Origin of the sequence: Bradyrhizobium sp. SSBR45G (assembly GCF_030159255.1) — a bacterium.
Taxonomy (GTDB): Bacteria; Pseudomonadota; Alphaproteobacteria; order Rhizobiales; family Xanthobacteraceae; genus Bradyrhizobium.
This window is the reverse complement of sequence record NZ_BSCT01000027.1, coordinates 1-57,671: the sequence shown is the minus strand read 5'-3', so window position 1 is coordinate 57,671 and position 57,671 is coordinate 1. Positions and strand designations below refer to the sequence as shown.

Here is a 57,671-nt window from a genome sequence, read left to right as displayed (position 1 = left end):
GCGCAAGCGGCGTGGCGACGACGCGGCCGCTGGTCGAGGGGCTCGTGATCGTGCCGGTGCTGGATTCGTCGCGGACCACGAAGATCCTGGCCGCGCCGGATCTGGCGGCGCTCGGGCTTTCGCCGGAGCAGGCCGTCGCCACGGGCCTCGCCAATGTGCGCAGCCGGCTCAAGCCGATCATGACGGTCGCGAAGCCGATGCCGGCGGGACAGTTCGGCCACATCACCGGCGATTATTATGAGAGCAGCCGGCTGGCGCTGATCGACAGCTGGGCGCCTCTGGCGCAGGCGCAGGGCGGTGTGCTGATCGTGGCCGCACCGTCGCCGGATCTGGTGCTCTATAGCGGCGAGGACTCGCCGACCGCGATCGACGCGCTGCGGACGCTCGCCGCCAATCTCACGGTCCGTGCACCGAAGCCGCTCTCCAACATGCTGCTGCGCTGGACACCGAAGGGCTGGCAGCGGGTGCGGTGACGCAGGCGGCGGCATCGGCGCGCGCCGGCGAGGGTGGATCCGACGGCTGCCGCGGCCGGGCGTCGTGCCTTCACGCCGGATCCGGGCCGGCGCAGCGTTAGCTGGCGGTTAGGGCCTCGTCCCTAAGGTTTTGCCGCGGTCCTGCAGAGAAGGGCCGGCAAACTCGAGGACATCCGCGGAACAGATGAGCAATCCGGCCCTGCCCAGCCGCCTCGACCTGCTGCTGCGGTTCTCGCCCGAGGTCGAGCAGGCGTATGAGCACGATGCGCGCGCCCAGCGCATCGCCGAGCTCAGGCGTTCCATCGCGGTTGGTTTATGTCTCTTTAATGTCTACAACTTTACCGGAGTTCTGCTGCTCGACGACGTGATGTCCGCGGTCTTCGTGCTGCGCGGGCTCGCGGTGACGCCGGTCTCGATCGCGCTGATCTGGCTGATCGGGTCCGTCAATGCGCGGACGCGCGAATGGCTGATGACGATCGGCGTCCTCAATGCCTTCGTGGTGCCGATCTGGCTGTTCTACATCTCCGACAGCGCATTCTCCGCCTACACATTCGGCGAGTTTCCGCTGACCTTCGTGTTCGGCAACATGCTGCTGATGCTGCGCTTCCGCTTCGCGATCCTGTTCACGGCCGCCGCGCTCGCGCTCGCGGTCGCGGCCGCGCTGATGAAGGCCGGCCTGCATCAGGATCTCCGCACGGCCTTCGTGATCCAGATCGTGACCGGCGCGGTGCTGACGCTCTATGCCAACTGGAAGAGCGAGCTGAACCGCTGCGTGTCGTTCCTGCGCGAGTTCGACGCGCGCGAGGCGGCGCAGGCGGCGAGCGAGGCCAGCCGGCTGTTCAAGGACCTGTCGCTGACCGATCCGCTGACTGCGCTGCCGAACCGCCGCGCGCTCGACAGCACGCTGGCGGCCTGGTTCGCCGAGGATGGGACGGTGGCCGTGATGATGATCGACATCGATCACTTCAAGGCGTTCAACGATCATCTCGGCCATCCGACCGGCGATGACTGCCTGCGGCAGGTGGCGGCCGCGCTGCGCGAGGTCGCCGGCGAGGCCGGCGCCGCGGCGGCGCGGTTCGGCGGCGAGGAGTTCACCGTCCATGCCCGCGGCCTGTCGGCCGCCGCGGCGGCGCGGCTCGCCGAGCACGTCGTCGAGCGCGTGCGGGCGCTGCAGATTCCGCATCCGGCGCGGCCGGACGGGCTTGCCATCGTCACCATCAGCCTCGGTCTGGTCCATGTCGCGGACGCCGCCGCGACCAGCCCGTCGGTGGCGCTGGCGCGCGCCGACGACGCGCTCTATGCGGCCAAGCGCTTCGGCCGCAATCGCTGGGTCGATGAGGCGGATCTTCGGCCGGAGGCCATGTCGGCGTGAGCTGTCCGTCGCTGTCACTGCGTCGTTGAACGCGCCGCCGCGCATCAATCATCCCGCCAGCCGAAATGCGGACGCGTCGCCGCCCGTGTTGCTGATCATTCGCCATCACGCCGGCGGCTTGTCGCCGCATTCGGTGCGATTGCGGCAACGAGCGCCGCGGTGTGCGCGGATCGATGGCGTGACGATGTCGTGGTGGATCGGCCGCATGCGCCGCCGTGTTGCCGAGATCGGCTTGCGCTGCTGATTGGCCGGCACGTCGAAATGGGACTCCAACATGGAGCGGGCATGACAGTGTGACGCGGTGCTCGCCGCGCAATCGGCGCGTGTAGTTGTCCGCCGCGCAAGCCGCTTGGCGTACGATCGGGGCGGCGCGGGATGTGCAAAACACCCTGCAGCAGCGCTGCGCGCGCGACGCATCGTCGTCGACGGATCGTCGTCGACCGCGCACGCGATCCGCGGCACGACATCGAGCGCGCCTGCGCAGAGCGCCGTCGCGAGGCGCGGCCAGCTTCTTTTCGCCAGAATTCTGCATCTTGCGTGCAACACTCAACATCCAATTTCGATCGCGTCAGCGTCGCGATCCGCATTCCTTTCGAATGACATTTTTCAATTCAGTTCGCGACACATTCTGATCCTCCTGATGCGGGCGTCGTTTGTTGCGGCACGTGTTCAGGAGTTATGAGTTCGATGCGTCGCGTATTTGGCGTGTGTCTTTGCCTATCGACTTTCGCAGGAAGTACGACATCGGTCTGGGCGACTGATCTCGCCCTGCCCCCGCCGCTCCCGCCGCCCGACGTCTTCGCCTACAGGTGGAGTGGCTGCCACGCCGGCGCCAACGCCGGCATGGCGTGGTCGCGTCAGCAGCAGAATTGGAGCCAGGTCGCCAATGCGGCGCCCCTTCAGCCTGTCCAGCAGCCCGGCGGCAACGCCGCTAACCCGCCTCCGGCCAAACCGCCTGTGGTTGCCAATCCGCCGCCGAACCCGCCGCCGCCGAACAACCCCGGCGGGAACAATGGTGGATGGAAGCCGCCTTACAAGCCGCCCTACAAGCCACCGGTCTATGGTCACCATGGCGACAAGGGATGGTGGCAGCCCGGCAAGTATCATCACGAGGACAACTACAAAGATCACAAGTGGACGAAGTACGATCAGAAGCACGACAAGCCCGACCATGATGATGGCTATCATTGGCCGAAGTCTGGCTGGAACGGTGGCGACAACAAGCACGCGGATCATGATTGGCCGTGGCAGGCGAAGCCGTACAAGGACGACAAGTATAAAGACGACAAGCATGTCGTCTCCGGCTGGTCCGACAAGGGGCGCGACGACGACCACGACAAGTCGGGCGGCTGGTCACAGCTGCATTCCAGCGGCTATTCCGACCGTTATGCCTGGCTGCGGCACGATGAGCACGACAAGCATGATTCGGGCGGCTGGGGCGGCAAGAAGGACGACGATCACGACAAGCCGGCCTTTGGCTGGTCGAAGCAGCCGTCGAAGGGCGAGTACGAGCGCTATGCCTGGCTGAAGCCGGACAAGGACGACGGCGACAAGAACGACAAGCAGGGCGGCTATGGCTGGCAGAAGCAGCCCGCCTATGACAAGCACGACAAGGACACTTGGCAGAAGGACGCTTGGCAGAAGGACAATTGGAAGGACGGCTGGCAGAAGGACAAGGACGACTGGCAGAAGCACGACGGCAACTATCATCACGGTGACCATGCCTGGAAGCCGCCGGTGAAGCCCGGCTGGCCGCCGAAGAATCCGCCGCCGCCGAACAACCCGCCGCCGAACAATGGTGGCGGCCAGCCGAACCCGCCGCAGCAAGGCAACAATGGTGGTGCGCAGAATCCGCCTCCGGTCGCGGGCGGCGGTGCGGTGCCCGTCGCCAATGCGGCTCTGCAGCTTCCGACCGCGGTCTCCGCCAATGGCAGCGATGCGATCGGCGGCCTGCAGGTCGGCTGCGACTATCAGATCGATCGTCTCGTTCTCGGCGTCCAGGCGATGGCCGATCTTGGCGTCATCAACGGCTCCAGCGCGCTGGGGCCGCAGCTGACAATAAACTCGGCGACGCGGAACCTCTACACCGCCACGCTGCGCGCGGGCTATCTGGTGACTCCGGAGATCATGGCCTATGTGAGAGGCGGTGCGGCGTGGACGCGAACCAGCGTCGCGGTCGTCAACAACGCCACCGGTCAAACCGCCATGGCGGCGTTCAACCGCAGCGGCTGGACGGTCGGCGCCGGTGTCGAATGGATGTTCGCGCGCAACTGGTCGGCCTTCGCCGAATATGACTACGCCGATTTCGGCACCGTGACCGGCACCTTGCCGGGCGCGGCGGCGGTGACCGGCGGTCCGAACGTGGTGAGCCAGAAGACGCAGCTTCACACTGCGCTGATCGGCGTCAACTACCGCTTCGAAATGCTCTCGCGCGGCGGCCGCTGAGGCCTGCCGTCTCCTGCCAAGCAAGCGAAAGGCCGCCTGGTCATCCCAGGCGGCCTTTTGCGTCTCAGCGGCGGGCGGTTACGCCACCCGCCGCTCCGGCTTGTCCAGCGTGGCCAGGCAGGATCTGACACAGGCCCGCGCCAGCATGTCGGTCGGGTCCAGCAGTCGCGGCTTCAGCTCGCCGTCGGCCGCAGCCAGCGCGAGCGGGATCTCGGTGCAGGCCATTGCGACCTGCGAGCAGCCCTTGGTCACCAGCGTGGCCGCCTCGCGGCTCAGGATCGTGGTCGCCGCGCCGACATCTCCCGCCTTGACGAGACGGATGGCGCGCATCACCTCGGCCTGTCCTGCGGCATCGGGCATCGCGCAGGCGAAGCCGCGCTTGGCGAGGCGGCGCTGATAGATGCCGGCGCGGACGGTGCCGTCGGTGGCGAGCACGCCGATCGTGGTGCCCTTGAGGCCGCGCTCGGCCAGCGCATCGGCGAGCGCGTCGACGATGTGAAGGATGGGCACGTGGGTGCGCGCCTGCAACTCGCCGTGCCAGTGATGCGCGGTGTTGCAGGGGATGGCGATGCAGGTCGCGCCGGAGCGTTCGAGCCGCTTCAGCGCATCGAGCATCGCAGGCAGGGGATCGCGGCCCTGGTCGAGGATCGCGGCCGTGCGGTCCGGGACCGATGTCGCCGAGCACACCACCATCTCGATGTGGTCCTGGTCGCACGCGGCCGGGGTGTTGCGGATCACCTTGCCCATGAAATCCACCGTCGCCATCGGGCCCATGCCGCCGAGTACGCCAAGCATCATCGTTTCATTTCCTCCCTGACCCGCCGACCATGCGGCGGTGGCGCGGCCAAATCCAATGCCGAGGCCGACAGCGCCATTCCGATTTGACATAGTTTTAGGGCGACAGCTGCCGGGCGGCGCTCCAGACCTTCTCGACCACGGGCCGGGTGCGGCGCAGGCTGCGATAGAGCCGGATCTCGAGCGGAATCTCCGGCCCGAGCAGGACCAGCGCGCCCTCGTCGAGATCTCTTGAAATCAGGCTGCGTGGCAGCCAGGCGAGGCCATGGCCTTCCAGCGCCATGAACCGCAGCGCATCGGCCATCGCATTCTCGTTGGTGTGGGCCACCTGCACCGGCGGCGCGCCGGCCTGCTCCTGCGCAAACTGCGCCTGGGCGAAGGTGGCGAGCCGCCCCAGGAACGAGCTCGTGGCATAGCTGAGCAGGGGCAGCGGAGCCCCCTCGGTCTCGCCGCCGGCGAGCCGCGGACTGCGCGCCGCGACCAGGCTGTCGGTGCCGACCACGAGATGCGGATAGAGCTCCGGCTCCAGCGGGATCGGCACGTGGGGATGGTGGAAGGTGAGCAGGAAATCATAGCTGCCTTCGACGATGGCCTGCAGGCAGCTATGGAAATCGTCGGGCAGCAGCCGGCTGCCGACCTGGCCGACCTGCGCTTCGATGCTGCGAAACCAGCGCGGGAAGAACCGCAGCGACAGCGTATGCAGGGCGGCGACCGAGACCATCTGCGTGCTCGGCCGCATGCTGGCCTGCAGCGAGACGCGGCTGGCATGCAACATACGTACGGTCTCTTCCGCGGTCTCCAGAAACAGCCGGCCCTCGTCGGTCAGGGTCGTCGGGTAGTTCGAGCGGTCGATCAGCGACACGCCGAGCCAGAGCTCGAGCGCCTGAATGCGGCGGCTGAAGGCGGATTGCGTGACGTGCCGCTCCTCGGCTGATCGCGAGAAGCTGCGAGTGCGCGCGAGGCTGAGAAAATCCTCGAGCCATTTCAATTCCATGATCCGACCTCGCTTCCCCCCTGCGCCTCGGCTCGATCGAAAGAGGACGGGCGCATCGGCGGCAGCATGCCCGGTTGCAGTGCTTGAATTCATGCAAACTCGGAATGACGGGTGCGCACATAGCATTGGATCGTTGCCGCGTCCTGAACAAAACATCCGCCGCATCCGGCCGTGAGCTGCGACGCACCGTCGCCGCGCGGCCTCAACGACAAAGATGTGGGGGGCGCGCGTGCGCAACGAGCATGATCTGCTGGGGGACCGCGAGGTGCCTTCGGAAGCCTATTATGGCGTGCATACGCTGCGGGCGGTCGAGAATTTCCGCATCACCGGGATCGCGATATCCAGCTATCCGCAGCTGATCAACGCGCTCGCCGCGATCAAGCAGGCCGCTGCGCTCGCCAATATGGAGCTCGGCCTGCTCGATGAATCGAGGGGGCAGGCGATCGTCGCGGCCTGCAAGGAGTTGCGCGCCGGGAAGCTGCACGAACATTTCCTCGTCGATGCGATCCAGGGCGGCGCCGGCACCTCCACCAACATGAATGCCAATGAGGTGATCGCCAACCGTGCGCTGGAGCTGCTCGGCCATGCCAAGGGCGACTATGCGCGGCTGCATCCCAACGAGCACGTCAACATGAGCCAAAGTACCAACGACGTGTATCCCACGGCGTTGAAGATCGCGACCTGCCGCTCCTTGCGCGACCTAGCCGCGGCGATGGACATCCTGCGGCTGGCCTTCGCGCGCAAAGCCGACGAATTCAAGGACGTGCTCAAAATGGGCCGCACCCAGCTGCAGGATGCGGTGCCGATGACCCTGGGGCAGGAGTTTCACACCTATGCGGTGATGCTCGGCGAGGACCAGGAGCGCCTGCACGAGGCCGCGCTCCTGATCCAGGAGATCAACATGGGCGCAACTGCGATCGGCACGGGCATCGCCTCGCACCCGGCCTATGCCCGCATCGTCTGCAAGCATCTGATCGCGATCACCGGCCTGCCGCTGATGACGTCGCCGGATCTCGTCGAGGCGACGCAGGATTGCGGCGCCTTCGTCCAGGTGTCGGGCGTGCTGAAGCGCATCGCGGTCAAGATCTCCAAGATCTGCAACGATCTTCGGCTGCTGTCGAGCGGGCCACGCGCCGGCTTCAACGAGATCAATCTGCCGGCAGTGCAGGCGGGCTCCTCGATCATGCCGGGCAAGGTCAACCCGGTCATTCCGGAGGTCGTGAACCAGGTGGCGTTCGAGGTGATCGGCAACGACCTGACGGTGACGATGGCCGCCGAGGCCGGGCAGCTGCAGCTGAACGCGTTCGAGCCGATCATCGCCCACAGCCTGTTCAAGAGCATCAGCCATCTGCGGCAGGCCTGCCTGACCCTGGAGGAGCGCTGCGTCAACGGCATCACCGCCAACCGCGAGCGGCTGCTGGCCGATGTCGAGAACTCTATCGGCCTCGTCACCGCGCTCAACCCGTACATCGGCTACGCCGCTGCGACCGCCGTCGCGATCGAGGCCCATGCCACCGGCCGCGGCGTCGCCGAGCTGGTGCGCGAGCGCGGCCTGCTCTCCGAGGACAAGCTCGCCGAGATCCTCAGGCCCGAAAGCCTGACCCGGCCGCAGAGCATCATCGCGCCCGCTGGCGACGAGGCGGACGCGCTGCGGCCGTCGTTGCGGGACCGCCGCAAGGATTGCGCGGGGGATGGGCTGCGGCCGGTCTCGGCGAAGCTGAACTGAGAAAAAATCAAGGGAGATGACAACGACCATGACGAGCACCGCCGACAGTTCGACCATGCATTCCAGATGCCTGACCCATGCGCTGATCGCCAGCCTGCTGCTGGGCATCGGGACGGGCTATGTCTGCCACACAATGGCGCCGACGCCGGAGATGGCCAAGACCATCGCCGGCTACTTCTCGATCATCACCGACGTGTTCCTGCGCCTGATCAAGATGATCATCGCGCCGCTGGTGTTCGCGACCATTGTCTCGGGCATCACCAGCCTCGGCGCGGAAGGACGCGCCGTCGGCCGCATCGCCGGGCGTTCGATGGGCTGGTTCGTGTCCGCCTCCATCGTCTCGCTCGGCCTCGGCATGATCTTCGCCAATCTGTTCGCGCCGGGGCTTGGCCTGCAGCTGCCGCTGCCCCACGCCGACGCGGCGACCAATCTGCAGACCGCCGGGATCAACCTGAAGGACTTCATCACCCATGTCGTGCCGGTCAGCGCCACGCAGGCGATGGCGACCAACGAGGTGTTGCAGATCCTGGTCTTCGCGGTGTTCTTCGGTCTGGCGCTGAGCCGGCTGAGGACGGGCTATGCCCGGACGCTGGCGACCTCGATCGACGAGCTGGTCCTCGTCATGCTGCAGATCACCAGCTTCGTGATGCGGTTCGCGCCGTTCGGCGTGTTTGCTGCGATCGCCGCGGTCGTGACCACGCAGGGCCTCGGCGTGCTCGTGACCTATGGCAAGTTCATCGCCACCTTCTATCTCAGCCTTCTCGTGCTCTGGACGGTGCTGATCGTTGCTGGCCTGGTCGTGCTGGGAACGCCGGTGTTTCGCCTCATCAGGCTGCTGCGCGAGCCGATGCTGCTGGCGTTCTCCACCGCGAGCAGCGAGGCGGCCTATCCGAAGATGATCGAGCAGCTGACGAGGTTCGGCGTGAAGGAGCGCATCACGAGCTTCGTGCTGCCGCTCGGCTACTCGTTCAATCTCGACGGCTCCATGATGTACCAGGCCTTCGCAGCCTTGTTCATCGCCCAGGCCTATGGCATCGAGCTTAGCATCATGCAGCAGGCCGCGCTGCTGCTGGTGATGATGGTGACGAGCAAGGGCATTGCCGGCGTGCCGCGCGCCTCGCTGGTCGTGGTCGCCGCCACCCTGCCGCTGTTCAACCTGCCGGTCGGCGGCATCCTCCTGATCATGGGCATCGACCAGATCCTGGACATGGGCCGCACGATGACCAACGTCATCGGCAACGGCATCGCCACGGCCGCCGTCGCGACATGGGAAGGCGAGCTGAGCGGCGTCGGGAACCCGGTCCCCGAACAGGCCGTGCCCGCTGCGGCTGCCGTCGCAGGCGGCTGAGCCTGACGAACAGACCTTGCCGGCGCACGGGCCCCGCCGATCGGCGGGGCCCGATTCGTTTGTGCCTCGTCGGCCAGTCGGCCGGCTCCCAGCGTCGGCGGCGGCCATTGCGGCTCGGGCGCTGTCCGGTCCCACATCTCTTGCCCTGCCATGGACGTTCGCATCATATGGCGCCGCGCTCGGTCGCAAGCTCTTGCGACTGAGCCGAGCCGGACGAAACCGCGCGCCGACCCGCATTGAACGTTTCGATGCCGCGCGCGGACATACTGATCCGACCATCGCAGGGACCGTTCGCGGACGATCTTTCCGCGTGCAGGGAAACGGAGGACCGCATGAAGATCGTGTCGCGCGCGCTGCTGGCGGGTTGCGCCATCCTGCTGGCGATGACCGGCGCCGGCGCGCAGTCGCCGCTGGTCGACGAGGCGGCGGCGCCGTCCGAGCCCTATCAAGGTCCGTTCGCCTATGACGAGGAGGAGACAGTGGTGGCGCGATCGCCGGCGGAGGCCGTTGCGTTCGATCTGCCGGCCGGCCTGTCGTTGCGCGACTACGAGGCGTCGCCGAGGGGATCAGAGGTCGCCGTTATCGTCGAGGACGCCGCGCGCCGCCAGCAGGTGGCGTTCTGGGCGTTCGGCCGCGACGGATTTTCCCGCCGCATCGATGTGCCGCCACAAACCCGGATCGCCTCGGTCACCTGGCATCCCCGCGGCAAGGCGCTGTTCCTGCTCGCCACGGGTGACCGCGGATCGCAGATCCTCAAGCTCGACGCGACGGCCGCGAGCTTCAATGCAAAGACGGTTTACTCCAGCACGGTCGCGCTGCGGCGACTCGTCGTGGGACCGCGGCCGTTCGAGGTCAATGGCGAGACGGCGCCGGTGCTGCGCCTGTTCTTCGGCGAGAAGCTCGCCAGCGGCGCCTACGCGCTGCGCACCGTGACCGAGAACGGCAAGGCGCTGTACACGGTGGTCGGGCCGCAGCGCGATGCGGGGACCAAAGGCGACGACGAGACGCCGAACACGACCATCGCGCCGTCGGCGCTACCGCTGCAATTCCATCCGGCCGGCAATCAGCTGGTCTGGGAGGACCAGAAGAAGTGCCTGCACAAGTTGACCTACGTCGCGGACAATTGGGGCAAGAGCGAGCCGTTCGGCCGTGAGTGTGGCCATACGCTGACCTACACGCCGAACGGCATCGCCACCATCGACTGGCAGCCCAGTCAGCCTGGCATCCGCATCAAGGGCCTGGTCGACGGCTCCGACCAGCCTGCGCTCGGTGAGCACAAGCTCGACTCGGTGCCGTCGCAGATGCCGGATGGCCGCGGCGTCATCGCACTGACCGCGACCGGCGCGACCAAGAGCCTGCGCTATCTGCCGATCAGCGTGCCGCTGGCCGATGTCGCCAACGCCTGGATGTACATGGAGAGCGCCCGGGATCAGCAGGCCTTCATGCGGGATCGTGGCCTGTTCCGGCCGCTGCCGGAGCTGGACCAGCTCTTCAAGCTCTATGACACCGAGTCCTATCAATGCGGCGGACCCGACACGCGCGCGCCGACGCGGCCGTATTTCGTCACCACCGATCTGTTCTGGGAATTGTACAGCGCCGCCTTCGACGGGTTGTTCATCATCCTCGAGCGCGAGCAGGCCGCGCCCGCCTTTGCGCGCTTCGTGGCCGCCGCCGATGCCGAACTCGCGAAGCGCCACGCGGGCAGCCGCATGGCCAAGGCGTTCGCCGCCGCCCATGCCGTGCTCGATGGGCGCAGCGACTCCAACGCGGAAGCACGCCTGATCGTCGCCGCGCGCGGCGCCGAGCAATCAGTGGCGCTGCAGGAAACGCTGGACTTCGCGCAGTTCAAGCCGCGCGGCCACTACACGACCGATGCGCAGAAGCGCTATTTCGGTGCGGTCCGCTATCTCAGCGCACTGCCGCTGTCGGCGGAGGATACCGCGCTGCTGCGCGGGCTCGATGCCGCGGTCGGCCGAGCCGCCCAGGATTGGATCGCGGTGTACCGCCCGTTCATCGCCTCGTCGCGCCTCGATCTGGTCTGGGGCGGCGCGGCCTCCACCATCGCGTCGCATCCCGACACGCGCGGCACGCGGCTGTTTCCGCTGTCGTGGGGCTGGGACAACGAGGCGCTCGACAATGTCGTCGACCATGCGGAGCGGCCGGCAGCCGAGCGCATCCAGAGCCGGGATGGTGGTTCGCGTCTGTTGCCGTCGGGGCTCGATTTCGCGGCCATTGCCGGCAATCGGCTGGCGAATGAGTTGCTCAGCGGCGAGTTCGCCGCCTATCCCAATCTCGCCGGCCGGATCGCTGCCGTGCGCCAGCGCTTTCAAGCTGCCGGCGGCAAGTCGCGCAGCAGCCTCTACGACTCCTGGATTGCAGCGCTGGCGACGCAATGGGCCGACACGACGACAGCGGCGGTCGCCGGCCCGGTGTGGAACGCCAAGCGCCTGCAGACCGGGCTCGGGTCATGGGCCACGCTTCGCCACGCCACCGTGCTGGTCAACGACAAGACCGTGGCCGAATGCGGCGAAGGCGGCTTCGAGGCGATCGTGATGCAGCCGCCTCGCGGCTATGTCGAGCCTGATCCCGCGACGTTCGCGGCGATTGCCGATCTGTTCGAGGCCACCATCGCCATGGTGCGGGACAGCCGGACGATCGCTACCGATGCTGCGGCCAATACGCGTCTGCGCGACGGCGTCATCCGCCGCCTAAGCGAGTCCCGTGACAACATCCGCAAATATCAGAAGATCGCCGAGAAGGAGTTGAAGGGCGAGACGCTGAGCGCCGATGACTACAAGCTGATCCAATATGTCGGCCGCGCCGCCGAGCACAATTTCCTGATCTTCTCCAGCCTGTCGAATCCGCAATATGCGCTGTCCAATCCCGATCCGATGATGAAGGTGGTCGACGTCGCCGACGCACCGTCAGGGACGCGCGAGCTCGGTGTCGGACGTCCACTCGAATGGGACCAGATCGTTCCGCATTCCGGCCGTTCCGAGATCGTCAAGGGCGGTGTCTATTCCTACTACGAGTTTGCGTCGCCCCAGCCACTCGACGATGCGGAGTGGCGCAAGCGGGTCGACGGACAGGCGCGGCCGGATTGGGTGACGCGTCATCTGTCTGCGAACGTGCTGTCGTGTCCGGCCCGTCAGCCGTGATGCGGACCTGGTTGTCGCTGCTGCTCGTGCTGGTCAGCGTGGCAGCGGTGGATGCGGCCGAGCCGGATCCGCCACGGCTGCTCTTCACCGGCGACATCCTGCTGGCGCGGCAGGTCGCGCGCGAGATCGCCGCGCGCGGCGGGCTGTCACCATGGCATGGGATGCGCGACGTGTTCCGGCGTGCCGATGCCGTGGTCGGCAATTTCGAGGGCACGGTTGGCGCTGCCGAGGCCTGCGACGCGCCGAAGGAGCTGTGCTTCGCGGTCGACCCGCATCTGGTGCCGCTGCTCAAGGACGCCGGCTTCAGGGCGCTCGGCATCGCCAACAATCACAGCGGCGATCTCGGCGCGGTCGGGCGCAAAGCGACGCGCGAGACGCTGCAGGCCGCCGGTCTCGGAGCGATCGGATCGGCGGAGTCGCCGGCGTTCTTCAAGGTCCGCAGTCATACGCTCGCACTGATTAGTTTGAATCTCGTTCCGGGCCGTGATGGGCAGATCGATCAGTTCCCGTCATGGCAGGTCGCGCAGAAGCTGCGGCTGGCGCGGACACTGGCGGAGTGGGTCATCGTATCAGTGCATTGGGGCAAGGAGCTGGCGGACTGGGTCGTGCCCGAGCAGGAGGCCGGCGCGAGATGGCTGGTGGCGCAGGGCGCCGATCTCATCATCGGCGCGCATCCGCACGTCGTGCAGCCGCCGGCCTGCGTCGACGGCAAGCCGGTGTTCTACTCGCTCGGCAATCACGTGTTCGACCAGAAATATCCGTTGACCAAGCGCGGCCTGATCGCCGATTGCGAGATCAAGGACGATCGCCTGGTCTGTCGCGGTCTGGGCACTCGGACGCCGGACGGCTCGGCCTATCCCGCGCTGGCCACGGCGGAAGCCGGTCCTTCGCCAGATCTCGCGCAATGTTCGGTGGCGTCAGGGGCCCCGCTGCGCGCGGCCGGTCAGACCATCAGCCCCTGGATCCGTGATGGCGCGTTCACGTCCGATCGCCTCGTGCTCGAAGGCCGCGGCGAGGCGAGCCGATGGCGAACCCCGCAGCGCGCATTGTTATCAGTTGAAGCCGGACGGCTCGTCGCCGATCAGCCGCCGCTGCTGTTCACGCTCGAGCGTCATGCCTCGCCGATCGATGGCGAGGACGGGCCGCGCCCCTATGTCTACGAGGTGACGTCGCATGGCCTGGTGGCGAAATGGCGCGGCTCGGCGCTGGCTTGGCCGCTGCTGGATGCGACATTGATCGCCGATGGTGCAGGGCAGGCCCATCTCTGCGCCCTGCATCGCGGCGACTCCTTCATCATGCTGGATACGGCAGCACCTTCCTCCACGCGGACGCAGGTCTATGCCTGGAACGGCTTCGGCTTCACCGGCGTCAACGACGGCGAGCTTGGCACGCGCTGCGCGCGGCGCTTCGGCCAGGGTGGTTGAGCCAGCCGTTGCGTTCGGCTTTCACCGTGTGCGCGGCAGCTTCGCGCGTCACACCTGCTCGCTTGCCCCGGACGCCGCGGCACGCTTGATTGCGGCGATCACGCGCAGTGTATTCAACCCCTCGCGGCCGCTGACGATTGGGGCGGCCGTGCCGCGGATGACGGCGCAGAAATTGGCGATCTGCCGAGCGAGCGGGTCCTGCATCTCGTAGCTCAGCCGCTCGCGCGCGATCGGCGACCACCAGCTCGCCGCATCCGGGTGATGCCACAGGTCGAGCTGCGGGATCGCCAGCGACCCTTGTGTGCCGCCGATCTGGTAGCAGCTCTCCTGCGTCCTGCTGTAGGCCGGGTTCTCGCCGCTGGTGAACTCATAGCTCCACGGCGCCTGCACCGTATCGGAGACGCTGAAAGTGCCGAGCGCACCGGAGGCGAAGTGGAGGATGATCGCCGCCGTGTCCTCCACGGCGTACCCGCGGACACGGCTGGATTGGGCCGCCTGCACCGCGACGATGTCGCCGCAGAGAAAGCGCAGCAGGTCGATGTCATGGATGAGATTGATCAGCACGGGCCCGGCGCCGGTCTCGCGGCGCCATGCGGCGTCGAAATAGTCGTTCGGCTTGATCAGCCAGAACAGGCCGTTGATCGCGACGATGCGGCCGAGGCGACCGTTGTCGATCTCCGCCTTGGCGTGCTGGATCATCGGGTTGTGGCGGCGATGATGGCCGGTCAGCAGGGGCACGCCGGCGCGCTCGAACGCCTCGACCAGTGTCTGCGCGGCCGCGACGTCATCGGCCAGCGGCTTCTCGATCAGCGCCGGCAGGAGGGCTGAAAGACAGGCGAGGCCGTTAGCGACATGCATCTGGTTCGGCGTGGCGATGACCACGCCCTCCGGCCGGTCCTGGGCCGTCATGTCGTCGAGGGAGAGAAACCAGCGCACACCCAGCGACTGCGCGAGATCCCGCGCCGCCGGCGCGGGATCGACGATCGCCGTCAGTACCGCCTCCGGGCAAGCGACGATCTGCTCGATGTGGCGCCGTCCGATCAGGCCGGCTCCGGCGACGGCGAGCTGGACGGGACCGCTGGTCAAGCGCCGGCCTTCCCGTCGTCGAGCAGCTTGGCGACGCGCCGCAATGCGAGCTGATAACCCTGGGTGCCGAAACCGGCCATCACGCCGTCGGCGCGCTTTGAGACGAACGAGTGGTGGCGGAATTCCTCACGCTTGTGCACGTTGGAAATGTGAACCTCGATGACCGTCCCGTCGAACGCATTCAGCGCATCGAGGATCGCGACCGATGTATGGGTGAACGCCCCGGGATTGATGACGATGCCGCCGGCGGTCTCGCGCGCCTCGTGGATCCAGTCGATGAGTTCATACTCGCGGTTCGACTGATGGAAGCGAATCTCCAGGCCGAGCTCTGCCGCGAGGGCCCTGCAGTCCCGCTCCACATCGGCCATGGTCTCATGACCGTAAATGTGCGGCTGACGCTTGCCGAGCAGGTTCAAATTGGGCCCGTTCAGGACGTAGACGAGGCGGCTCATGAGAGAACTCCGGTTCGGGGAAAGCGCATCGACGAACGCCGGACTTGCCATGCACGAAGCGCTGCCGGGAGTGTTGCCACGAAGATCACGCGCTTGGCAACCATCCGAGCCCCGCTCTGCGGACGCCCCTGTGTTGGCCGCGCCGGCTTCCACGGCCGAGCCTCGCGCTGCCCGCGCGCCGGGCTCGGTCGGCTTGACGCGGATCAAGGCGGGGTGTTGTAGTCGTCTTAATATGACATCAAGACTCGCGGGGTTCGTGACAAGCCGCAGGGGCAGGGGAGAGAGCCGGAGGAGGGAGATGGGGCGTTCGCCCGAAAATTCCCATTCGGACCGTGTGCTCGACGTCGTCGCCAAGCGGGCGCCGGCGGTTTCTGCGCTGGCGGCGTCCTGGCGCCGGTCCGGCCACCTGCACGCGCTCGATCCCGCCACCCATGCGCCATCCTGCCGGCTGACGGCAGCCGAGATTGCGGCGGCGCGCGAGCGGCTGGGACGGCTGCTCGCGATCGCGCAAGTGAGCCTCGACCGGCTGTTCCTCGCCGTCGGCGGCGTCGGATGCTCGGTGCTGCTGGCTGATGCCGAGGGCACCGTCGTCGACCGCCGCGGCGCGCGGGGCGACGACTCGACGTTCGATTCCTGGGGGCTGTGGACCGGCGCTGTCTGGAGCGAGCGGCACGAGGGCACCAATGCGATCGGCACGTGCCTCGTCGAGAAGCGGCCGCTGACCATCGACCGTGATCAGCATTATCTCGCGCGCAATACCCGGCTGTTCTGCACGACGGCGCCGATCTTCGACGAGCATGGCCAGCTCAAGGCGGCGCTCGACGTCTCGTCCTGCCGCGCCGATCTCACCGAAGGGTTCGGCCGGCTGATCGCGACCACGGTGGCGGATGCCGCGCGCCTGATCGAGGCGGAAAATTTCCGCCAGGCGTTTCCGCATGCGCGCATCGTGCTGACGCCAGATGGCGAGCGCGACATCAACTCGATGCTGGCGGTCGACAGCAACGATCTCGTCGTCGGTGCCACCCGCGCGGCTCGCCGCGCCCTCGGCCTGTCCGCATCGGCGCTGACGCGCCCGGTGCCGGCCGGCGACCTGATCAGGGGCGCGCAGGCCCAGGGCGACGACATCGACGCCGCCGAGCGCGCCGTGCTGAAGCGTGCGCTCGCGCGCGCCGGCGGCAACGTCTCGAAGGCTGCCAAGGAGCTCGATGTGTCCCGTGCCACCCTGCATCGGAAGATGAAGCGGCTCGGCCTGGAGCGATGAACGCAACGCGATCGGCTCTTCGCAGCCGACCTGTCGCAGAACTGCGACACTTCCGCGAACGCGCTGCCGCCGGCCTCTGGCCTGTAACGCCGCTTTGACGGAGCCTCTCCTCAACGCCGTGTGCATCGGCGTGAATGGGAGAGACAGATGACCAAGGTTGACGTCAATGCGGCGTTCAAGCCGCCCTTCGCTGCGCGTTACGAGAACTTCATCGGCGGGACCTGGAAGGCGCCGAACGCCGGCAAGTATTTCGACAACATCTCGCCGATCACCGGCCAGCCGGTGTGCGAGATCGCGCGCTCCGATGCTTCCGACATCGAGGCTGCGCTCGACGCCGCCCATGCCGCCAAGGACGCCTGGGGCCGCACCAGCGTCACCGAGCGCGCGCTGGTCCTGAACAGGATCGCTGACCGCATGGAGGCCAATCTCGACAAGCTCGCGTTGGCCGAAACCTGGGACAATGGCAAGCCGATCCGCGAGACCACCGCGGCCGACATCCCGCTCGCCATCGACCACTTCCGCTATTTCGCCGGTGTCATTCGCGCCCAGGAAGGCTCGATCGCAGAGATCGACCATGACACCATCGCCTATCATTTCCACGAGCCGCTCGGTGTCGTTGGCCAGATCATTCCCTGGAATTTTCCGATCCTGATGGCCGCGTGGAAGCTCGCGCCCGCGCTCGCGGCCGGCAATTGTGTCGTGATGAAACCGGCCGAGCAGACGCCGGCCTCGATCATGGTGTGGATGGAGCTGATCGGCGATCTCCTGCCGGCGGGCGTGCTCAACGTCGTCAACGGCTTCGGCCTGGAGGCCGGCAAGCCGCTGGCGTCGTCACCGCGCATCGCCAAGATCGCCTTCACCGGCGAGACTTCGACGGGCCGTCTGATCATGCAATACGCCTCGCAGAACCTGATTCCCGTGACGCTCGAGCTCGGCGGCAAGTCGCCCAACATCTTCTTCAAGGATGTCTGCGCCGAGGATGACGACTTCCTCGACAAGGCAATCGAGGGCTTCGTGATGTTCGCGCTCAACCAGGGCGAGGTCTGCACCTGCCCGAGCCGCGCGCTGATCCATGAATCGATCTATGAGCGCTTCATGGAGCGCGCCTTGAAGCGCGTCGGCGCGATCGTGCAGGGCAGCCCGCTCGATCCTGCGACCATGATCGGCGCCCAGGCGTCGGCAGAGCAGATGTCCAAGATCCTGTCCTATATCGACATCGGCAGGAACGAAGGCGCGCAGGTCCTGATCGGCGGCGAGCGCAATTTGCTCGGCGGCGATCTCGCCGGCGGCTACTACGTCAAGCCGACGGTGTTCAAGGGCCACAACAAGATGCGTGTGTTCCAAGAGGAGATCTTCGGGCCCGTCGTCTCGGTCACGACCTTCAAGACCGAGGACGAGGCGCTGTCGATCGCCAACGACACGCTCTACGGCTTGGGGGCCGGCGTGTGGAGCCGCGACGCCAACACCTGCTACCGCTTCGGCCGCGCCATCCAGGCCGGCCGGGTCTGGACCAACTGCTACCACGCCTATCCCGCGCATGCGGCGTTCGGCGGCTACAAGCAGTCGGGCGTCGGCCGCGAAACGCACAAGGTGATGCTCGACCACTATCAGCAGACCAAGAACATGCTGGTCAGCTACAGCCCGAAGAAGCTCGGCTTCTTCTGACGGCTGCGGCTGTACGCCAAGCCGGCCGGCCAAGAGCGTCCCGGCCGGCTTGTGCGTCCCTGCGCTTCGACTGTATCGCCTTAGCGATTGCGCCGGGGATAGATGATCACGGAGAGATAGGTCATCGGCGCCTTGATCAGCTCCTCCGGCCCGTGGCGGGCGGCGGCGTCGAAGAACAGCGCATCGCCGGGCTCGAGCAGATAGAGCCGGTCGGCGTGGCGGTAGCGGACCTTGCCTGAGAGCATGTAGATGAACTCGACGCCGGCATGGCGGAAGTCGGTGTAGGGGACGGCGTTGCCCTTGAGCGTGATCAGATAGGGCTCGACCACGACGTCGCCGCCGAGCGAGTAGCCGAGCAGATCGTAGAGGTGCCCGGCCTTGGTGCCGCGCCGCTCGATGCGTACGCCCTGGCCGCCCTTCACGAACGAGCAGTCACGCTCCTCGCCGTTCTCGCGGAACAGCCGCGCGATCGGCACGTTCAGCGCCTTGGCGAGCGCCGACAGCGTCGCCAGCGACGGCGAGATCGAGCCGTTCTCGATCTTCGACAGCATGCCGGCCGAGATGCCGGCGGCGACGCCGAGCTCGGCGACGGTGAGATCGAGATCCTTGCGCAGCCGGCGCACCTCGGCACCGATTTCGGATTCCAGGGTCGGTGACGCCTCCCTGGGCGCCAGCGAGCCGGTGAGCAGCTCAGGCTCCGCGCGCGGCGCCTCGGCCTTGCCGTCCTTCTTGGGATGCTTCGCGGCGCCTTTCGCCACAGGAACCTCGTTGTCATTCTTGAACGGGCCGACTGATCGGCTGATGTCTGATCTCTATACGCGGCGGCTGCCATCGCGGCCAGAGCGGGGAGCGTGGCGAGCCGCCGCGCGATCACGCGGTCGAAGGGCTCTGTCTACTTTCTTAAAATGAACAAAAGTTTCTTGACGAGAATATCGCCTGCGCTATGTTTGGCGCTCCGGACGGAGCGTGCGCTGCCCGTCCGACAATGACGTGGAGCGGAGCATGTGCGGGATCGTCGGGCTGTTTCTGAAAGCGCCCCGGTTGGAGCCGGAGCTCGGCGCGCTGCTCAGCGACATGCTCGTGGTGATGAGCGATCGCGGCCCTGACAGCGCTGGCTTTGCGGTCTATGGCGACCGGACCCAGGGACGCGTCAAGCTCACCATCAGTGGCGCCGACGAGGACGTTCTGCGGCGCGCCGTCGGCGAGCTTGCCAAGGTCATCAACGAGACGCCCGGACTCACCTTGCACGACACCCACGCCGTGCTGTCGATCTCGTTCGACAAGGAGAAAGCCGCGCGCGACTTCATCGAGCACCACGATGACATCAGCTTCGTCGGCGCCGGCGCGCGGATGGAGCTCTACAAGGAGGTCGGCCGCCCCGAGCAGGTGACGCAACGCTTCGGCCTGGCGCGCATGACCGGCAGCCATGGCATCGGCCACACCCGCATGGCCACGGAATCCGCCGTCACCACGCGCGGCGCGCATCCGTTCTCGACCGGGCTCGACCAGTGCCTCGTGCACAATGGCTCGCTGTCGAACCACAATGGCGTGCGGCGCATGCTGCAGCGGGAGGGCATGCGCTTCGCGACCGAGAACGACACCGAGGTGGCAGCCGGCTATCTGAGCTGGCGGATCCGCGAGGGCGCTTCGCTGAAGGAGGCGCTGACCAACAGCCTGTCCGATCTCGACGGCTTCTACACCTTCGTGGTCGGCACCGAGACCGGCTTTGCCGTGCTGCGCGATCCGATTTCCTGCAAGCCGGCGGTCATGGCCGAGACCGACGATTACGTCGCGTTCGGCTCGGAATATCGCGCCCTCGCCGTGCTGCCGGGCGTCGACAAGGCTCACATCTTCGAGCCCGAGCCGGCGACTGTCTATGTCTGGGAGCGGGGCTGATGCCGGGCTTCGATCTTGCGAAGGCGCCGTTGCGCGAGCTGAACGCCGCGCTCCACGCGCTGTCGCCGTCGACCAACGAGACGCATTGGGTGGTCAGCAATCCTTCCGGCAAGCACGCCGTCGCCTGCGGCCTCGACGCGCCGGTGACCGTCGAGATCGACGGGCACGTCGGCTACTACTGCGCCGGCATGAACAAGAACGCGACGGTGGTGATATCAGGCAATGCCGGCGTCGGCGTCGCCGAGAACATGATGTCGGGCGAGGTCCGCGTCAAAGGCGATGCCAGCCAATCGGCCGGCGCGACCGGTTGCGGCGGGCTGCTGGTGATCGAGGGCAATGCTTCGGCACGCTGCGGCATCTCGATGAAGGGCATCGATATCGTCGTGAAGGGCTCGATCGGGCCGATGAGCGCGTTCATGGCGCAGGCCGGCAACCTGGTCGTCCTCGGCGACGCCGGCGACGCGCTTGGCGATTCCATCTATGAGGCGCGGCTGTTCGTGCGCGGCCGCGTCGCCAGCCTGGGCGCCGACTGCATCGAGAAGCCGATGACGGAGGAGGATCGCGCGATCCTCGCCGACGTGCTGAAGCGCGCCGGCGTCGATGCCGATGCCGACGCCTTCAAGCTCTACGGCTCGGCGCGGCGCCTCTATCACTTCCACATCGACAATGTCGACGCCTATTGAGGCCATCCCCATGTCCGCGCCTCCGCATCGCACCCCGCCGCGCTTCTCCGCGACCTTCAACCCGAATGTGATCGCCGAGATCCAGCGGGCGGCTGCGACCGGCATCTACGATATCCGCGGTGGCGGCGCCAAGCGTCCTCTGCCGCATTTCGACGACCTGCTGTTCCTCGGCGCCTCGATCTCGCGCTATCCGCTCGAAGGCTATCGCGAAAAATGCGGCACCGACGTCACGCTGGGCACGCGCTTCGCGAAGAAGCCGATCAAGCTGAAGATCCCCGTCACCATCGCCGGCATGAGCTTTGGCTCGCTGTCGGGTCCCGCCAAGGAAGCGCTCGGACGCGGCGCGTCCGCCGCCGGCACGTCGACCACGACGGGCGACGGCGGCATGACTCCGGAGGAACGCGGGCACTCGTCGATCCTCGTCTATCAATATCTGCCGTCGCGCTACGGCATGAATCCGGACGATCTGCGCAAGGCCGACGCCATCGAGATCGTGATCGGCCAGGGCGCCAAACCCGGCGGCGGCGGCATGCTGCTCGGGCAGAAGATCTCGCCACGCGTCGCCAAGATGCGCACCTTGCCGGAGGGCATCGATCAGCGCTCGGCCTGCCGTCATCCGGACTGGACCGGCCCTGACGATCTCGAGATCAAGATCGAGGAGCTCCGCGAGATCACCGATTGGGAGAAGCCGATCTACGTCAAGGTCGGCGCGAGCCGGCCCTATTACGACACGGCGCTGGCGGCGAAGTCCGGCGCCGACGTGATCGTGCTCGACGGCATGCAGGGCGGCACGGCGGCGACCCAGGACGTCTTCATCGAGCATGTCGGCCTGCCGACGCTCGCAGCCATCCGCCCCGCCGTGCAGGCGCTGCAGGATCTCGGCCTGCATCGCAAGCTGCAGCTGATCGTCTCCGGCGGCATCCGCACCGGCGCCGACGTCGCCAAGGCGCTCGCGCTCGGGGCCGACGCGGTCTCGGTGGGGACGGCGGCGCTGATCGCGCTCGGCGACAATGATCCGCAATGGGAGGCCGAGTATCAGAAGCTCGGCACCACCGCAGGCGCCTATGACGACTGGCAGGAAGGCCTCGATCCCGCAGGGATCACCACCCAGGACCCGGCGCTCGCCGCAAGGCTCGATCCGGTCAAGGCCGGACGCCGGCTCGCCAACTATCTGTCGGTGCTGACCCTGGAGGCGCAGACGATCGCGCGCGCCTGCGGCAAGAGCCATCTGCACAATCTCGAGCCGGAGGACCTGGTCGCGCTGACGATCGAGGCCGCGGCGATGGCGGGCGTGCCGCTCGCCGGCACCAGCTGGATTCCGGGACTGGACAAATAGCAGGCAGCGCAGCGCGCCGCTGATGAGGTCGATGGATATGACAATGCCGGGTCTTGCAGACTCAAAGGGGACATCATGTCGAGTAGCCTTCATGCCATCGCCTGTGAGCGGGGCATCAAGTATTTTCTGATCTCCTACACTGATCTGTTCGGCGTGCAGCGTGCCAAGCTGGTGCCGGCGGCGGCCATCGATGGCATGGTCAAGACCGGCGCGGGCTTTGCCGGCTTCGCCACCTGGCTGGACATGACCCCGGCCGACCCGGATGTGTTCGCAATGCCCGATCCGGCGAGCCTGATCCAGCTGCCGTGGAAGCCGGAGGTCGGCTGGCTCGCCGCCGATCCCTGGATGAACGGCAAGCCGGTGGCGCACGCGCCGCGCAACCTGCTCAAGCGCATGATCGCCGATGCCGCCGCGCAAGGCTATGAGCTGAAGTCCGGCGTCGAATGCGAGTTCTTCCTGATCACCGCCGACGGCAGCGCGCCGTCTGATGTCGCGGACAAGCAGTCGAAGCCCTGCTACGACCAGCAGGCGCTGATGCGGCGCTACGAGGTGATCGCCGAGATCTGCGACGCCATGCTGTCGCTGGGCTGGAAGCCGTATCAGAACGATCACGAGGACGCCAACGGCCAGTTTGAGATGAACTGGGAGTTCGACACCGCGCTCAAGACCGCCGACCGCCACGCCTTCTTCAAATACATGGTGCGCTCGATCGCCGAGAAGCACGGCCTGCGCGCCACCTTCATGCCAAAGCCGTTCGTCGATCTCACCGGCAATGGCTGCCACGCCCATGTCTCGGTCTGGAAGGACGGCCGCAACCTGTTCGAGGACGAGGCCGGCGAGCTCGGCGTCTCCAAGCTGGGCTATCAGTTCCTCGGCGGCATCATGCATTCAGCCGATGCGCTGGCCGCGCTGTTCAATCCGACCGTCAACTCCTACAAGCGCATCAATGCGGCGCGCACGACGTCGGGCGCGACCTGGGCGCCGAACTCAGTCACCTATTCCGGCAACAACCGCACGCATCTCATTCGGATTCCCGAAGCCGGCCGCTTCGAGGTCCGCCTCGCCGACGGCGCGGCCAATCCCTATCTGCTGCAGAGCGGACTGCTTGCAGCCGGTCTCGATGGCATCGCCAATGATCGCGACCCGGGTCCACGCCTCGACATCAACATGTACACCGACGGCCACACGGTGAAGACCGGCAAGAAGCTGCCGCTCAATTTGCTCGACGCCATCCGCGCGCTGCAGGCCTCGCCCGTCCTGACCGAGACGCTCGGCGATTTCATTCCCTGCTACGTCAAGCTCAAGACCGAGGAATGGAACGCCTATGCGCGCCACCTGACCGAGTGGGAGCGCGAAACGACGCTGGATTGCTGATCAGCTACACCAGCTGCCGTCATTCCGGGGCGCGCGGAACGCGCGAGCCCGGAATCCATATTCACAGGCCGGCATGAGCCGCGAGCGAGTTGTGGTACTGATCGTTGTCCCAACCACCGTTCGTGGTTATGGATTCCGGGCTCGTGCTGCGCACGCCCCGGAATGACAGGTGCGGATGGGCCACGCGTCAAACGCGCCTCGGTGTGCAGCGGGAGGCGTAGGGTGGGCAAAGACATCGGGCGGCGCAAGCCGCGCGATGGCGTGCCCACCAATTGTCTATCCTCGGAAAAATGGTGGGCACGGCGCTCGACACCGCTGTCGACAAGTCTTAGCGTGCAAGGCGCCTTTGCTCACCCTACGGCACCGTGCTCGGTGTGATCTAATGCTGCTTCACCTCGCAGCCGAATTCGGCTGCGGCGTCGGAGAACCAGCGCCAGAAGCTGCGGGACAGGCTGCGGAACACCGCGATGTCGAAGCAGGGCTGTCCGTCGTGATCGTCGTTGCGCCAGATGATGGCGCCGATATGAGCCACGACGGTCGTGGCAGCAGCGCCCGGCGGGAAGGCGCGCTCATGCAGATCGATGGGAAAGCCCTTGGCGAGCACGTCGCGGATGGCCGCGCCGCCGACGCGGAAGACGACGTAGCCGCCGCTCTGGTCGACGATCGAGCCGAGCGGACCGATCGCAGCCTTCAATGAGGGGGCGAGGTGGTGACTTTGGCCGTCGGCGACGGCGAGCCAATGGTGCGGACCAAGGCCGACGAAGGCGATTGTCCCGGCGCGCGATATCGCCGGTGCCTGCGGCAGCGACACGCCATACTGCTGCTGGATGAGATCCCGCAACGCCGCGTCCTGGCCCTTGCGGGCCTGCAGCGTCGCCAAACCGAGATTGGCGCGTTCGGCGATCGTGACGCGGCTGCCTGGCGGCGCGGGCGTCTCATCGGCAAATGTCGGGCGTGACGACAGGCTTTCAGCCATGAAGCCGTGCTCCCTGTGGATCGAGGAAGACCGGTGAGACGAGCTCGACCTCGGTGTCGCCGTCGCGGACGGGATCATAGGCCCGCATCCGCTCGCCGATCCGCTGAGGTCCGCGCCTGACCAGCGCAAGGCCGATCCAGTGTCCCAGCGTCGGCGAGAACGCGACCGAGGTGACATAGCCCTGGTCGTTCTCGGTCGTCGGCGCCGCGCCGACGGCTAGCATATGAGCGCCGGCGCGCAGCCGCGCGAGCGGATCGACCGGGCGCAGGCCGACCAGCGTCGGCCGGTCGGGGTCGACGAGGCCGGGTCGCTGTGCGAGCACGCGGCCGATATAGTCCTTCTTCTGCGACATCATGCGTCCGAGGCCGAGATCGGTCGCGGTGGTGGTGCCGTTGATCTCGTTGCCCGCGACGTGGCCTTTCTCGATGCGCATCACGCCGAGCGCCTCGGTGCCGTAGGGCACGATCCCGAGATCGGCGCCGGCCTCCATGATGGCGCGGATCGCGGCGTCGCCATATTGCGCGGGGACCGCGATCTCATAGGCGAGCTCGCCGGAGAACGAGACTCGGAACAGCCGCGCCGGCACGTCGCGCCAGGTGAATGCGACGCAGCCGAGATAAGGGAGCGCGGCATCGGACGCGTCGATGACGTCGCCGAGGAGCCGCTCCAGCAGCTGCCGCGCGTTGGGGCCAGCGATGGAATATTGCGACCATTGCTCGGTGACCGAGACCAGCTGCACGTCGAGCTCCGGCCACAGCACCTGCCGCGCATGCTCCAGGTGCTGCATGACCTTCGCGGCATTCGCGGTCGTGGTCGAGACCACATAGTGATCGGGCGCGAAGCGGGCGGCGGTGCCGTCGTCCATCACGATGCCGTCCTCGCGCAGCATCACGCCGTAACGTGTCTTGCCGACGGGCAGGGTCGAAAACATGTTGATGTAGACGCGGTCGAGGAAGAGGCCGGCGTCGCTGCCCTGCACGTCGATCTTGCCGAGCGTCGACACGTCGCAGACGCCGACCTTGCTGCGGACGTCGCGCACCTCTCGCGAGACGATCGGCAGCCAGTCGGACTCGCCCTCTTGCGTGAACCATTGCGCGCGCAGCCAGGCGCCGGCCTCGACGAAGCTCGCCTTGTTCTGCTCCGCCCAGCCATGGCCGGCGGTCAGCCGCGTCGGCCGGAAGTCGCGGCCGCGATGATGGCCGGCAAAGGCGCCGATCGCGACCGGAATCACCGGCGCGCGAAAGACGGTGGTGCCGATCTCGGCCATGGTGCGGCCGGTCAGCTCGGCCATCATCGCGTGGCCGTTGATGTTGGACGTCTTGCCCTGGTCGGTCGCCATGCCCAAGGTCGTGTAGCGCTTCAAGTGCTCGACCGAGCGGAAGCCCTCGCGCGCCGCGAGGGCGACGTCGGCGCTGGTCACGTCATGCTGGAAATCGACGAAGGCTTTTGATGATGACGCGACATGCCAGAACGCCGACAGCTCGACCTTGTCGTCATCGGTGCGCGGCACGGGCGGAGCGGCGACGGTGAAGCCTGTGGCTTCTGCGGCGGCCGCGCCAAGTGCGGCCCCCTGCCGTAGCGCCTCGGCAAGGCTGAACGCGCCGGACACCGCGCCCGCGACGCTCATGCCCGGCGGCAGCGCATCGGGAACGAACGTGGCGGCGGTCTCCGACCAGCGCGGCTTCTGGCCGAGATGCGTGGTCAGGCCGAGATTGGGCGACCAGCCGGCTGATATCGCCAGGAGATCGACGCGCAGCCTGCGCGAGCCGTCGTCGGCGGTGCGGAGCGTGATCGCCTGGAGGCGGTGCTGTCCGCGCGTGTCGGTCACGTCGGCGCCGAGATGAACGGGAATGCCGAGGCGCGTCGCCTCGGCGCGCAGCTGCGGTGCGACCGTATGGCGATGGTCGATGATGGCGGCCACGGTGGCGCCGTTGCGCGCGAGATCGAAGGCGGTGCTCCAGGCATCGTCGCAGCCGGTGTAGATCGCAGCCTGACGGCCGGGCGCCACGGCGAACCTGTTGATGTAGGTGCGCACGCCCGCGGCCATCATCACGCCAGGGCGGTCGTTGCCGCCGAACACGATCGGGCGTTCGATGGCGCCGCTGGCGAGTACCGCGCGCCTGGCGACGATCTTCCACAGCCGCTGGCGCGGCTGATGCAGCGGCGGCTCGGGCAGATGATCGGAGACGCGCTCGAGCGCGCCATAGGTGCCGCCATCATAGACGCCGAACACGCTGGTGCGCCTGAGGATGCGGGCGTTCGGCAACGCGTCCAGCTCAGCGATGACATGGCGCGTCCATTCGGCGCCGGGCCGGCCATCGATCTCCCGGAGATCGCCATTGAGCCGGCCACCGAGAACGGAGTCCTCGTCGCACAGGATGACGCGCGCACCGCTGCGGCCGGCCGTCAACGCCGCTGAGAGTCCCGCCGCGCCGCCGCCGATGATGAGCACGTCGCAGAACGCGTGGATCGTCTCATAGGTGTCCGGATCGGCCTCGCCGCTGGCGTGGCCGAGGCCGGCGGCATGGCGGATCGCCGGCTCGTAGACCTTCTCCCAGAACGCGGCCGGCCACATGAAGGTCTTGTAGTAGAAGCCGGCGACGAACAGCGGCGACAGCAGCGAGTTGATCGCGCCGACGTCGTAGCGCAGCGACGGCCAGCGGTTCTGGCTCCAGGCCTGCAGTCCGTCGTGGAGCTCGATCGTCGTCGCGCGCGTGTTCGGCTCGCGCCGGGCCCCGGAGCGCAGTTCCACCAGCGCGTTCGGCTCCTCGGGGCCGGCGGTCAGGATGCCGCGGGGCCGGTGATATTTGAAGGAGCGGCCGACGAGGCGGACGCCATGGGCGAGCAGCGCCGAGGCCAGCGTGTCGCCGGCAAAGCCTTGATAGGTGTCGTCATCGAAGCTGAAGCGGATCGATCGGCTGCGATCGATCAGGCCGCCAGCCGCGAGACGGTTTTGTGCCGACGTCATGCCGCGCCCCGCTTGGCGAGCGTGGCGCCGAGCACCTCGTGAGTCCTGACGTCGCGCGTCACGACCAGCCAACTGCGGCAGCCCTGGGCGTGATACCACAGCTCCTGATGCCGGCCCGCCGGATTGTCGCGCAGATAGACCGCATCGAAGAAGAGCTGCGACGCGTCGGCTGCTGTTGGATCCGGCCGCGGCTCGGTGTCGCCATGATAGGCGAACTCCATGAGGTCACGCTCGCCGCAGAACGGGCAGGGGATTCGCATGGTCGGCCTCAGTGCAGGTTCGGTTGCGCGCCCTGACCTTTTTCATCGATCAGGTGGCCGGTGGCGAAGCGGTCGAGGCGGTAGGCTCTGGCTGTGGGATGCGGCTCGTCGCGTGCCAGCAGATGGGCGAAGCACCAGCCGGAGCCCGGCGTTGCCTTGAAGCCGCCATAGCACCAGCCGGCATTGAGATAGAGGCCCTGCAGCGGTGTGCGATCGATGATCGGCGAGCCGTCCATCGACATGTCGACGAGGCCGCCCCAGGAGCGCAGCATGCGCACGCGGCCGATCACCGGCATCAGCGCCATGCCGCCTTCGCAGACGTCCTCGACGGTCGGCAGGTTGCCGCGCTGGGCATAGGAATTGTAGCCGTCGATGTCGCCACCGAACACCAGCCCGCCCTTGTCGGACTGGCTGATGTAGAAATGGCCGGCGCCGAACGTGACGACGCCGGGGATCAGTGGCTTGATGGCTTCGGAGACGAAGGCCTGCAGCACGTGGCTTTCGATCGGCAACCGCAGGCCGGCATACTGCGCAACCCGCGAGCTGCTGCCGGCGACCGCGAGCCCGACCTTGCCGGCGCCGATCGTGCCCCGCGTCGTGGTGACGCCGGTGACGCGATCGCCGTCGCGCACGAAGCCGGTGACCTCGCAGTTCTGGATGATGTCGACGCCAAGGTCGCTGGCGCCGCGGGCGTAGCCCCAGACCACGGCATCGTGGCGCGCCGTGCCGCCGCGCCGCTGCAGCAGGCCGCCCTTGATCGGAAAGCGCGCATTGTCGAAGTCCAGGAACGGCAGCATGCTCCGGACGGCGCCGGCATCGAGCAGCTCGGCATCGGCGCCGGCCAGCCGCATCGCATTGCCGCGGCGGGCGAAGGCGTCGCGCTGCGCGTCGGAGTGATAGAGATTGAGCACGCCGCGCTGGCTGACCATCGCGTTGTAGTTCAGGTCCTGCTCAAGGCCCTCCCACAGCTTCATCGACCATTCGTAGAACGGCTCGTTGCCCGGCAGCAGATAGTTGGAGCGGATGATCGTGGTGTTGCGGCCGGCATTGCCGGAGCCGATCCAGCCCTTTTCGACGACGGCGACCTTGCGGATGCCGTGCTCCTTGGCGAGGTAATAGGCGGTCGCAAGCCCATGCCCGCCGCCCCCGACGATGATGACGTCGTAGCTCGCCTGCGGGGCGGCATCGCGCCAGACCGGCTGCCAGCCGCGATGGCCGCGCAGCGCCTGGCGGGCGAGGGAGAACAGCGAATAGCGCATGCGCGTCGAACCACCGGATTGTCTGGCGCAGCATGCGTTGCTATGCCTGTCCCGATATGTCCAGAAACGACGTAAAAGGGTCCAAAGGCGACGAGATCAGGGTCCACCGGGTCGGCTTCCTGCTGATCCCCGGCTTTGCCCTGATGTCCTATGCATCGGCGGCCGAGCCGCTGCGCGCGGCGAACGTGCTGAGCGGCCGGACGCTGTATCGCTGGCGCCACATCGCGATCCGCGGCACCGACATTCCGGCCTCCAATGGCGTCCGGATTCCGGCCGATTCGACGATCAGCACCGCCGCGCGCTTCGAGTCCATCGTGCTCTGTGCTGGCGGCAATCCGGCTGCGTTCTCACATCCGCCGACCCTCGCTTATCTGAGACGGGCCGCGCGCCAGGGCGTCCGGCTGATCGGCGTCTCGGCCGGTCCGTTCATCCTGGCGCAGGCGGGTCTGCTGGACGGCTATCGCTGCACCATCCATTGGGAGCATATGCCGGCGTTCACCGAGACGTTCCCGGCGCTGCCGCTCAGCCGTTCGCTGTTCGAGATCGACCGTGACCGCTTCACCTGCGCCGGGGGCATCGCAGCGCTCGACATGATGCACGCGATGATCCGGATCGATCATGGCGCGCGATTGGCGTCCGCCGTCAGCGACTGGTTCCTGCAGACCGAGGTCCGCGGCGGCGAGGCCGCGCAGCGATTGTCGCCGGCCGAGCGCTTCGGCGTCCATCATCCAAAGCTCGTCGACGCGCTGCTGCGGATGGAGAAGCGCATCGAGCGCCCGCTCGTGCCTAGGGAGTTGGCGCGGCTCGCCGGCCTGTCGCAGCGCCAGCTGGAGCGTCTGTTTGCCGAGCATCTCGGGACGACGATCCATCGGCGCTATCTGCAGGTCCGGCTGGAGCAGGCGCGGGTGCTGCTGCGCCAGAGCACGCTCGCGATCGGCGAGATCGCGCTCGCCACCGGCTTTGCCACGCCGATGCACTTTGCGCGCTGCTATCGCCGGCAGTTCGGGCTCGCGCCGCGCGAGGAGCGGAGCGCGCGCTGACGCCGGCCTGCGGCGGCGATCGCATCAGTCCAATTGCGCCAGCAGCGCCTCGCGCGCCTCGGATATACGCCGATACAGCTCATTGTTGCCGCCGGCGTCGGGATGCGCCGTCTTGGCCAGCCGGCGGAACGCGGCCTTGATGTCCGTCGCCGTCAGTACGCCTTGCAGGGGCAGTTCGAGGACGGCGCGAGAGGCTTCGTCATCCTGATCGCGCGAGAGCTGATCCCACAGGGCGCGCCGTGCGGTCCGCGCTGCGATGCGCAGCGCATCCTGATCCTCGCGCCAGCGCTGCTGCGACATCACGAGACAGGCGCCGAACGTGATCCGGCCCTGCATCTCCAGCTCGTCGAGGCTGAACGGCCCGACGACGTCATACGGCGGCGCCAGCCGTGCACGCCGTTCCGACGTGCCGTCGACGATGGGGTCGAGGCGGACCGTGTCGACAATCCCGATCGACCCGTTCCAGATCACCCATTCCGCCGCGCTCGTCATGCAACTGATCTCGTCGAACCGGGCCTCCGTCCGTCGTCCGGAAAGGGGAGACCCGGCGTCTGCTCTGCTCCTCGATGGGCTGGTCAGGCCGGCGTCCGGGCCGGCTTGACCGGGCCGACATCAACCTGGATCTCGCTGCCCTCGATCTGCAGCGGATAGGCATGCAGCGCGTTGCGGACCAGATGGGTGACGCATTTGCCGCTCGCGCTGTCGAACCCCCATTGATGGTGCGGACAGGTGATGGTCTTGCCGTCGAAGGTCGCATCGGTCAGCGGCACGTCGGCATGCGGACAGCGGCCGCGAAACGCCTTCAGCTCGCCGCCATCAGGCCAGAGCAGCAGCACGCTCTTCTTGCCGACCTGGAACAGGCCCATCCCGCCTTCGGAGATGGCGCTTGTCGGACACACTGCAGTGAAAGCCATCGGATCGCCTGCGTATTGGTGACGTCAGGCAGCCTCACGCAAGTTCCGGACCAGCGGAAAATCGCGAACAAGCAGCGGATCGTTGTCGCAAAAGCGACAGTGCGCGTGGCGTCGGGGCTATTTGCGGCCGAGCGCGGCGAGGAATTCGGTTTGCGGGATGAAGAGTCCCTGTGCGCGCACGAGGCCGCGGCCGAGATCGCACAACAGGTCACCCTTGCCGAACAGGCTTTCGGCGCCGGGTTCGTCGAGCACGATCTGCGCATTCACCGCATTGGCGACTTTGAGGCAGACCTTCAGCGGCAGATTGGATTTGATCAGGCCAGTGACGACGGCGCGGTCGGGCCGTTGCGTCGCCAACACGAGATGGATGCCGGCGGCGCGGCCCTTGCCGGCGATGCGGGCAACCAGCGCCTCGAATTCCTTCTTGTCGTCCCGTCCGGCGAGGATCAGATCAGCGAATTCATCGAAGACCAGCACGAGAAACGGCAGGTCGGTCTTGCCGCTCTTGATGTAGTCGCCGAGGTTGACGACGCCGGCGCCGTTCAGGAGCTGATAACGCGCATCCATCTCCTTCACCGCGTCACGCAGGATCCTCAGCGCCTCTGTGAGCGTCGTGGCAACCGGACGCCACAGATAGGGACTGCCGCCGACGCCCGAGAACGTCAGGATCTTCGGGTCGATCAGCGCGATCTTCACCTGCTCCGGCGAACCGCGCAGCAGCATGCTGGCGACCATCGCCTTCAGCCATTCGCTCTTGCCGCTTCCGGTCGAGCCCGCGACCAGCGCGTGGCAGGTGTTGGGATCGGCGAAGTCGGCCACGATCGGATGGCCTTCGACGTCGATGCCGACCGGAAAGCTGACCATGCTCTTCAAGGCAGATGCGAGCGGCCCCGCCAGCGCATCCTTGAGCAGACATGGCTTCGGATCGGGCCGCGGCAGATCGAGAATGACAAAGCCCTTGCCGGCCTTGATCAGCGGCGGCTCGGCGAGGCCAAGCTTCACCTGCAGGTCGGCGGCACGGTTTGCGAGCGAGGAGACTTTCACGCCGGGGCCCGGCGTGAGCCGCAGCCGGATCAGCTGCGGTCCCTCGATGACATCGGCGCATTCGACAACCAGATTGAAGCTGCGGAAGGCTTCAGTGACGGCTCTGCCGAGAGAATTCGCGCCGGGCGGCGTGGCAGGGGCGATCTCTTCGGCCGGCTTCAACGAGGCCGGCCGCGGCTTGGGAGGCGTTGTGACGGCGGGGCGCGACGGCGCGACCCCGGCCTTGTCGCCGAACATCTCCTGCAGCACCGGTTCGACCATGCCGGTGAAGATGTCCTTCAACTCGTCCGGTGAGACAGAGACCTCGTGAAATTCAGGCAGGTAGTACTCCAGCGTCCCGGAGAACTCGCAACCCGGCCGCCAGATCGGCAGCAGATGGCCGTAGATGGCAAGTTGCACGAGGTCGGCCTTCTGCCGCGCGCCCTGGCTCAGCTTGTAGTCCACGACTTCCAGATGTCGCTCCGGATGGATGCGGATCGCATCGACGCGGCCGCGGATCTCCACGATCGTGCCGTCGACCTGAACCGGAATGCGGGCGAGATCCTGCTCGGCTGCGACGAAGACGTCCTGCCAGTTCTCGAAATGGCGCGTCCGCGTCCTCAGCGCGATCAGGCGGGCGCAGAAGCGGCGCATCCGCTCGGTGAAGACAGCGGCGTCCTCGGCTCGTCCGGCCTCGAACAATTTGTCGGTCAGAGCCTGCAGCGACGTGGCCCAGAGGTGATCGACCAGCGCATCGACTGTCGCGATCCGCGCGGCCGCCGTCAGGCTGCCGCGGGCCGTCAGCCAGCCGACCAGTCTCTCGACCTCCTTGTGGAACTGCACGCCCATCGCACGCGCGGTGCCGACAGGTGCGAAGCTCTTGGTCGACGGCTTCTCGCCGCGCAGCCATCTGGCGCGCCAGTCCGGATCGAGAACGGCGAAGGTGAGCTCGGTCGCCGTTATGCTGTGATGCGCCATTGCAGGAAGATCGTCTTGGGTCCGGGATGGGCCTTGAGATTGGGATGGGCCTCGACGCTGCGCAACAGCGGATCGCGCAGCTCCGTCCTGCCGAGCCTTGCGAGCACGACGGAGATGTCGACGATGCGCTGCTCGCGGACGAGGTCGAGCACGACGCGGAGCCTCTCGGCATCGAGCATGTCGGCTGCGGCCGACGTTCGTTCGGTCGTCTTCGGCTGCTGCGCGGCGGGTCCGCCCGCGTCGATGCTGCGGACCTGGATCGGAAGTCCGGCTGCGGCGATGTCGGCGAGGAACGGGGCGAACCGCGCCTGCAGCCAGGCCAGCGCGGCAGGGCCGGAGAAGGCAATGTTGCCCTGGAGCGCGTTGGAATAGAGCTCGCGTGCGGCGTGGAGCTCGCAGACCTGGTCGGCGGTCAGCTCGACGATGCGGAAGCCATGGCCGCTCGCTTTGTCCATCGTCGCCTTGGCGACCGCCCATGACGGCCGCGGCACGCGCGCGAGATCCGGCGTGCGGAACACATAGGCGAGGATGCGGCGATCGCCCTGTGCGGTGGCCATCGCAATCGCCTCGTCGGCGATCGCCTTCCAGCGCCGCCAATGGTCACCGCCCTCGAAGGCGAAGTAGACGCTGCGGTCCGGCCAGCGCCATTCGAACGAGAAGTAGCGGCGGCCCGAGGTGCGGCCGACCTTCACGCCCGTCATCGCCTGTCCGACGTCCTTGGCGAACCACATCAGGCAGTCCTGATTATAGGCCTGAAGCGCCTTCTGGGCGCGGATGTTGTTGAGCTCGACCTGGAAGAGGTCATCGAGGGTCTGCGGGGGAGGTGGCGCAGCATCGGGACGCGCAAGAGCCCTGAACCGGTCTTCCGCGCGCATCAGCAGCGCCCGCACGCCGAGTTCGACCAGGGTCGAGAACAGATCCTCGAGCCAGTTGTCGGCGAAGAAGCGCGCGACGTCCCCGGCAGCCATCTCGCAATGTCTCAGCCGGGCCTCGATCAGCTCGCGGGCGCCGGCCTTGTTGATTCCTTCGAGCGCGATTTCCTGAGAGAAGCGATCGCGATGGGCAGGCTCCAGATGCGGCTTGATGTCCTCGACCCAGTTTCGCTGGTTGGCCGTCACGACCGTCAGGTGATTGCGAAGCTCTGCATAGAGCTGCTCGATGCAGTTGCCGAGCGCCTTGATGAGCATCGGATCGTTGGCGTAGCACTCGGTCTGATCGAAGCAGAAGACGAAGGGGCGGTAGTAGGACGCGAGCTGACACAGGCCCTGCAGCCGGCGAAAGCTCAGGGCGTTGATTTCCTGCGGAGTGACGTCGCCGCGTCCATCATTGTCGGCCTGGTCGAGGCGAAGTTGTTCGACCTCGTCCTGCTCCAGCGGCTCGGCCCGCAGCCATTTGAGCGCGGCGCGCCGGCGCTCGCTGTCGGCATCATCGAACGCACAGGCCACGAGAACCTTCAGCCATGCCTTCTCTCGCCCGTGCAGGTCGATGTGTCGGCTTCCGAGAAGGCCGGCAAGCCGATTGATCGGGCCATTTCCGGCAAACAAGGCGCCAAGCCAGGCCCGCCGGCCCGGCATCTCGGCCGCAGGCAGCGTCCCGCTGGCGAGACGCCGCAGCGCGGGCACGGCTGCCGCGATCTCTGGGGCTCCGTTCTGAGCGAAGTCCGCCACGATATGCGCCAGCGTTCCAACGGCCAGCGAACTGAGCTGGCTCGGGGCCTGCGCGGTCTCGTCATCCGGGCGATCGAGCTCCTGCAGCGTGAGCAGCAGGATCGACTGCCAGGCCTTGTAGGGATCCTGGAACGGACGAAGATACACCTTGGTGGCCTTGCGCCCCAGGGCTGTGAACAGCCGGCCGAGCAGATGCGATTTGCCGTAGCCGCGGTCCGGCGACACGACCAGCTGAGCCCGGTCGGCTTTGACCGGACTGCTGCGGGGCAGCTCGCCGCCGTCGAGCGCGGCGAACTTGGCCAGCACCCGGTCGAGGGGAGCATCATTGAGACCGTTGACCGAAAACGTCACATCGCGGGGCTCGCGGACGATGGCGTCCTCGAACGGATTGACGCGCATCTCGGCGTAAGAGTTGGTCATGGATCGTTCTTGACGACGACGGTGACGAAGGGCTCCGGAAAGCCAGCAAGCCGGATGCCGGCCTCCATTTCCTCCTTGGGAAGATCGACGGTGGTCGTGGGGTGGATCGTGACGCGTCCGGCCTTGGTCTCATCGATCAGCAGACGATGCAGCTCCTCCTTCGACCCATTCAGCGCCTTCATCAGGTCGTAGATCTTCACCGCCGAGAACCCGCCTTGTTCGGCCTTGAGGCGGCGATAGGCTGGCAGGACGTCGTCCAAGGTGAGCGATGCTGCCGCGGTCACATCGCGACCTCCCGACGCCGGTGCGATCCGGCCTTGCTCTGCCGGCTCGAAGCCGAAGTACTCCGCCGCGACGTCGCGATGCAGATAGTATTTCGAGCTGCCGCAGGTCAGCTCGACGATGGCCTGGCTGGAGACGGCGTGCTTGAGGCCATCGGGGAAGAACTTCTTGTTCATCCCGGTGACCTTCTTTCCAAGGCCTGGTTTCGAGATCAGCTTGACGCCGGACGACGCGACCAGGGTCACGATCGCACGGCTCGCGGTCTCGATCGACGGACCGCGCCCGCGGGCGAAGTACAATTGGGCGACACCCTGCTTCAGCGGTCCCCAGATCGCGCCTTCGTGAGCGAGTGTCGCGAGCTTCTCACGCAGTTCCGGCGTTACTTTCTTCGCTGCCGCTTTGCCGCCGAAGGTCGTCCTGATCTTGGCTAGGCTCAGTCCGGCATCGCCGGCCTTGACAATCGCGGGCAAGAGATCGTCGAACGTCACAGCCATCGGCATTCATCCCCCGAGGAGAACCGCCAGCTCCAAGGTCACCGGCGCGGATGGAATTCCCCGTCGAGGCCGTTGTTTGCCACAACTGATGCTGCCGCGCGAGTCTGAGATCCGCGGTCTTGCGTGGCATTCGGCTGGGACCGAAGGATGCAACACGTGGTGTCAACAAAACGCCGCCCGTGGAGGGCGGCGTTTCTCGATGTCAACGATCGCCGTGCTGACCGGCTACGGCGCCTATTCCTTCCGGTCCGAGGTCCAGCCCTTGTACTCGCCGACATTGTCGCGGGTGATCAGCTTGGAGGGCAGCAGCTCGACGGTGGAGGCGGGCTTCTGGCCGTTGAGGATGCTGACGCCGATCTGGACGGCGCGGCGGGCCATGAAGAACGGGTCCTGCGAGGCCGAGGCCTGGATCTGCTGCGAGGCCGGATCCTTCAGCGCGCTCTCGATGTCGGGCGCGCCGTCGACCGCGGTGATGATGATGCCGGTGCGCTGCTGCTGGCGGGCGGCGAGATCGGTGCCGATCGCCTGCGGATCGTTGATCGCGAAGATCGCGTCGATCTTCGGGAAGCGCGTCAGATAGCCCTGGGTCACCGTGAGGCCGCCTTCGCGCGAGCCCTTGGCGTCCTGGTCGCTCGACAGCAGCTTGATGCCCGGCGCCTTGGCGAGCACGCTCTTGCAGCCATTGACGCGGTCGATCACCGCCGACACCTGCGGTCCGTTCTGGATGATCACGTCGCCCTTGCCGCCGAGCTTGTCGACGATGTACTGGCACGAGATCTCGCCGGCCTGCACGTTGTTGGTCGTGACGGTGGCGTCGGCGCCTTCGGCCGCGGTGTCGACCGCGACGACGAGGATGCCGGCGGCCTGCGCCTTCTTGATCGCGGGGCCGATCGCCTTGGGATCACCGGGATTGAGCAGGATCATGTCGACGCCGGCGGCGATGAAATTGTCGATCTGGGTGACCTGCTTGCCGAGGTCGTATTCGAAGCCGACCGCGGTGATCTTGACGTTGGGGTTGGTCTTCTTGGCCTCGAACTCGGCACCCTTCGACAATGCGACGAAGAACGGGTTGCCGAGCGAGCCCAGCGACACGCCGATCGATTTCAGCTCCTTGGCCGAGGACGGCGCGGAGCTCATGACGAGCGCCAGCGCAGCACCGGCGAGTGAAATGGTCTTCAACATTGGTTTCCTCCCTGGTCCTTTTTGAATCCCTGCGCACGGCGGACCAGCGGCCGTGGAAGAAGCGTGAGGCGCGGCGCCGGCGGCGCCCGCCGGTGTTGATCATGTGCGCGCCGAACCCTGCAGCCGGTAGCGGTCGAGCGCGACGGCGCCGATGATGACGAGGCCCTTGATGACGTATTGCCAGATGTCCGATACGCCGACCAGAATGAGCCCGTTCGACAACACGGCGATGATCAGCGCGCCGACCAGGGTGCCCCAGATCGAGCCGATGCCGCCGACGAAGGACGTGCCGCCGAGAATGACCGCGGTGATCGCGTCGAGCTCGTAGGATTGTCCGAGCTGCAGGCCGTTCGCCGCATAGAGCCGCGCCGCCTGCATGCCGCCGCCGAGGCCGGCGAGCAGGCCCGACATGCCGTAGACGAAGATCAGCACCGCCCAGACCTTGATGCCGGCGAGCCGCGCCGCGCTCTCATTGCCGCCGACCGCATAGATGTGCACGCCGAGCACGGTACGGCGCAGGATCAGCCACGACGCCACGATCACCAGCAGGGCGATCACCGACAGCCAGGGGATCGAGACGAGGCCGGGAATGATGGTCAGCGAGGCGTTGCCGATGAACGCATAGGGGATCGACGGATTGAACACGGTGGTGTCGCTGCCCATCAGCCGGGCGAGACCGCGCACGGCGGTGAGCGATCCCAGCGTGACGATGAAGGGCGGCAGCCGTAGCAGCGCAATCAGGGCGCCATTGATGATGCCGAAGGCGAAGCCGGTCAGCACTGCGGCCGGCAGCCACAGCGCGCCGAGTTCCGGCATCTTGGACATGGTGAGGCCGGCCATCGCCGCCGCCGCCAGGATCGAGCCGACGGACAGGTCGATGCCGCCGGTGAGGATGACGAAGGTCATGCCGGCCGCGAGCACGGTGTTGACGGCGGCCTGCTGCAGCACGATGCCGAGATTCTGTCCGGTGAAGAAGCGGCCATCGGCCAGAAAGTGGAAGCCGAGGCACAGGATCAGCAGCACCGGCAACATGCCGGCGGCACGGATCATGGCCCGCACGCGCTGCTGCTTCTCCGCCGCGGACGGCAGGACGGGAGCGGTGGCGGCCTTGGCTTGAGCTTGGCTGTTGTCAGGCATCGACATGCTCCGTCCCCGTGGCCAGCGCCATGATGTCTTCCTGGGTGATGGGTGAATTTGTGCTCTGCTGCAGCTCGCCGGCGAGATGACCCTCGCGCATGACAAGCACGCGGTCGCAGATGCCGAGGATCTCCGGCAGGTCGGACGAGATCACGAGGATCGCCGTGCCGGACTTGGCGAGATTGTCGATGATCGAATAGATCTCGGACTTGGCGCCGACATCGACGCCGCGCGTGGGCTCGTCCAGGATCAGGACCTTCGGTGCGATCGCGAGCAGCCGCGACAGCAGCACCTTCTGCTGATTGCCGCCCGACAGGCCGCCGACGGTGACGCCGGGATTGGGCGCGCGGATGCCGAGCGCGCTGAACGCATCGTCGGCCCGCGTCTTCGCCTTGTCGCGGTCGAGAATGCCGCCGAGTCTGGCGTCGCGCCCGATCACGGCGAGGTTGATGTTGTCGGCGCAGGACATGTCGAGAAACAGGCCGAGCGCCTTGCGGTCCTCGGTGAGATAGGCGATGCCGGCATCCAGCGCATCGCGCGGCGTCTCGATCTCGATGCGCTCGCCGTCGAGCTCGAGATGCCCTGTCGTCTTCGGCGTCGCGCCGATGATGAGATGGGCAAGCTCAGTGCGCCCGGCGCCGATCAGACCGGCTAGACCGACCACCTCGCCGGCGTGAACGGTCAGCGAGCAGCCCTTGACGCGGCGGCCATCGCCGAGATCGACGGCCCTGAGCACCTCGCGATCACGCTTGGCATGCGGATCGTGATCCTTCTTGTAGAACGACGAGACATCGCGGCCGACCATCATGCGCACGATGCTGTCGGCGCGGATGTCCGGCTTGTCGAGCGAGCCGACCAGCCGGCCGTCGCGCAGCACGGTGACGCGGTCGCCGAGCGCGTAGACCTCGTCCATGCGGTGCGAGATGTAGATGATGGCGAGGCCTTCGCTGCGCAGCTGCCGGATCAGCGCGAACAGCTTCTCGCTCTCGCCGGCCGACAGCGACGTCGTCGGCTCGTCCATGATCAGGATTTTCGAGCGCGCATGCAGCGCGCGGGCGATCTCGACCAGCTGGCGTTGGCCCATCGACAATTCGGCCACCAGCGTCGCGGCGGTGAAGTCGGCGCCGAGCCGCTGCAGGATCGGGCCGACCCCTTCGCGCATCGTGCCTCGCGCCAGCAGGCCGCTCTGCGACAGCTCGCGTCCGAGATAGATGTTTTCGGCGACCGTCAGGTTCGGCGCCAGCGACAACTCCTGGTAGATGATCGAAATGCCGGCGTTTCGGCCACCCATCGGCCCCTCGATGCGCGCCACCTTGCCCTCGATGCGGATCTCGCCGCCGGGATCGGGGCGATAGGCACCGGAGAGAATCTTCATCAAAGTGGATTTGCCGGCGCCGTTTTCGCCCATCAGCGCATGCACTTCACCGGCATAGACGGTGAGGTCGACCTTCTGCAGGGCCTTGATGGTGAAGAATGACTTCGACACCCCCCGCATCTCGAGGATCGGACCGCTCATCGTGCCTCCCAATGCACGTCGTTTTATGTTCCGCGGCTCGTTGATGACTGGCGCGGGGAAATCATTAAACTAGAGGCTGTTGCCGAATACAATACGAAAGACAGCCGGCTGCAACACGTCGCCGCGAGACGGCGGTCGTGTTTCCAAGTGTATTCAGCTCCGGCGGTGGTAGAGGCGGCGCCAGCGCGGCAGCCGCTCGGCATAGTCTGCCGCCAGTGCGGGATCCGGCGCGAAGCTCCGCACGCGCGCCGGCGGCGTGCAGACGCTCGCGATCTCTTCCCCGGTGACGGCAAGCCGCGCCAGCCGCGCCGCGCCGAAGGCGGCGCCAGTCTCACCCTCGGCGAGGCGATGGATCGGGAGGTTCAGCACGCTCGCCAGGATCGCGAGCCAGAGATCCGAGCGCGAGCCGCCGCCGATTGCATCCGCTTCAGCAATGACAAGACCCGTGTCCGTCAGCGCATCGCGGCAATCGGCAAGTGCGAAGGCGACGCCCTCGAGCACGGCCTGCACGATGGCGTTACGATCGGTGGCATGGCTCAGGCCATCGAGCAGGCCACGCACATTCGGATCGTCATGCGGCGTACGCTCACCGGCCAGATAGGGCAGGAAGCTGACCGGCGACGGTGCAGCCGGGGCTGCGCCGAGCGGCGCGAGCAACTCGGCCTCGGACGCGCCGAGCAGCCGCGCAATCCAGGCGAGGCAGGAGGCCGCCGACAGCATCGCACCGGCCTGCAGCCACATCGCCGGGATCGCATGACAGAAGGTGTGTACGACGCGCTCGGGATTGGCCGTGACCTTGTCGACCGGCGTAATCACGGCGCCGGACGTGCCGAGCGTGATGAACGTGGCGCCGGGCCGGATCGCGCCGATGCCGACCGCGCCCGCCGGGTTGTCGCCGGCCCCGCCGGCAATGACCGGCCGCTTCGACATGCCCCAGCGCCCGGCGAGATCGTTGCGCAACCGGCCCGCCGGCGCGCAGCCTTCGACGAGGCGGGGCATCTGCGCGCGTGTCAGGCCGGTGGCGGCGAGGCCGTCGTCAGACCAGTCGCGCCTGACGACGTCGAGCCACAGCGAGCCGGACGCATCCGAGACATCCTCGATCGCCTCGCCTGACAGCACGAGCCGGACATAGGCCTTCGGCAGCAGCACGAGGCGCGTTGCGTTGAAGATCTCCGGCTCGTGGTCAGCGATCCACACCAGCTTCGGCGCGGCGAAGCCGGGCATCGCCTTGTTGCCGGTGATCCGCCGCAAGGCGGGCCAGCGCTGTTCCAGGACGGCGCATTCGGCCGCCGACCGGCCGTCGTTCCAGAGGATGCATGGACGCAGCGGCGAGAGGTCGGCATCGAGCAGCACCGGGCCGTGCATCTGGCCGGACAGCCCAATGCCCGCGACCTCGGCCATCTCGCCGGCATGATCGGCCTTGAGCGCATCCAACGTCGCGAACACCGCGGCGATCCAGGCGGCCGGATCCTGCTCGGCCCAGCCCGGGCGCGGCACGGAGATCGTCAAGGCATGACTGCGGCTTGCGATCACGCGCTGCGCGTCATCGACGAGAATCGTCTTGACGGCCGAGGTGCCGAGATCGATGCCGAGATACATGACGCCCTGCGCCGCATGCACGGTGACGGATAAGGTGTGGAGCGATACCAGAGTCCTGATGGCCTTGTCATCCGGACACCAGTCATCGTAGCGCATGAAGTGAGATCATTCCGAGGAGTCGAGACATGCAGCCAACCGTCCCATCCACCAAGCGCTCGTCGCGTCTCGCCGGACATTACACGCTGGTGACCGGCGCCGCGCAGGGCATCGGCCGCGCGATCGCGGTGCGCTTTGCGGAGGAGGGGGCGCATGTCGCGGTCAACTTCGGCGGGCCGTCATCGTCGGGCGACGAGACCCTGGCGCTGGTGCAGGCAGCCTCTGCCGCCCATGGTCACGGTGCGCGCGATCACATCACGGTGAAGGCCGATATCGGCGTCGAGGCCGACATTGCCGGCATGTTCGAGACGGTGCTGGCCCGCTGGCCGCGGCTTGATTGCCTCGTCAACAACGCAGGCTTCCAGCGGGAGTCGCCGAGCGAGTCGCTCGACGTCGAGACCTATCGCGCCATTCTCGAGGTCAACCTCAACGGCGCCGTGCTGTGCGCGCGGCATGCGCTGGCGCACTTCGTCGCGCGCAATGGGGGCGGCAACATCATCAATACGTCGAGCGTGCACCAGATCATCCCGAAGCCGGGCTATCTCGCTTATTCGATCAGCAAGAGCGCGATGGCCGGTCTCACGCGCACGCTCGCGCTGGAATTCGCGGGACGTGGCATTCGCGTCAACTCCGTCGGCCCCGGTGCTGTCGATACGCCGATCAACGCGGCCTGGACCGACGACCCGGCCAAGCGCGCGGCGGTCGAGTCGCACATTCCGCTGGGGCGGGTCGCGACACCGGACGAGATCGCCGGCGTGTTCGCCTTCCTCGCGTCATCAGAGGCGAGCTACATCACCGGGCAGACGATCTATGCCTGCGGCGGCATCACCCTGTTCGGCGAATTCCGCGACAACTGGGCGAGCTGATCGAGAGCTGCAGCGATCATGCGCGGCGTTTCGCTGCGGTTGCGGGACGTTTCATTCGAATTGTGATCGTCGCGGTGAGGATTCCTTCATCATCATCGGTGCATGGCAGCCCTTCGCAGGTGCAGCGATATTTCATTAAGGGCCGGGTACGATAGTGCGTGCATTCGTGAAGTGGAATTGCGATGCATCAATTGGATCCGGAGACTCGTCGCGAGCTCGCGCATTTGCTCTACAGCTCGATGCCGCTGGTCGGGACGATCTCGGTCGCGGCGGTCGTGATCGGGACCGTGATGGCCTGGGTCGCGCGGGATCCCGGCTACGCCGTCATCACCGTCGCGTTGCTTCTGATCGGCGCCTTTCGCGTCATCAAGATCATCATGTTCATGGCGCGGTTCGATCGCCTCGGCCATGACGACATCATCCGCTGGGAGTGTCTCTATGGGATCGGCGCCGTTGCGTTCGGCCTTGCGGTCGGCGCCCTGTCGGCGCGCGCTTTTCAGATCGGCGACGGTCCGGGCATCTGGATGTGCTTCGGCCTGTCGATGGCGTTTTGTGTCGGCCTCATCTCCCGGGTCAGCCCGTGGATCGTGATGACCTCGTCGGCGGTGCTGCTGATCCCCACGGTGATCGCCTGCCTGCTACAGCCCGAGCCTGTCTACCGCATGGGCGCCGGCATGGTGGTGCTGTTCTGGATCACCTTGCGCGGCACGTCCTATCGGCTCACGGCGGCCTTCACCGAGCGGATCACGGCGCAGCAGGCGCTGGCGCGCCAGGCGCATCGGGACTTCCTCACCGGGCTGCCGAACCGTGCCGCGTTCATCGCTGCGCTTGCCGGTAGCGATCGTCCGGTCGCGATCATCGCGGTCGATCTCGACGGCTTCAAGCTCGTCAATGACCGGTTCGGCCATCAGGCCGGTGACGAACTGCTCTGCCAGGTCGGCGCGCGTCTGCAGGATTGTCTGGGGGACGGTGGCTTCGCGGCGCGGTTCGGCGGCGACGAATTCATGCTGCTGCTGCCGCGGGCAGGGCGCGACGCTGCGCTCGCGCTCGCCGAGGCTGCGGTGATGGCGCTGGCGCAGCCGTTCACGCTGGCCGGAACCCGCGTCCAGATTGGCGCGAGCGCGGGCATCCTGGTCACCGATGACCGGCAGGCCGAAACCGAGGCGCTGCTCGACCAGGCCGATCGCGCGCTCTATGCCGCGAAGCGGGCCGGCGGGCATCGCTGGTGCTGGGCCGACGACGAGATCAGCGTCACCGCCCCATGGACGCGGCTGGGCGCGGCGCCGGCGCTGTCACCGGCCGAGTAGCCGCCGTCGTGATGGTCTGATCTGCGTGGGCCGCCTCTGGCACGCCCGGCGCGAGGCGGCTATCGTCGCCGGACGAAGCACGAACAGACAATTCGGGGAGGATCGGCCGATGCGCAGCATCAGGATCGGCGCCGGCGCCGGCTATTCCGGTGACCGCATCGAGCCGGCGATCGAGCTCGCCGGGAAGGGCGGGCTGAACTATCTGGTGTTCGAATGCCTCGCCGAGCGCACCATCGCGCTGGCGCAGCAGGCGCGGATGAAAGACCCGCAGACGGGCTACGATCCGCTGCTGGCCGCGCGCATGCAGGCCGTGTTGCCGATCTGCCGCGCCAACAATGTCCGCATCATCACCAACATGGGCGCAGCCAATCCGCCTGCTGCGGCCGAGGCCACCCGCGCGATCGCGCGCAAGCTCGGGCTTGGCGGGCTGAAGATCGCAGCCATCACCGGCGATGATGTGCTGGATCAGCTGAAGACGAGCGACGTCGCGCTCGACACCGGCGACACCGTCACGGGCCTCGGCAACCGCATCGTCTCCGCCAATGCCTATGTCGGGGCGCGCGCCATTGCCGAGGCGCTCGCCGCTGGCGCGGATGTCGTGATCACCGGGCGTGCGGCCGATCCGGCGCTGTTCCTCGGCCCGCTGATTCATGAGTTCGGCTGGGCGATGGATGATTGGGACCGGCTCGGTCAAGGCACGGTGGTCGGTCATCTGCTCGAATGCGCCGGGCAGATCACGGGAGGCTATTTTGCCGATCCCGGCGTGAAGGACGTTCCCGGTCTCGCGCGGCTGGGCTTTCCGATCGGCGAGGTGCGCGAGGATGGCGAGCTCACCGTCACCAAGGTCGCCGGCTCCGGCGGCTGCGTCACGCCGGCCACCGTCAAAGAGCAGCTGCTCTATGAGATCCATGATCCCGCGCAGTATTTCCAGCCCGACGTCGTGGCGGATTTTTCGCAAGTCGGCGTCGAAGAGATCGGCCCCGATCGGGTGAAAGTGGTGGGCGGACGCGGCAAGCCGAAGACCGGGTTGCTCAAGACGTCGGTCGGCTATCTCGACTCCTATGTGGGCGAAGGCCAGATCTCCTATGCCGGCCCGGGCGCCGTCGCCCGCGGCCAGCTGGCGCTCGACATCGTGCGCGAGCGTCTCGCATTGATAGGTGTGGCCATGAGCGAGCTGCGCTGCGACCTGATCGGCGTGAACGCGCTGCATGGCGATGCCCTTGCGCAAGGCGCCGAGCCCTACGAGGTGCGCGTTCGTGTCGCGGGACGGACGGAGACGATGGCGGAGGCGGTTCGGATCGGCAACGAGGTCGAGACGCTCTACACCAATGGTCCGGCCGGCGGCGGCGGCGCCTGGAAATCGGCGCGCGAGGTGATCGCGGTGGCCTCCTGCCTCGTTCCCGAGAATGCGGCGAAGCCCTGCATTGGGATGCTGGTGGCCTGACGTTGCAAGGGCTTCACGGACCGCGTCCGGCATTGCAGAGTGGTCTCCGTGATTGCGATGTCCGGGACAAGCGAGAGTTCACTTCATGTATGACGTGATTGTTGTCGGCGGCGGCTCTGCAGGCGCGGCCATGGCTGCGCGCCTGTCGGAGCAGCCGGAGAAGCGGATTCTGCTGCTCGAGGCGGGCGCGGACTGGCGTGCGGCCGATGTGCCCTGGGAGATCGCCACGCCGAATCCGATTCCGATCATCCATGATCGCGCCTTCCAGGAGAAATGGCAGTGGCCGCAGCTGCTGTCGCGCCGCGTGGCGGGACAGGACATGCGCTTCTACTGGCGCGGCAAGGGGCTCGGCGGCAGCTCGATGATGAATGGCCAGATCGCCATCCGCGGGGTGGCCGATGCGTTCGACGAATGGGCCGCCAATGGCTGCACGGGATGGTCGGCCAAGGAGATCATGCCGCTTTTCTCGGTGATCGAGGACGATCTCGCGCTCGGCGACCGCGACGGACATGGACGCGGCGGGCCGCTGCCGGTCTATCGCGCTCCGCCGGACACTTGGGGCCCGATCGACCGGGCCTTGCGCGATGCGGCGCTTTCGAGCGGCTATCCCTGGTGCGACGATCTCAACGGGCCGGATGGCGAGGGCGTCGCGTGCTATCCGATCAACAGCCGCAATGGCCGGCGCATCTCCACAAATGAAGCCTATCTCGAGCCGGCGCGGGGCCGCGCGAACCTCGAGATCCGCGGCCGGGCGCTGGTCGATCGTCTCCTGATCAGCGATTTCAAAGCCACTGGTGTGCGCGTCCACATCGAGGGCGAGGGCATCAAGGAGATCGCCGCGCGCGACATCGTGCTGTGCGCCGGCGCCATCCACAGCCCGGCGATCCTGCTGCGCTCCGGCTTAGGCCCCGCAGCGGACCTGCAGGCGATGGGTGTCGCCGTGCTGCGTGATCTTCCCGTCGGGCAGCACTACTTCGATCATCCGCTGTTCCGTACCACCATCCAGCTGCGCGAGGAGTTGCGTCCGACCGATCGCGACACCCGCCACACCAATTGCTGTGTCACCTACTCGTCGGGCCTCGCCGATGGCGGCAAGCGCGACATGATCCTGATCGCGTTCAATCATCGCGGCATCGGGGTGCCCGGCGCGATCGGCGCCGGCCTGTTCAACGCCTTCTCTCGCGGCACGCTGAAGCTCGCCTCGACTGATCCGAGCGTGGATCCGATCGTGGAGGAGAACATGCTGGCCGATGTCAGCGACATCGCGCGGATGCGGGATGCGGTGAAGCGGCTGGCGGTCATCACGACGCAGCCGGCGCTGCAGGACATCGCCGACTGGATCCGCCTCGGCGATACGCCGCTCACTCTGCCGCAGGCGGCGGCGCTGCCGGATGCGGAGCTCGACGCGCTGCTGCGCCAAATTACTGGCGACATTCAGCATGCCGCGGGCAGCTGTAGCATGAGCGGCTTCGACGATGCCGACGGCGTGGTCAATCCGGATGGCACGGTCAAGGGCATCTCAGGTCTGCGCGTCGCCGATGCCTCGATCATGCCGTCGGACTGCCGCGCCAACACGCATTTCACCACGGTCGTGATCGGCGAGGCGATCGCGCGGATGATGCGGAAGCGGGCGTGAGGTGAGGCATCAGCTCGGGCCTCATGGTTCGAGACGCGCCTTCGGCGCTCCTCACCATGAGGGGCAAAAGCCGAGGCACTGCACACCGGACCATGAACACGCCGAGAGGCGTGTTCATGAAGAGGATTTTGCGCGAGAGCGGCGCTGCAAATTGGCCATGAGCAGCATGCTCATGGAGAGGGTCTGGCTCCGAAACTGGCGCGGCACGCGGGCCGGGAGTGGCGGACTGATGGAGAGCGAGCAAGCGCCCGTTTTGTGCGACTTGCTTCTTATGTCGCAAAAAAGGCTTTCACTCCTCACCCTGAGGAGCCCGACGAAGGCGGGCGTCTCGAAGGGCGAGGCCGAGCTCCGCCCTCTTCAGGGCGATGCGACCGCATCGCCCGAACGCGTCGCAGGGGCGACGTTCCTCACCATGCAAGTCCAGATGATGCGAAAGAGCGCCTGAGCCTCAGGCGATCGCGAAGCGCAGGCCGGCGCGGGCGCGCCCGCCGGAGATTGCGATCGGCGTGCCGTCGGCGCGCCAGCACGCGGCGCCCGTCAGCGTGCCGTCGTCACCGAAGGCGATGGCATTCATGCCGCCGGCCACGATCGGCTCGCGCTTGATCTCGTGGCCGCGCGCGGCGAGCGCCTCGGCGACGTGATCGGGAAAGCCCGGCTCGAGCTCGAGCACGCCGCCCTGCGTCCACAGCCGCGGCGCTTCGACCGCCTCCTGCAAGGACATGCCGTGGTCGATCAGGTTGACCAGGGCCTGGAACGCCGAGGGGAAGATGCGCAGGCCGCCGGGCAGGCCGAGCGCGTAAGCCAAGCGTCCGTCGCGCAGCGCCATCATCGGCGCCATCGAGGTGAAGACGCGCTTGCCGGGCGCGATCGACAGCGCGCGGCCCGGATGCGGATCGAAATTGTACATGTAGTTGTTGGCGGTCATGCCGGTGCCCGGGATCTGCACGCAGGCGCCGAACAGGCCGTTGATGGTCTGCGTGGAGGCCACGACATTGCCCTCGGCATCGGCGACCGTGACATGGGTGGTGTTGGCGGATTCAGTCGGCGAGAGGCCCGCACCAAAACTCTGCGCCCGGCCCATGTCGATCTGCGCGCGCCGTTCGGCGGCATAGGCCTTCGACGTCAGCCGCTCGATCGGAACGTCGACGAAGGCGGGATCGGCGGTCGCGACCGCGCGGTCGGCGAAGGCGATCTTCAGCGTCTCCGCCAGCAGATGCGCGCCGTCGGCCGAGCCGAAGCCGAGCGCGCGGACATCGTAGCCTTCGAGGATGTTGAGCATCTGCACGATGTGCACGCCTGAGGAGGAGGGCGGCGGCGGGCCGATGATCTCATGGCTGCGGTAGACGCCGCGGATCGGCGCGCGCTCGATCACCTTGAAGGCTGCCAGATCCGCCGCGTCGATCAAGCCGTCGTTCTTGGCCATGTAGGCCGCGAGCGCCGCGCCGAGCGGCCCGCCATACAACGCGCCCGGTCCATCCTGCGCGATCAGCCGCAGCGACGAAGCGTAGTCGGCCTGGATCACGCGCGTGCCTGGCTTGACCGGTTCGCCGCCCGGCAGGAACAGCGCCGACAAATGGGGATCATTGGCGAGATCGCCCGCGACCTGCCGCACGCAGTCGTTGAGATAGGGGCTGGCGACGAAGCCGTGCTCGGCGAGCCGGATCGCCGGCGCCATCACCTCGGCCAGCGGTAGCCGGCCATAGCGCACCAGCGCCTCGCACCAGCCCTTCAGCGCGCCGGGCACGGCGACGGCGAGCGCGCCGACGACGTTGCGCCGGCCGCGCGTCTCGCGCGCCAGCGCGATCTCGTCGGAGACCGGATCATACATCCCGGGCGTCGACCGCAACGGCGCCGTGCTCAGGCCGTCGAGCACGATGTGGCGGCCGTCGGCGAGACGGATATGCGACAGGCCGCCGCCGAGAACGCCGACCATCATCGGCTCGACGACGGTCAGCGCAAACAACGCCGCTACAGCAGCATCGATCGCATTGCCGTCGCGCATCAGCATCTCGGCGCCGGCGCTCGATGCGAGCGGATGGTTGGTCACCACCATGCCGCGCGAGCCGGTCGCGGGCTGCCTCTCGCAGGTGAATTCGGCGATGCGGCGTGAGCCGATGGACGACGTCATGGAATCTCCGGCCTGTGTGCGGCGAGCGTCTGATGTTGTGCGGCGGCTCCGATCCTGACCGATCCGGCGCGCCGGGGAAAGAGGCCTGCGGTGTCGATGAACTGATAAGTCTGCGTCATGCGCGGCGCGGAGGGCATCGATCTCCCCGGCCGCGTTTTCATCGATCGCCATCTGTGTTAGGCCTGCAAGCAGTTCCATTAAACGAGCTTGCTGACGGCATGACCCATTACGACCTGATCATTCGCGGTGGCCGCGTGCTCGACCCCGAAACGCAACTCGATGCGACGGCCGACGTCGCCATCAAGGACGGCGCGATCGCCGCCGTCGGCGATGTCGCCGGCGGCGCCGATCAGGTGATCGATGCGGCAGGCCTCGCGGTCGTGCCCGGCTTCATCGATCTGCACGCGCACGGCCAGTCGCTGCCGGCCGACCGCATGCAAGCCTTCGACGGCGTCACCACGACCTTGGAGCTCGAGATCGGCGTCATGCCGGTGGCGCGCTGGTATGATGAGCAGGAGGCGATCGGCCGCACGCTCAACTACGGCGCCGCGGCCGGCTGGGTGTTCGCGCGCATCGCGACGATGACGACGCAGCAGACCGCCTCCACCATCGCCGGCATGGGCGAGGCGACACGCGACAAGCGCTGGGTCGAGGAGGTTGCGACGCCGGCCGAGACCGCCGAGATCGTCGAGCGCACGCGGCAGGGCCTGGAGCAGGGCGGCCTCGGCATCGCCTTTCCGAACGCCTATGCGCCCGGCACCGGCATGAAGGAGCTGTCGGAGCTGTGCAGCCTCGCGGCCAAGCACAACACGCCGACCTATACGCACATCGCCTACATGTCGAACGTCGATCCGCGGAGCTCGGTCGAGGCCTATACGCGGCTGATCGGGCTTGCCGGCTCGACCGGCGCCCACATGCACATCTGCCATTTCAACAGCACCAGCCTGCAGGACGTCGAGCGCTGCGCCGAGCTGGTGCAGACCGCGCAGGCCCAGGGGCTGAAGGTCACGACCGAGGCCTATCCCTACGGCACCGGCTCGACCGTCGTCGGCGCCGGCTTCTTCGCCGATCCCGCCTTCTGCCAGCGCATGGGCACCGGCTATGACGCGATCGAGATGGTTGCCGAGCGGCATCGCCTCGGCAGCCGCGAGGAGGTGCTGGAGCGACAGCAGGCCGATCCCGGCGCGCTGGTGCTGATCCATTTCCTCGACGTTGCGGTCAACCAGCGCCATCGCGACCTGCTTGACGTGTCCGTGCTGTTTCCGGGGGGCGCCATCGCCTCGGATGCGATGCCGTGGATTCTGTCCAACGGCACGGACTACACCGGCGACGCCTGGCCGCTGCCCGATGATGCGGTGTCGCATCCGCGCTCGTCGGCGACTTTCACGAAGTTCTTGCGCGAATGGGTGCTGGACCGCAAGGCGGTGCCGCTGATGGACGGCCTCGCCAAATGCACGCTGATTCCGGCCCGGATTCTGGAACCGTCGACGCCGGCGATGCGCCGCAAGGGGCGGCTGCAGACGGGCTGCGATGCCGACATCGCGGTGCTCGATCTTGCGGGCCTGCGCGACTGCGCCGACTTCCTCAACATGAACCGGCCGTCCGAAGGCGTCAGGCATCTGCTCGTCAATGGCCGCGCCGTGATCGCCGACGGACACCTCGTCCGCGACGTCAGGCCGGGGCGGCCGGTGCGCCGGCCCGTGCTGTCATGATCGTTCCCGTCCTGCTGGTTGCCGGCGCGCTCGGCGCCGGCAAGACGACGCTCCTCAATCATCTGCTCGCCAATCCCGACGGCCGGCGCATCGCCGCCGTCGTGAACGACTTCGGCGCGGTCGACATCGATGCGCAGCTGCTCGGCAAGGTGACGGAGGAGGTGATCAGCCTGAAGAACGGCTGCATCTGCTGCTCGCTGCAGGGCGACCTGCTGCGCACGCTGTCGTCGGTGATCAAGCGCGATCCGGCGCCGGATGCGATCGCGATCGAGACCTCCGGCATCTCCGATCCCGCCGAGATCATCCGCAACCTGATGGACCCCGTGATCTTCAAGGTCGCGCCGCTGGAGACGGTGGTGACGCTGGTCGATCCGCAGCGGCTGCAGGACGATCCCGACATCGCGCAGGATGCACTGTGGCGCTCGCAGCTGCGCGCCGCCGACTTCGTGCTGCTGACGAAATCAGACCTGCTCGATCGCGCCGCGCTCGATCGGGCGCGTGCCATCATCGGCCAGACCAAGCCGCAATCGGCGATCTTCGAGATCGCGCGAGGAATCGTCGCGCCGGATCTGCTGTTCAGCCGTGACCTGCGTGCGCCGCGCGAGCTGCCACGGCAAATGCCGACAATGTCGGAGCCGTTTGCGACCGTGACATGGACCTCGCACGCGCCGCTGTCGCTGGTCCGCTTCCAGCAGGTGATCGGCCAGCTGGCGCCGCGCACCCTGCGCATCAAGGGCGTCCTGCAATTCAGCGAGCATCCGGGAATGCCGATCCTGTTCCAGTCGGTGGCGACGCGCGGCACCCTGGCGCCATCCCCGGTGCCGCCGGCCGATGGACTGACGGCGCAGCTGGTGCTGATCGGGCGCGAGGGGGAGCTCGATGCTGCTGACATCGACGCGCTGCTGCGCGGCGTGATCGTCTCCTGAAAGCGTAGCGCGCGGGCTCAGCCCGCCTGGCGCAACGCGCCGCTCTCGGCCTCGACCCAGGTGCAGCCGCCGCCGCCTGCGCGCTTGGCGGCGTACAGGGCGCTATCGACCTGGCGCAGCAGCTCGTCCACCGCATCGTCGGTGAGCGGCCGGTCATTGACGAGCAGGCCGGCGCTGGCGCCGATGATGACGGGGATGTCGGACAGCAGGAACGGCATCGACAGCGCGCGGACGGCGTCGCGCGCCAGCTGCAGCGCTTCCTCGCGCGCCTGCGCGCCGCTCGCCACCGGCTTCAGCAGCATGAACTCGTCGCCGCCGAAACGCGCGGCGAGACCGTCCGCTCCGACGCAGCTCGAGAGCCGGGCCGCGACCTGGCGCAGCAGGTCATCGCCGGCATGGTGGCCGTGGCGGTCATTGACCGGCTTGAAGCCGTCGAGATCGATGGCGATGATCGCGATGCTGCCCGTCGCGCCTTCCAGTGCCGCCAGGAAGGCCGCCCGATTCGGCAGCCCGGTCAGGAAGTCGTGGTTGGCCTGGCGCGCCAGCGCGTGCTTGGCCTCCAACCGCTCGATGAAGGCGGTGCTGAGATGGCGCGAGGCCTCGCGGATCGAGAACCAGAACAGCAGCAGCATCGCGGCGCCGAGCTGATACGGCAGCTCGGGCCGCATCAGGCCTGCGACCAGCGTCGGGGCGAACAGCACGGCGGTGGCGGTCAGCACCACCCACGGGCGGATCGCCGCGCGTGACACCATGCCCACGCAATAGGACATCGACAGGCCGAACGCGATCCACGCGCCCGGCGCATCGTTGAGCTGGAATGCGCGGAAGGTGAGAGCGCCGAGCGCAAGCCCGAAGGCGGTCGCGCCGGCGGCATAGACCTTCTCCCAGAGGATCACGTCGCGATCGGTCAGGCGCGCCGAATGCTGCTTGTAGCGTAGCAGGCTCACCACGCGACCCACGGCGTTGACGATGATCGCGAACGCGATGGCGATGTAGCCGGGGTCCCGATGCAGGACGGCAAGCGCGACCGAGCCGGTGATGGCGGCCGCGTTGATCGACATGACCTGCGGCAGGGACGTGTACAGGAGATCGACGAGCTCGCGCCGGATCGCCGGATTCGGATGGATGAATGTGGAAAACAGCCCGTGTCCCATGGCATCACAATGGGACAGGTTTCCTAATACTTGATGGTCGCAAACAATTCCCGCGCCGGAGCCTCGCGGTTACCTTAAATCTTCGTCAATCGCTCACGGGGCCCGGCTGGGATCGCTCATGCCATAGGCCGGAGTCGCCGTCGACAGCCGCGCCGACATCGGAGCTACTGCGGCGACCCTTGGCGCTTCGGCCTTCGGCATATCGGGCTTCACGTCGGCCTTTGCATCGGCCTTCGGCGGATCGAGCTTCAACGGCCGCAGCGGCTGGCGTTTGGCCATCGCGTCGAGCACGGCGCGGTTGGTCTTCTCGATCCGCTTGGCGGCGGCGACATCGGCGAAGGCGCGGTCGAACTTGCGCATCCGATAGAACACGATGCCGCGATCGATATAGGCTTCCTGATAGCGCGGATCGAGCTGGATCGCCGCGTCGAGATCGGTCAGCGCCGCAGCGAACTCGCCCTTCTGGAACGAAGCCATGCCGCGGTCGTGGAGGGTGCGGGCCTCGTTCGAGGCGGTGCCGCCGGCCGTCGGCGCATCCGTCGCGCACGGAGCGCTGCCGGCCCCCTGCGTGCAGGCCGGATGCTCCTGCTCGGCCGAATAGACAGCATCGACCTTGCTGACGCGGAGCGGCAGCGGCTCGCTGCCCGCCGCATTGCTGCTCGCGGCATTGGCGGCGGTCTCGGCCGCGGCTTTCGCAGGCGCTTCGCCGACCGTCGTCGTGTCCGGCGCAGCGAGCGCGCTCTCGATCGGCTTCGCGGGCACCTCGTGCGGCTTCAGCTTGTTGGTCGCGACCACGATCGGCTTCATCGGAACCACGGATGCGGCGGACATATGGGTGAACAGCAGGTAGCCCGTCAGCGCCACCGCGGAGGCGCCGGCCAGCGCCATCACGCCTGATGCGACCTTGTGCACCTTGGCGACGACGGCGAGCTTGGAGTCCTGCCGGTGTTCGTCCTGCGCCGCGCCGAGCAGGCGGTCATAGGCCGTGCGCTGCTCCTTGTCGCCGAGGATGTCGTTGGCGCGGATGATCTGGCGAAACCGCAGCGAGGCGTCAGGGTCTCCGGGATTGACGTCGGGATGACTCTCCTTGACCGCTTTGCGGAAGGCGGCCCGGATGTCCTCAGCGTCGTCGTCCGGAAGAGCTCCGAGCAAATCGTAAAGCGTCTTCATCGTCGCTCTCGCTGCAGGCTTCCCTCGTCTCCGATCGAAATTCCCACGGCGAATTTACGCTGGAGCACTCGTACTAACTCGTTCCGCCTGACATGATGGTTGGTCAATCCGGCGGAAAAATGACTGAAAATGGCGAAGTCTGGAGCCATTTCTGCCGAGTCCGGCGCCATCCCGCCGTCCTTCCTCGTCATTATCGACGCCGTTTTCGCTTGAACCGCCACCGTCCGGGCCTCTACCGCGACACCTGCGCCACATGGTGAACAGAAAGTTTGAAGCTGGATTTAACGGTGGCCCGTTGCCGCATCATAGTTTGTGCATCCGGCCGATCTGCGGCGGCCATTGCCGCGAGGAGATGCGCGGGCCCGGCGCGGACCTGGAGCCGCCCGGCCTGCTTGCGGACAAGGCGAGCCGGCCGCTATATCGGCCCATGACCGAATTCCAGGGTGTGTTCCCCTATCTCGCCTCGCCGATCGATCCGGACGGCACGATCCGCTCCGCCGTGCTGGGGCGGCTGTGCGATGACCTCATCCATGCCGGCGTGCATGGGCTGACGCCGCTCGGCTCGACCGGCGAGTTCGCCTATCTCGACCGCGCCCAGCGCATGACCGTGGTGGAGGCGACGATCGAGGCCGCGCAGGGCCGTGTTCCCGTCATTGCCGGGGTGGCCTCGACGGCCATCGCCGACGCGGTGGCGCAAGCCCGGGCCTATGAGAAGCGCGGTGCGGACGGCATCCTGGCGGTCCTCGAAGCCTATTTCCCGGTCAATGACGCCGGCGTCGAAGCCTATTTCCGCGCCATCGCCGACGCCGTCGATATTCCGGTCGTCATCTACACCAACCCGCAGTTCCAGCGCTCCGATCTGTCCTTGGACGTGATCGCACGCCTCGCCGAGCATCCGCGGATCAACTACATCAAGGATGCCTCGACCAACACCGGCCGGCTGCTGTCAATCATCAACCGCTGCGGTGATGCCATCAAGGTGTTCGCGGCGTCCTCGCACATTCCCGCCGCCGTGATGCTGATCGGCGGTCATGGCTGGATGGCGGGGCCCGCCTGCATCATCCCGCGCCAGAGCGTGGAGCTCTATAATCTCTGCAAGGCCGCATGCTGGGATGACGCGCTGGTGCTGCAGAAGAAGCTGTGGCGCGTCAACGAGGCCTTCGCCCGCTTCAACCTTGCCGCCTGCATCAAGGCCGGACTCTCGATTCAGGGCTATGACGTCGGCGATCCCGTGCCGCCGCAGGCCGCGCTGACATCAGAGCAGCGCAAGGTCGTCGAAGAGGTGCTGCACGTACTGGGGTGACCAATCCCTTGCTCCGGCCTCTCCACGTTGTCATTCCGGGGCAGCCCGAAGGGCTGAGCCCGGAATCCATACGCCGAGCCATCTCGGCGGGGTAGACTGGGAGATATCGAGCTTCCGACCGCCGTTCGTGGCTATGGATTCCGGGCTCGCGCTGGCGCGCGCCCCGGAATGACCACCCCTGTTGTGTGGCGCGGCAAATCCGTTAAAAAGCATGCAATTGCTTTGAACTCACCCAAGGACTGACGAATGAACATTCTTCCCAACAACATGCGGTTCGGTGCGGGCCAGCCCGTCAAGCGGCTCGAGGATCAGCGGCTGCTGACCGGGAAGGGGCAGTTCATCGACGACAAACCGGAGGACGGCGCGCTCTGGCTCTACGTGCTGCGCTCCCCGCATGCCCATGCGAAGATCTCCGCGATCGATACCGCCGCGGCGCTGGAGATCCCCGGTGTCGAGGCGATCTATACCGGGGCCGACCTCGTCGCCGACGACGTCGGCAGCATCCCGACGCTTGCGATCTTCAAGCGGCCGGACGGCAAGCCGATGACGGTGCCGCCGCGCCGGCTGCTCGCCCATGAGGTCGTGCGCTTCACTGGCGAGGCGGTCGCCGCCGTGGTCGCCACCTCGCGCACGATTGCGCAGGAGGCCGCTGAAGCGATCGTCGTGGACTATGAGGTGCTGCCGGCGGTCACCGATCCGGTCAAGGCGATCGAGCCCGGCGCGCCCGTCGTCTGGGCTGAGGCGCCCGACAACATCGTCGCCGCGATGAGCTATGGCGACGCCGCCAAGGTCGATGCGGCCTTTGCCAGCGCCGCCCATAAGGTGTCGCTCGACATCGTCAGCCAGCGCCTGGTGCCGTCGGCGATGGAGCCGCGTTCGACCATTGCCGAAATCGAGAAGAAGACCGGACGGCTGCTGCTGTACGTGCAGTCGCAGACCCCGGCTTCGACCCGCGACGTGCTGGCGGACGCCGTGCTGAAGCGGCCGAAGGAAAGCGTGCGCGTCCTGGTCGGCGACATCGGCGGCGGCTTCGGCCAGAAGACCAACCTCTATCCGGAGGACGGCATCGTCGCCTATGCCGCGACCAAGCTGAACAAGAAGATCCGCTGGCGCGCCGAGCGGACCGACGAGTTCGTCGGCGGTACCCATGGCCGCGATCTCACCTCGACGGCCGAGTTCGCGCTCGATGCCAAGGGCAAGGTGCTGGCCTATCGCGTGCGCTCGATCGGCGCCACGGGCGCCTATTCCTCGGGCGCGGCCAACATCATCCCGCTGGTGCTCGGGCCGTTCGTGCAGACCGGCGTCTACGACCTGCCGCTGGTGCATTTCGAAGTGAAGACGGTGATGACCCACACCGCGCCGGTGGGGGCCTATCGCGGCGCCGGACGCCCCGAGGCGGTGTTCATCGTCGAGCGGCTGTTCGACACCGCCGCGCGCCAGATCGGTATCGATCCGCGCACCATCCGGAAAGCGAACTACATCAAGCCGGCGCAACTGCCCTACACCAACGCCGTCGGCCAGGTGTATGATTCCGGCGCCTTCGCCCACATGCTGGAGCGCGCCTCCAAGCTCGCCGACTGGGACGGCTTCAATGCGCGCAAGCGCGAGGCCAAGAAGCGCGGCATGCTCTACGGCCGCGGGCTGACCAGCTACATCGAATGGACCGGCGGCCGCGCCCACACCGAGAAGGTCTCGCTGCACGCGACCGCCGAGGGCCGTGTCATCCTGCATTCCGGCACCATGGCGATGGGGCAGGGGCTGCAGACCACCTACACCCAGATGATCTCCGAGTCGCTCGGCATACCCTTGGACAAGATCGACGTCGTGCAGGGCGACACCGATCTCGCCACCGGCTTCGGCAGCGTCGGCTCGCGCTCGCTGTTCGTCGGCGGCACGGCGGTCGCGGTGTCGTCGAACGATCTCATCACCAAGGCGCGCGAGAAGGCGTCGAACCTGCTGGAGACCGCGGTCGAGGACATCGAATATCGCGACGGTGTCCTGAGCGTCGTCGGCACCGACCGCCGCATCAGCCTGTTCGAGATCGCCGGCAAGGAGACGAAGGCCAAGCTCTCGGTCGACAGCGAGGGCGAGGTCGACGGTCCGAGCTGGCCGAACGGCACCCATGTCTGCGAGGTCGAGATCGATCCGGAGACCGGCATCAGCCGCGTGGTGCGCTACACCACGGTCGACGACGTCGGCGTCGCGGTCAATCCGATGCTGGTCGCCGGCCAGATCCATGGCGGCGTCGCGCAGGGGATCGGTCAGGCGCTGTACGAGAACGTCGCCTACGATGCCGACGGCCAGCTCCTGACCGCGACCTATCAGGACTACTGCATCCCGCGTGCCGACGACGTGCCCCCGATCACGGTCACGCTCGACGATTCCGCGCCGTGCAAGACCAACCCGCTCGGCGCCAAGGGCTGCGGCGAATCCGGCGCCATCGGCGGCCCGCCCTGCATCACCAACGGCGTGATGGACGCGCTGTTCGAGCTGGGCATCACCAACCTGCAGACGCCGCTGACGCCGGAGAAGGTGTGGGCCGCGATCCGCGATGCGAAGGCGAAAAAGGCGGCGGCGTAAGCGGCGTCGCGTTAGTCGGACCCAGGCCCTCTCCCCGACGTCGGTATGCTCCCCTCCCCCTTGCGGGGAGGGGTCGGGGGTGGGGGTCTCCGGGGTATGAACCGGGCTGAGTCCTGACATTTTGGACCGGGTTGATTCCTGACAGG

At 67.1% G+C, this 57,671-nt stretch carries 45 protein-coding genes (1 of these 45 running past the window's edge); 23 read left to right on the top strand and 22 right to left on the bottom strand.

Annotated elements, in window-relative coordinates; translation table 11 throughout:
• Together QQL87_RS26105 and QQL87_RS26100 are read left to right on the top strand one after the other, a co-directional pair.
• Positions 1–473, top strand: the 3' portion of a protein-coding gene (locus QQL87_RS26105) for a DUF1444 domain-containing protein (RefSeq protein ID WP_284421847.1). Its footprint begins 403 nt before the window's first position; the window shows 473 of its 876 coding nt (coding positions 404–876); its start codon lies off the left edge, out of view; its stop codon occupies positions 471–473.
• 184 nt (positions 474–657) lie between these two features.
• Positions 658–1,845 (top strand): GGDEF domain-containing protein, encoded by a 1,188-nt coding sequence (locus tag QQL87_RS26100; protein ID WP_284421846.1) that lies wholly within the window; start codon positions 658–660, stop codon positions 1,843–1,845.
• Between the two features lie 105 nt (positions 1,846–1,950).
• Here the strand turns inward: QQL87_RS26100 and QQL87_RS26095 are convergent, their stop codons facing one another.
• Complete coding sequence (locus QQL87_RS26095) at positions 1,951–2,121, bottom strand: hypothetical protein (protein WP_284421845.1); 171 nt, start codon at positions 2,119–2,121, stop codon at positions 1,951–1,953.
• A gap of 411 nt (positions 2,122–2,532) precedes the next feature.
• Here QQL87_RS26095 and QQL87_RS26090 point away from each other — a divergent pair, with 411 nt between their 5' ends.
• Positions 2,533–4,290 carry an outer membrane protein gene (locus QQL87_RS26090; RefSeq protein WP_284424129.1) on the top strand — a complete coding sequence of 586 codons (1,758 nt, stop codon included), beginning with the start codon at positions 2,533–2,535 and terminating at the stop codon, positions 4,288–4,290.
• Between the two features lie 78 nt (positions 4,291–4,368).
• Here the strand turns inward: QQL87_RS26090 and cuyB are convergent, their stop codons facing one another.
• The gene (gene cuyB, locus QQL87_RS26085; RefSeq protein WP_349817295.1) at positions 4,369–5,088 is read right to left on the bottom strand and encodes a cysteate racemase; all 720 of its coding nucleotides are present in this window, start codon (positions 5,086–5,088) and stop codon (positions 4,369–4,371) included.
• Positions 5,089–5,182: 94 nt separating this feature from the next.
• Positions 5,183–6,079: a LysR family transcriptional regulator gene (locus QQL87_RS26080; protein ID WP_284421843.1), complete on the bottom strand. Its 897-nt coding sequence runs from the start codon at positions 6,077–6,079 to the stop codon at positions 5,183–5,185.
• Positions 6,080–6,293: 214 nt separating this feature from the next.
• Here QQL87_RS26080 and aspA point away from each other — a divergent pair, with 214 nt between their 5' ends.
• The 4 genes from aspA to QQL87_RS26060 all read left to right on the top strand — a co-directional run bounded on the left by aspA (position 6,294) and on the right by QQL87_RS26060 (position 13,735).
• On the top strand, positions 6,294–7,805 hold the full coding sequence (gene aspA / locus QQL87_RS26075) for an aspartate ammonia-lyase (protein WP_284421841.1): 1,512 nt from the start codon (positions 6,294–6,296) through the stop codon (positions 7,803–7,805).
• A 28-nt stretch (positions 7,806–7,833) separates the two neighbouring features.
• Positions 7,834–9,153: a dicarboxylate/amino acid:cation symporter gene (locus tag QQL87_RS26070; RefSeq protein WP_284421840.1), complete on the top strand. Its 1,320-nt coding sequence runs from the start codon at positions 7,834–7,836 to the stop codon at positions 9,151–9,153.
• Positions 9,154–9,485: 332 nt separating this feature from the next.
• Positions 9,486–12,311 carry a DUF3160 domain-containing protein gene (locus QQL87_RS26065; RefSeq protein WP_284421839.1) on the top strand — a complete coding sequence of 942 codons (2,826 nt, stop codon included), beginning with the start codon at positions 9,486–9,488 and terminating at the stop codon, positions 12,309–12,311.
• Positions 12,290–13,735: a CapA family protein gene (locus QQL87_RS26060; RefSeq protein ID WP_284424128.1), complete on the top strand. Its 1,446-nt coding sequence runs from the start codon at positions 12,290–12,292 to the stop codon at positions 13,733–13,735. The genes QQL87_RS26065 and QQL87_RS26060 overlap by 22 nt, the downstream gene beginning before the upstream one ends.
• A 48-nt stretch (positions 13,736–13,783) precedes the next feature.
• Here QQL87_RS26060 and QQL87_RS26055 read toward each other — a convergent pair whose 3' ends face one another.
• Together QQL87_RS26055 and aroQ are read right to left on the bottom strand one after the other, a co-directional pair.
• On the bottom strand, positions 13,784–14,821 hold the full coding sequence (locus tag QQL87_RS26055; protein WP_284421837.1) for a Gfo/Idh/MocA family protein: 1,038 nt from the start codon (positions 14,819–14,821) through the stop codon (positions 13,784–13,786).
• The gene (gene aroQ, locus QQL87_RS26050) at positions 14,818–15,273 is read right to left on the bottom strand and encodes a type II 3-dehydroquinate dehydratase (RefSeq protein ID WP_284421933.1); all 456 of its coding nucleotides are present in this window, start codon (positions 15,271–15,273) and stop codon (positions 14,818–14,820) included. The genes QQL87_RS26055 and aroQ overlap by 4 nt, the downstream gene beginning before the upstream one ends.
• 298 nt (positions 15,274–15,571) lie before the next feature.
• On the opposite strand from aroQ, the gene QQL87_RS26045 reads away from it, so the two are divergent.
• Positions 15,572–16,534 (top strand): helix-turn-helix domain-containing protein, encoded by a 963-nt coding sequence (locus QQL87_RS26045; RefSeq protein ID WP_284421836.1) that lies wholly within the window; start codon positions 15,572–15,574, stop codon positions 16,532–16,534.
• 147 nt (positions 16,535–16,681) lie between these two features.
• Positions 16,682–18,199 carry an aldehyde dehydrogenase gene (gene adh, locus QQL87_RS26040; RefSeq protein WP_284421835.1) on the top strand — a complete coding sequence of 506 codons (1,518 nt, stop codon included), beginning with the start codon at positions 16,682–16,684 and terminating at the stop codon, positions 18,197–18,199.
• Positions 18,200–18,279: 80 nt separating this feature from the next.
• On the opposite strand, the gene QQL87_RS26035 is transcribed toward adh, so the two are convergent.
• Positions 18,280–18,957 carry a helix-turn-helix domain-containing protein gene (locus tag QQL87_RS26035; protein WP_284421834.1) on the bottom strand — a complete coding sequence of 226 codons (678 nt, stop codon included), beginning with the start codon at positions 18,955–18,957 and terminating at the stop codon, positions 18,280–18,282.
• 244 nt (positions 18,958–19,201) lie between these two features.
• On the opposite strand from QQL87_RS26035, the gene QQL87_RS26030 reads away from it, so the two are divergent.
• The 4 genes from QQL87_RS26030 to glnT all read left to right on the top strand — a co-directional run bounded on the left by QQL87_RS26030 (position 19,202) and on the right by glnT (position 23,488).
• Positions 19,202–20,095, top strand: coding sequence for a class II glutamine amidotransferase (locus QQL87_RS26030; RefSeq protein WP_284421832.1), 894 nt, complete (start codon positions 19,202–19,204; stop codon positions 20,093–20,095).
• Positions 20,095–20,778: a GltB/FmdC/FwdC-like GXGXG domain-containing protein gene (locus QQL87_RS26025; protein WP_284421831.1), complete on the top strand. Its 684-nt coding sequence runs from the start codon at positions 20,095–20,097 to the stop codon at positions 20,776–20,778. The genes QQL87_RS26030 and QQL87_RS26025 overlap by 1 nt, the downstream gene beginning before the upstream one ends.
• 10 nt (positions 20,779–20,788) lie before the next feature.
• Positions 20,789–22,114, top strand: coding sequence for an FMN-binding glutamate synthase family protein (locus tag QQL87_RS26020; protein WP_284421830.1), 1,326 nt, complete (start codon positions 20,789–20,791; stop codon positions 22,112–22,114).
• A gap of 75 nt (positions 22,115–22,189) precedes the next feature.
• On the top strand, positions 22,190–23,488 hold the full coding sequence (glnT, locus tag QQL87_RS26015) for a type III glutamate--ammonia ligase (protein ID WP_284421828.1): 1,299 nt from the start codon (positions 22,190–22,192) through the stop codon (positions 23,486–23,488).
• Between the two features lie 379 nt (positions 23,489–23,867).
• On the opposite strand, the gene QQL87_RS26010 is transcribed toward glnT, so the two are convergent.
• The 4 genes from QQL87_RS26010 to QQL87_RS25995 are packed head-to-tail and all read right to left on the bottom strand — an operon-like array spanning position 23,868 to position 28,951.
• Positions 23,868–24,464, bottom strand: a complete 597-nt coding sequence (locus QQL87_RS26010; RefSeq protein ID WP_284421827.1) for a sarcosine oxidase subunit gamma — start codon at positions 24,462–24,464, stop codon at positions 23,868–23,870.
• A complete protein-coding gene (locus QQL87_RS26005) occupies positions 24,457–27,432 on the bottom strand; it encodes a sarcosine oxidase subunit alpha family protein (protein ID WP_284421826.1) in 2,976 nt (991 codons plus the stop codon). The genes QQL87_RS26010 and QQL87_RS26005 overlap by 8 nt, the downstream gene beginning before the upstream one ends.
• Positions 27,429–27,692, bottom strand: a complete 264-nt coding sequence (locus QQL87_RS26000; RefSeq protein WP_284421825.1) for a sarcosine oxidase subunit delta — start codon at positions 27,690–27,692, stop codon at positions 27,429–27,431. The genes QQL87_RS26005 and QQL87_RS26000 overlap by 4 nt, the downstream gene beginning before the upstream one ends.
• A gap of 8 nt (positions 27,693–27,700) precedes the next feature.
• Positions 27,701–28,951, bottom strand: coding sequence for a sarcosine oxidase subunit beta family protein (locus QQL87_RS25995; RefSeq protein ID WP_284421824.1), 1,251 nt, complete (start codon positions 28,949–28,951; stop codon positions 27,701–27,703).
• A 56-nt stretch (positions 28,952–29,007) separates the two neighbouring features.
• On the opposite strand from QQL87_RS25995, the gene QQL87_RS25990 reads away from it, so the two are divergent.
• A complete protein-coding gene (locus QQL87_RS25990) occupies positions 29,008–29,991 on the top strand; it encodes a GlxA family transcriptional regulator (RefSeq protein WP_284421823.1) in 984 nt (327 codons plus the stop codon).
• Positions 29,992–30,015: 24 nt separating this feature from the next.
• Here QQL87_RS25990 and QQL87_RS25985 read toward each other — a convergent pair whose 3' ends face one another.
• From QQL87_RS25985 to xylB, 9 genes are all read right to left on the bottom strand, one after another.
• On the bottom strand, positions 30,016–30,483 hold the full coding sequence (locus tag QQL87_RS25985; RefSeq protein WP_284421821.1) for a J domain-containing protein: 468 nt from the start codon (positions 30,481–30,483) through the stop codon (positions 30,016–30,018).
• Between the two features lie 83 nt (positions 30,484–30,566).
• Positions 30,567–30,905: a Rieske 2Fe-2S domain-containing protein gene (locus QQL87_RS25980; RefSeq protein ID WP_284421818.1), complete on the bottom strand. Its 339-nt coding sequence runs from the start codon at positions 30,903–30,905 to the stop codon at positions 30,567–30,569.
• A 117-nt stretch (positions 30,906–31,022) separates the two neighbouring features.
• Entirely contained in the window at positions 31,023–32,906 is a 1,884-nt protein-coding gene (locus tag QQL87_RS25975; protein ID WP_284421817.1) for a DNA translocase FtsK, read from the bottom strand.
• Positions 32,888–34,993 carry a hypothetical protein gene (locus QQL87_RS25970; RefSeq protein WP_284421816.1) on the bottom strand — a complete coding sequence of 702 codons (2,106 nt, stop codon included), beginning with the start codon at positions 34,991–34,993 and terminating at the stop codon, positions 32,888–32,890. Before QQL87_RS25970 ends, QQL87_RS25975 begins: the two co-directional genes overlap by 19 nt.
• Complete coding sequence (locus tag QQL87_RS25965) at positions 34,990–35,769, bottom strand: hypothetical protein (RefSeq protein WP_284421814.1); 780 nt, start codon at positions 35,767–35,769, stop codon at positions 34,990–34,992. The genes QQL87_RS25970 and QQL87_RS25965 overlap by 4 nt, the downstream gene beginning before the upstream one ends.
• Positions 35,770–36,003: 234 nt before the next feature.
• On the bottom strand, positions 36,004–36,951 hold the full coding sequence (locus tag QQL87_RS25960; RefSeq protein WP_284421812.1) for an ABC transporter substrate-binding protein: 948 nt from the start codon (positions 36,949–36,951) through the stop codon (positions 36,004–36,006).
• Between the two features lie 99 nt (positions 36,952–37,050).
• Positions 37,051–38,088 carry an ABC transporter permease subunit gene (locus tag QQL87_RS25955; RefSeq protein ID WP_284421811.1) on the bottom strand — a complete coding sequence of 346 codons (1,038 nt, stop codon included), beginning with the start codon at positions 38,086–38,088 and terminating at the stop codon, positions 37,051–37,053.
• Complete coding sequence (locus tag QQL87_RS25950; protein ID WP_284421810.1) at positions 38,081–39,604, bottom strand: sugar ABC transporter ATP-binding protein; 1,524 nt, start codon at positions 39,602–39,604, stop codon at positions 38,081–38,083. Before QQL87_RS25950 ends, QQL87_RS25955 begins: the two co-directional genes overlap by 8 nt.
• Before the next feature lie 153 nt (positions 39,605–39,757).
• Positions 39,758–41,203, bottom strand: coding sequence for a xylulokinase (xylB, locus tag QQL87_RS25945; protein ID WP_284421932.1), 1,446 nt, complete (start codon positions 41,201–41,203; stop codon positions 39,758–39,760).
• Positions 41,204–41,328: 125 nt separating this feature from the next.
• On the opposite strand from xylB, the gene QQL87_RS25940 reads away from it, so the two are divergent.
• From QQL87_RS25940 to QQL87_RS25920, 5 genes are all read left to right on the top strand, one after another.
• A complete protein-coding gene (locus QQL87_RS25940; RefSeq protein WP_284421809.1) occupies positions 41,329–42,165 on the top strand; it encodes an SDR family oxidoreductase in 837 nt (278 codons plus the stop codon).
• A gap of 182 nt (positions 42,166–42,347) precedes the next feature.
• Positions 42,348–43,472 (top strand): GGDEF domain-containing protein, encoded by a 1,125-nt coding sequence (locus tag QQL87_RS25935; RefSeq protein WP_284421807.1) that lies wholly within the window; start codon positions 42,348–42,350, stop codon positions 43,470–43,472.
• Positions 43,473–43,581: 109 nt separating this feature from the next.
• Entirely contained in the window at positions 43,582–44,916 is a 1,335-nt protein-coding gene (locus QQL87_RS25930) for an acyclic terpene utilization AtuA family protein (protein ID WP_284421806.1), read from the top strand.
• An 85-nt stretch (positions 44,917–45,001) separates the two neighbouring features.
• Positions 45,002–46,552 carry a GMC family oxidoreductase gene (locus QQL87_RS25925; protein ID WP_284421805.1) on the top strand — a complete coding sequence of 517 codons (1,551 nt, stop codon included), beginning with the start codon at positions 45,002–45,004 and terminating at the stop codon, positions 46,550–46,552.
• A 157-nt stretch (positions 46,553–46,709) separates the two neighbouring features.
• Positions 46,710–46,997 carry a hypothetical protein gene (locus QQL87_RS25920; protein ID WP_284421803.1) on the top strand — a complete coding sequence of 96 codons (288 nt, stop codon included), beginning with the start codon at positions 46,710–46,712 and terminating at the stop codon, positions 46,995–46,997.
• A gap of 3 nt (positions 46,998–47,000) precedes the next feature.
• Here the strand turns inward: QQL87_RS25920 and ggt are convergent, their stop codons facing one another.
• A complete protein-coding gene (gene ggt / locus QQL87_RS25915; protein ID WP_284421801.1) occupies positions 47,001–48,680 on the bottom strand; it encodes a gamma-glutamyltransferase in 1,680 nt (559 codons plus the stop codon).
• A gap of 218 nt (positions 48,681–48,898) precedes the next feature.
• Between ggt and QQL87_RS25910 the strand changes: the two genes are divergently transcribed.
• Positions 48,899–50,392, top strand: a complete 1,494-nt coding sequence (locus QQL87_RS25910) for an amidohydrolase family protein (RefSeq protein WP_284421800.1) — start codon at positions 48,899–48,901, stop codon at positions 50,390–50,392.
• Entirely contained in the window at positions 50,389–51,318 is a 930-nt protein-coding gene (locus QQL87_RS25905; RefSeq protein ID WP_284421799.1) for a CobW family GTP-binding protein, read from the top strand. Before QQL87_RS25910 ends, QQL87_RS25905 begins: the two co-directional genes overlap by 4 nt.
• A gap of 17 nt (positions 51,319–51,335) precedes the next feature.
• Here QQL87_RS25905 and QQL87_RS25900 read toward each other — a convergent pair whose 3' ends face one another.
• Together QQL87_RS25900 and QQL87_RS25895 are read right to left on the bottom strand one after the other, a co-directional pair.
• Positions 51,336–52,472, bottom strand: coding sequence for a GGDEF domain-containing protein (locus QQL87_RS25900; protein WP_284421798.1), 1,137 nt, complete (start codon positions 52,470–52,472; stop codon positions 51,336–51,338).
• 93 nt (positions 52,473–52,565) lie between these two features.
• Positions 52,566–53,642 carry a J domain-containing protein gene (locus tag QQL87_RS25895; RefSeq protein ID WP_284421797.1) on the bottom strand — a complete coding sequence of 359 codons (1,077 nt, stop codon included), beginning with the start codon at positions 53,640–53,642 and terminating at the stop codon, positions 52,566–52,568.
• Positions 53,643–54,069: 427 nt separating this feature from the next.
• Here QQL87_RS25895 and QQL87_RS25890 point away from each other — a divergent pair, with 427 nt between their 5' ends.
• Complete coding sequence (locus QQL87_RS25890) at positions 54,070–54,945, top strand: dihydrodipicolinate synthase family protein (protein WP_284421931.1); 876 nt, start codon at positions 54,070–54,072, stop codon at positions 54,943–54,945.
• A gap of 246 nt (positions 54,946–55,191) precedes the next feature.
• Positions 55,192–57,525, top strand: a complete 2,334-nt coding sequence (locus QQL87_RS25885) for a xanthine dehydrogenase family protein molybdopterin-binding subunit (protein WP_284421795.1) — start codon at positions 55,192–55,194, stop codon at positions 57,523–57,525.
• The last annotated feature ends 146 nt before the right edge of the window (positions 57,526–57,671 follow it).

Excerpts from the sequence above, each read along its gene's own strand:
- QQL87_RS26030 (WP_284421832.1), top strand. The coding sequence starts at position 19,202 with ATGTGCGGGATCGTCGGGCTGTTTCTGAAAGCGCCCCGGTTGGAGCCG.
- QQL87_RS25980 (WP_284421818.1), bottom strand. The coding sequence starts at position 30,905 with ATGGCTTTCACTGCAGTGTGTCCGACAAGCGCCATCTCCGAAGGCGGG.
- QQL87_RS26090 (WP_284424129.1), top strand. The coding sequence starts at position 2,533 with ATGCGTCGCGTATTTGGCGTGTGTCTTTGCCTATCGACTTTCGCAGGA.
- QQL87_RS25900 (WP_284421798.1), bottom strand. The coding sequence starts at position 52,472 with ATGGGACACGGGCTGTTTTCCACATTCATCCATCCGAATCCGGCGATC.
- QQL87_RS25885 (WP_284421795.1), top strand. The coding sequence starts at position 55,192 with ATGAACATTCTTCCCAACAACATGCGGTTCGGTGCGGGCCAGCCCGTC.
- QQL87_RS26025 (WP_284421831.1), top strand. The coding sequence starts at position 20,095 with ATGCCGGGCTTCGATCTTGCGAAGGCGCCGTTGCGCGAGCTGAACGCC.
- aspA (WP_284421841.1), top strand. The coding sequence starts at position 6,294 with ATGTGGGGGGCGCGCGTGCGCAACGAGCATGATCTGCTGGGGGACCGC.
- QQL87_RS25920 (WP_284421803.1), top strand. The coding sequence starts at position 46,710 with ATGAGCAGCATGCTCATGGAGAGGGTCTGGCTCCGAAACTGGCGCGGC.
- QQL87_RS25995 (WP_284421824.1), bottom strand. The coding sequence starts at position 28,951 with ATGCGCTATTCGCTGTTCTCCCTCGCCCGCCAGGCGCTGCGCGGCCAT.
- QQL87_RS26045 (WP_284421836.1), top strand. The coding sequence starts at position 15,572 with ATGGGGCGTTCGCCCGAAAATTCCCATTCGGACCGTGTGCTCGACGTC.
- cuyB (WP_349817295.1), bottom strand. The coding sequence starts at position 5,088 with ATGATGCTTGGCGTACTCGGCGGCATGGGCCCGATGGCGACGGTGGAT.
- QQL87_RS25950 (WP_284421810.1), bottom strand. The coding sequence starts at position 39,604 with ATGAGCGGTCCGATCCTCGAGATGCGGGGGGTGTCGAAGTCATTCTTC.
- QQL87_RS26000 (WP_284421825.1), bottom strand. The coding sequence starts at position 27,692 with ATGCGAATCCCCTGCCCGTTCTGCGGCGAGCGTGACCTCATGGAGTTC.
- QQL87_RS25955 (WP_284421811.1), bottom strand. The coding sequence starts at position 38,088 with ATGCCTGACAACAGCCAAGCTCAAGCCAAGGCCGCCACCGCTCCCGTC.
- QQL87_RS25895 (WP_284421797.1), bottom strand. The coding sequence starts at position 53,642 with ATGAAGACGCTTTACGATTTGCTCGGAGCTCTTCCGGACGACGACGCT.
- QQL87_RS26005 (WP_284421826.1), bottom strand. The coding sequence starts at position 27,432 with ATGACGTCGGCACAAAACCGTCTCGCGGCTGGCGGCCTGATCGATCGC.
- QQL87_RS26080 (WP_284421843.1), bottom strand. The coding sequence starts at position 6,079 with ATGGAATTGAAATGGCTCGAGGATTTTCTCAGCCTCGCGCGCACTCGC.
- QQL87_RS25970 (WP_284421816.1), bottom strand. The coding sequence starts at position 34,993 with ATGACCAACTCTTACGCCGAGATGCGCGTCAATCCGTTCGAGGACGCC.
- QQL87_RS26065 (WP_284421839.1), top strand. The coding sequence starts at position 9,486 with ATGAAGATCGTGTCGCGCGCGCTGCTGGCGGGTTGCGCCATCCTGCTG.
- ggt (WP_284421801.1), bottom strand. The coding sequence starts at position 48,680 with ATGACGTCGTCCATCGGCTCACGCCGCATCGCCGAATTCACCTGCGAG.
- QQL87_RS25975 (WP_284421817.1), bottom strand. The coding sequence starts at position 32,906 with ATGGCGCATCACAGCATAACGGCGACCGAGCTCACCTTCGCCGTTCTC.
- xylB (WP_284421932.1), bottom strand. The coding sequence starts at position 41,203 with ATGTATCTCGGCATCGATCTCGGCACCTCGGCCGTCAAGACGATTCTC.
- adh (WP_284421835.1), top strand. The coding sequence starts at position 16,682 with ATGACCAAGGTTGACGTCAATGCGGCGTTCAAGCCGCCCTTCGCTGCG.
- QQL87_RS25890 (WP_284421931.1), top strand. The coding sequence starts at position 54,070 with ATGACCGAATTCCAGGGTGTGTTCCCCTATCTCGCCTCGCCGATCGAT.
- QQL87_RS25960 (WP_284421812.1), bottom strand. The coding sequence starts at position 36,951 with ATGTTGAAGACCATTTCACTCGCCGGTGCTGCGCTGGCGCTCGTCATG.
- QQL87_RS25965 (WP_284421814.1), bottom strand. The coding sequence starts at position 35,769 with ATGGCTGTGACGTTCGACGATCTCTTGCCCGCGATTGTCAAGGCCGGC.
- aroQ (WP_284421933.1), bottom strand. The coding sequence starts at position 15,273 with ATGAGCCGCCTCGTCTACGTCCTGAACGGGCCCAATTTGAACCTGCTC.
- QQL87_RS25925 (WP_284421805.1), top strand. The coding sequence starts at position 45,002 with ATGTATGACGTGATTGTTGTCGGCGGCGGCTCTGCAGGCGCGGCCATG.
- QQL87_RS26010 (WP_284421827.1), bottom strand. The coding sequence starts at position 24,464 with ATGGCTGAAAGCCTGTCGTCACGCCCGACATTTGCCGATGAGACGCCC.
- QQL87_RS26100 (WP_284421846.1), top strand. The coding sequence starts at position 658 with ATGAGCAATCCGGCCCTGCCCAGCCGCCTCGACCTGCTGCTGCGGTTC.
- QQL87_RS25930 (WP_284421806.1), top strand. The coding sequence starts at position 43,582 with ATGCGCAGCATCAGGATCGGCGCCGGCGCCGGCTATTCCGGTGACCGC.
- QQL87_RS25905 (WP_284421799.1), top strand. The coding sequence starts at position 50,389 with ATGATCGTTCCCGTCCTGCTGGTTGCCGGCGCGCTCGGCGCCGGCAAG.
- glnT (WP_284421828.1), top strand. The coding sequence starts at position 22,190 with ATGTCGAGTAGCCTTCATGCCATCGCCTGTGAGCGGGGCATCAAGTAT.
- QQL87_RS26095 (WP_284421845.1), bottom strand. The coding sequence starts at position 2,121 with ATGTTGGAGTCCCATTTCGACGTGCCGGCCAATCAGCAGCGCAAGCCG.
- QQL87_RS25985 (WP_284421821.1), bottom strand. The coding sequence starts at position 30,483 with ATGACGAGCGCGGCGGAATGGGTGATCTGGAACGGGTCGATCGGGATT.
- QQL87_RS25935 (WP_284421807.1), top strand. The coding sequence starts at position 42,348 with ATGCATCAATTGGATCCGGAGACTCGTCGCGAGCTCGCGCATTTGCTC.
- QQL87_RS26070 (WP_284421840.1), top strand. The coding sequence starts at position 7,834 with ATGACGAGCACCGCCGACAGTTCGACCATGCATTCCAGATGCCTGACC.
- QQL87_RS25940 (WP_284421809.1), top strand. The coding sequence starts at position 41,329 with ATGCAGCCAACCGTCCCATCCACCAAGCGCTCGTCGCGTCTCGCCGGA.
- QQL87_RS25990 (WP_284421823.1), top strand. The coding sequence starts at position 29,008 with ATGTCCAGAAACGACGTAAAAGGGTCCAAAGGCGACGAGATCAGGGTC.
- QQL87_RS26020 (WP_284421830.1), top strand. The coding sequence starts at position 20,789 with ATGTCCGCGCCTCCGCATCGCACCCCGCCGCGCTTCTCCGCGACCTTC.
- QQL87_RS25910 (WP_284421800.1), top strand. The coding sequence starts at position 48,899 with ATGACCCATTACGACCTGATCATTCGCGGTGGCCGCGTGCTCGACCCC.